The following is a 53878-nucleotide window of genomic DNA, read 5'->3' as shown; positions in this document are numbered from 1 at the left end:
CGCCATGTACAGCGGCAACGGCCGTCCCATCAAGATCTTCGACGATGTGCTGCTGGCGTTCATGGTGGTGCTGGTGGCGCTGCAGGCGGCGGTTGGGCTGGAACACCTGAGCTTCACCACGGGTCTGATGGTCGGCTTGACGCTGACCCAGTTGTTCTTCCACCGGTTCAACCGGCCGCTTGAACCGGACAAAGCTCCCTCGCCGCCGACCTCGCCCATCAAGAGCATGTCGTACGCCATCCAGGCCAGCCCGGTGCTGGCCTGGCGTGAACTCCTCGTCCAGACGGTGCTCTTCGCGTGGGTGCTGTACATGCTGATCACTCAGAACGGCGCGTGATCGGCCAGGCGAGCAGCCGGCTCAGCCCTAGGTGAAGCGGCGGATTATGTAGCGGCGAACCGGCGGCAGGGAGGCCAGCCGCAGAGGTAGCAAGCTCAACCACAGCAGGAGGGGGCTGGTGGGAGCGTAGACGCCTTTGACGCGGCGGCCGAGTTTCTGCTTGCGCTCGGCTTCGGGTCGGATGGCCGCCTCCCACGCGGCCAGCGCGGCGGGGACGTCGCCGGGGTGGGCGGCCAGTTCCGTGCCGAGGCGGTCGGCGCCGCCGACGGCCAGGGACGAGCCGTATCCGGCGAAGAGGGTGACGCACCAGGCGGCGTCGCCGAGCAGCATCACCCGGCCTTTGCTCCAGGATGCTGCGACGACCTGGCTGATGGTGTCGAAATAGACCGATTCGGCCCGCTGAAGTCCGGCCAGGGCTTCGGGGATGATCCAGCCGAGGTCGCCATAGACGCGCTGCAGTTCGGTGGTCACGTCCTCGCCCGGGTGGGCGTGGCTTGTGCGGTAGCCGAAGAAGGCGACGTTGCGCCCGTCGGGGTGCTGATGACCGCGACGGTGCGGCCGCGGGATGACAGGGTGCCGGTCGCGCCGGTGGCGATGGTGGCAGGGCGCTTGTCGAGCATGTAGACGGCGACTTTGTGCTCCAGGTCGAGCAGGAAGTCCTCTTCCGGGCCGAACAGCAGGGCGCGGGTGGCCGAATGCAGGCCGTCGGCGCCGATCAGCAGATCGCCCTCCTGCGTGGTGCCGTCGGTCAAGGTCACGCGTACGGTGTGCTCGTCCTGGTCGACGGTGGTGAGGGTGGCGCCGAAGCGGATCTCGGTGTGGTCGCGGACCTTCTCGTACAGGACGGCTTCGAGGTCGCCGCGCAGGATGGTGATCGAGCGGGGGCCGGTGGTGGCGGTGATGGTGGCGCGGTCGAGGGAGAAGCGGCGTTCGCCGTTCGGCTTGTGGTAGACGAGTTCGTCGGTGATGAAGCCCTTTTTGAGCAGGTCGGGCAGGATGCCCATGCGTTCGGCGGCGTCGTAGCCGATGCCGCCGAAGGCGACGGCGTAGCCGCCGCCGCGCCGTTCTGGGGCGCGTTCAACGATGAGGGTCTCCCAGCCGATCTGGTGCAGACGCAGGGCTGTGGCCAGGCCGGCGATGCCGGCTCCGATGATGATGGCGCGCATGAAAGGGTGTGCTTCCTTAGCGTGAGAGGTGGTCGAGTAGCCGCTGTTCGGCGGCGGCGTCCAGCCAGGTGTCCGGGGAGGGGGCGTCCGCGCGGGGTGCCGGGTCGCCTTCGGACTGCAGCCAGGTCCAGGTGTCGGCGAGGGTCTCGCGCAGCGGGCGGGTGGTGAGGCCTTCGGCCAGGGCGGCGCTGACGTCGGCGTCGTGCATGCCGCTTGGCGCGCTGCCGTCGGGCAGCCGCAGCCCGAACTCCATGCCGAGCAGCAGGTCGTGACGCAGGAGCAGCTCCGGCTCGGCCCACACCAGTTCGGTGTCGCAACCGGTGACCTCAAGGGCCGTGGTGAGCAGGTCGCCGAGGGTGATCGCGCCCGGTGGGCCGGTCGTGGTGAAGGCTCCGCTCAGGCCGCGTTCGGCCGAGCGCAGCAGCCAGGTGGCCAGGTCCCGGACATCGATGTATTGCAGGGGCGTCCGGGCAGGGGCGGGTGCCAGGACCCTGCCACCCTTGCTCAGGCGGCGCAGCCACCACGGGATGCGGCCGACGTCCTCGTACGGGCCGAGAATCATCCCGGCTCTGGCCAGCAACGCCGCCTCGGGGAAGTACTCCAGGACGGCGAGTTCGCCGCCGCGCTTGGCCGCGGCGTAATCCGCGTCATCGGTGCTGCCGGGGTCGCCGTCGACCAGGGGCGCCTGCTCGTCGGCTCCCGCGGGCCAGGGCCAGCGGGACACGCCGCGGCTGGAGACGTAGCCGTAGTGCCCGGCCCTGCCGGACAGCAGGCGGGCGGTGTCGCGCACCACGCGGGGCGCCCAGGCCCAGGTGTCGATGACCGCGTCCCATTCGTGGCCGTCCAGCGCCCGCCGGACCGCCTCGGGGTCGGTGCGGTCGGCGATCAGCGGCCGCACACCGGGCGCGGGGGCGCGGCTGAGGCCGCGGTTGAGCGTGCTCACATCGTCGCCGCGCTCCAGCGCGGTCTCTACGACGGCGCGGCCCACGTGGTGGGTGCCGCCGAGAACGAGCAGTTTCATGACGCTCCTGGGGTGAGGGGCAGCCAAAGGGCTGACAGGTGATGGTGGTCGTGGAAGATCTCGTGCTCGGACGCGCGCAGGCCCGTCCCGGTCGCGAGCGGCTCGCCGGTGCCGGGGTTTCGGCCGAAGCGCGGGTGGGCGCCGCTGGAGACCTGCAGCCGGATGCGGTGGCCACGCTTGAACCTGTGGGCCATCGGCCACAATGCGATCTCGACCGTGCGGATGTCGCCCGGGTCGCGCAGGCGCACGATCCCGTCGCACACGTTGATCGACCGGCCGCGCGCGTCCACGTTGCACAGGCGGGCGAAGTAGTCGACGTGCGGGTTGGCAGAGCGCGCGTGCAGCCGCACGCGTACCGGGCCGACCGCCTCGACGTCGCCGGGCAGGGGCGCGGTGGTGAAGGTCAGCACGTCGGCTCTGGCCTCGACGGCGCGGTTGTCCCGCGCCCCGGCCGACAAGCCCACCTGAGTGCTACCGACGGTGGGGGTCGGGTCGGCGGGGTCGTAGCGGTAGCGGCTGGGAGGGCTCTGGCCGTCGTGCGGGGTACGGCTGAGGCCGCCTCCCGGACGCAGGAACCATGGGGTCGGCTCGTGCGCGGGCGGCCACGCGGGCACGTCGATCCAACGGCCCGCCCCGGTGACGAACAGCCGTACACCGGTCGGCGCCTGCCGCCCGAGCAGCACGGTGTCCAGCGAGGCCAGTGCGTCGTTCAGCCCCTGGCGGGTGTAGAGGCCGCGCCCGTGGCTCCAAGGGCCGACCAGCAGCCGCACCTGGCGCCCGGCCGCGACCAGGGCGGCGTAGTCGGCCAGCATCCCTGGTAGGAAGAAGTCGTGCCAGCCGCCCTGCACATGCACCACTGGCGGCATGCGCTCGGCGTTGGCCCGGTGGTCGGTGCTCGCCCAGTACTCCTCACCGGGACCGTGCCGCACCCAGTCCCGAAACCAGGGCACGGGGTGCCCTGTCAGCACCTGGTCAGCCTCCTGCAGGGGAAGGGTGAGCGTGGCGCGCGACAGCCGCCGGGCGGCGCCGACCAGGCCGGCCATCTGGCGGGTGATGCCGTAGCCGCCGGTGAACATCCGCTCCACCAGCTGCACCCAGCCCAGCGCGTTGCCCGTTGCGAAAGCCCCGCCGGGGTACATGAAGCCTTCGGCGAACGACGATGGCGCGTCCTGAATCAGCGCGATCTTCCACTCCGGGATGTCGCGGGCGGCCAGCTCCCACTGCACCAGGCCGAGATAGCTGGCTCCCCAGGTGGCCAGCTCGCCGCCGAACCACGGCTGGGCACGCAGCCAGCTCAGGGTGCCGTCGCCGTCGGCCGGGTCGATGACGAAGCCGTCGAAGCGGCCACCGGATCCGGCCGTGCCGCGCACGCTCTGGTACAGCACCTGGTAGCCGCGCTCGGCCAGCAGCGCGGGAAGCCGGTCCAGGACGTTGCCGCGGCCGTACGGGCTGCGCAGCAGCACCAGCGGCGGGCGGTGCTGGCCCGCCGGGTAGTAGTGCGTGGCCAGCAGCCGCACACCGTCGGCGGCCGGGATCTCCACGTTTCGCCGCACGCGCACCCGGTGACGCAAGGCGGGCCGCACGCCGTACAAACGGCTGAGCAGGGTCATAGCCGGTCAACTCCCTATCGACGTGGAACTGGATGTCACATCGCCGACCAGGCTTCCCGGCACACCACCGAACCTCTCGCGAGAGGCCGACACGAGAAACTATACCGACTTTTCAGAAATTTCTGAAGTCTCGGTTCATTCGCTATCCTGCTTGCGCAAGGAGGCATACGTGAACGACAGGCATGAGCAGTGGCAGGCGGCCGAACGGCTGGCCCTGACCCTGGTCGAAGGCGGGCTGCAACGCATGTCCGCGCGCACTCTGGCGGTCTTCCTGTTCACCGACCAGGAGAGCGTCACTGCCGGCGAGATCGCCGACCGGTTGGAGGCCAGCGCGGGCTCGGTCTCCGGCGCGATCAAATCCCTGCTGACGGTCGGCCTGATCGAACGCCTGCCCGCGCCGGGCAGCCGCCGCGAGCACTACCGGCTCCGCGACGACGCCTGGGCCACCCTGTTCACCAGCCAGAACACCGTCATCCAGGCCATGCTCCAGGCCGCAGCCGCCGGGATCGCCGCCACCGAAACCGGCGATCCCGCCCATCAGCGGCTGACCCAGATGCGCGCCTTCTACGCATTCCTGCTCGGCGAACTCCCCGCCCTGTTGAACCGCTGGCACGAGCAGAACACCTGACCCAGCCCGCCGGCCGCGTGGGTCGGCTGTCTGGTGGGCGATCTGCTGCAGTTCCGTGCCGTGCTCGAGGACCTCGTTGTTCCGTTTCGTTGATCGCTTCCGCCATGGTTCGTACGGTCCCTGAGACCGGTGGCGGTGTGTGGGGCGGTCGATATCGACCCCGACGTTCTCCGAGGATCAACTGGCGCAGCTTCGCTCGATGTCGGAGCCGGCGGCCGGAAGGCGGCCGGTCCCGGCCATGCCCGCAGCCAGCGTTCCGAGCAGTACGAGGCCGGCGAGGACGCCATAGGAGGCGACGTAACCGCCCATCACCTCGGTCAGCAACGCTCCCGCCCCCGGCGCCAGCGCGGTCGCAGCCGTGACGGGTGCGGTGAACACACCGTTGATGCGGCCGAACGCCCGGGTGCCCCACCTGTCGGCCACCGCAGTGGCCTGCAGAAGGGTGAACAGTCCGCGGATCGCCCCCGCCAGCACTGAGACCACGATCAGCAGCGCCGTGGGGCCGGGAAGAAGCCCGAGCGCGAGCACGGACACGGCAGCGGCGGCGAGCAGTCCGACCGTACGCGGCCGTGACTCGACCCGGGCTGACAGAGCCCCGTAGGCCAGCCTCCCGAGCAGTTGTCCCGCGCCGCACAGACCGAGGGCGACGGCGGCCAGATGGGTGTCCATCCCCCGCCACGTCAGGAGTGGCACGAGGTTGACCGTGGCCGCGAACATGCCCAGCGCGGCCGCCGACATGGCCACGGTGAGCATGATGAAGGCACGGCTGCGTGCGACGGTCGCCGGGTGGGGGTCCTGCCGGTGCGCGACGCGGCTCGCCCCGGGCCAAGGCGGCGTCAGCGCCAGCGCGTGCAGCGGAATGGTGACGGCTCCCAGAATCACGGCGAGCAGCAGGAAGACACCCCGCCAGCTCATGAAGTCCAGCAGGTACGCCGTCAGCGGGGCGAACACCGTGCTGGCCAGACCCCCCACCAGGGTCAGCGTGGTCAGTGCCCGCAACCGGTGCGGGCCGTACCACGAGGTCAGCGCCGCGAACGCGGGAGGGTAGAGCACCGCGGCCTGGGCCACGCCCGCCAGCGCCCAGGCGGCGTAGAAGGCCGGCAGGCTCGGAGCCGCCGCGATCGCCAGTACGGATACGACGCCCACCACCGATCCGGCCGTCATGACCTGCCGGGGCCCGCGGACGTCGATGAGCCGCCCGACGACGATCCCGGCCACGGCTGACACGACGGCGCCGAGGGAGAAGGCGCCCATCGAGGCGGCGGCCGACCAGCCGGTGTCGGCGCTCACCGTACTCACCATCACCGGGAAGGCGTAGTACAGCACGCCCCATCCGGTGATCTGGGTGACGCACAGCGCGATCAGGGCGCGTCGCAGTCCACGCTGCACACCCGTCATGCGACCGGCTCATGTCTCAACGCGGCAAGGCCGCAACGTGCGAGGTGGCGGCCGGCCGGGGGCCAGGATTCGGCGGGCCTCCGGCGAGAGCGCGGGCGCGCTCGATGAATGCCGCCAGGGGCAGCAGGCCGGCTCTGCGAAGACCTGCCCGGCCTGTTGGACAGGACGGTCGACAGAGCACACATCGCGTACCTTCCATCAGAGTCCGATGGAGCCGGCCGCATCGTGGATATAGGCGGCAAGCTGACCGGCGACGTAGTCGGCGTCGCGGCTCACCCCGCGCACGGTGTTGGAGGAGAACGAGCGCTGGAACTCCAGCCCCAGGTAGACCAGCCCGACGTGGGTGGTGGAGATCCCGTGGACGTGTGCGGGCAACCCTTCGGCGCCCAGAGCTCCCAGTGAGCGCAGGTAGCCGAGATCGGGCCGGTATCCGGTGGCGAACAGGGCTACGTCGACCTTCTCCCGCCTCCCATCCGACCAGACGACCCCGTCGCCGTCGAATGTGGTGAACATCGGCTGCCGGTCGAACCGGCCCGATTCCAAGGCGTTGTGGTAGTCGCCGGTGTCGAGCACGAGCGGGCCGGGCAGGAGGTGCCCGAGCCATGAGCCGGACAGCAGGTCGAAGCCGCTGGTCTCGAGCCAGTGGTGCAGATCCTGGCCGCCGATCCGCTGCTGCATGAACGAGATCGGCTGCAGGGTCGCGATGGTCACCGAAGCGACCTCGGCCAGTTCGTAGGCCACCTGGACGCCCGAGTTGCCGCCTCCTACGACGACGACTCTCTGGCCGGCGTACCGCTTGGGGTCGCGGTACTGCGCCACATGCAGGATCTCTCCGGTGAAGTCCTCCTGGCCTGGCAGGACAGGCTGGTACGGCGTGCCGAAGGAGCCGCTGGCGGCAACGATCCCGGCGGCGGGGATGGCCTGACCGTCGGCGGTCCGGACGACGAACCCCCGGCCACGGGATTCCACGCCGCTGACTCGTGTCCCGGTGCGGATCTCCACGTCGAGATGGGCGGCGTAGCTCTCCAGGTAGTCGGCGACCTCGTCACGTGTCGGATAGCGATCGGGATCGCCCGGGAAGGGGAAGCCGGGCATCGCGCTGTAGCGGGCGGGCGAGAACAACGTGAGGCTGTCGTAGTAGCCCGGCCAGGAACCCGAGGGGCGATCGCCGGCCTCCAGGACGAGGGGCCGCATACCCGCATCACGCACGGCACGCGCTGCGGCCAGGCCGGACTGCCCGGCTCCGACGATGACGACTGGATCGGTTGGTGTGGTCATGCCCGGGAATATATATCTGTGATTAGAGATATGTCAATGTGCAGATATGCTGATTGAATGTCCCGGGAAGGGGGACCCATGCCGCAAACCTCGACCACGACCGCCGGTCCGGACGCCGATAGGCGTGCCTGTGCAGCGCCCGACACAACAGCGTCCGACACAACAGCGCCCGACGCACAGGAAGAGCCGGTCGAGCTCAGCCCTGCCGTGCACGGCTTCCTCAAGGCGCTGGCCAGCCCGACCCGGCAGCGCATCATGCTGCTGTTCGCCCGGGGCGCGGAGCTGTCGGTGAACCAGGTGTCCCAGCTCGCCGGAATCGGTCAGCCCCGAGCCTCCGAGCAACTCGCTGAGCTGAAAAGGGGCGGCATCCTCACCTCCCGCAAGGAAGGCAAGGTCGTTCTGTACCGGGCCGACAAGGAGACCGTCGCCTCTGCCCTGTCCAACCTGCAGGCCTATCTCCAGCACTGCTGCTGATCGCCGAGCGGACCCGGCCGATCCACCGGCTCGGTTCAAGCCGACGTTGTCGCCATGCCGCATGCCGGCGCGTTTGGCCTGCGGAATCATGCAGGTTCACGGGGTCGCCTGAGCTGTTTGCGGATCGTGGCTGCGCATGTACCGAGCGCCGCCGCGGGTGGCCGGCCTGAACCCGCGCGGTCACCCGCCTCGATGGGGGAGCGCCGGACAGGATGGCAGGTCGAGTGGAGCCGGTGGAGAAGGCAGTTCGCATCGAGATGCTCCTCACCTCATGCACGCCGGTTGAGCCGTGGAACGCGGGGCGGCCCGCCCAGCCCTGACGATGGGCTGAGCGGCGGCCGAGCGTTGTGGGGGGTGGGCGGTGTTATCCGGCCAGGGCGGCGAGTTTGAGGGCGGCGGCCGGTTCGACGCCCAGTTCGTGGGCTGCGGCCATGACCGCGTCGGCGGGGTTGGTGTGCTGGGTGAGGTGGCGGGTGGTGGCGGCCATGAGCTTGGCGGGAGTGTCGGGCGGCAGGCCGAAGTCGTCGGTGATGGCGCGCACGGCCAGGGTGATCGAGCAGACGCCGGTCTCGGGCAGGTCGAGCCGGATGTCGCGGGCGGCTGCCCAGTCGCCGTCGAGCGCGGCGACGACGGAGCGGGCCTGCTCATAACCGGTGGCCAGCAGGAAGGTGGGGGCGCGGCCGTAGCTCTTCATCCCGATGGCGTAGTAGCCGGGCTCGGGGTGGGCCAGCTCGTCCACGCCGTGGGGGCGTACGGTGCCACAGGAGTGGTCGTTGGGGTCGATCAGCGGGGCGAGCAGGCGGGTGGTGCCGAGGATGGGGTCGAGGTCGAGCCGCAGTTCGGCGGCGATGGAGTGGTCCGGCCGGTAGCCGGTGGCGGCCACGACGTGATCGGCCTTGAGGGTGCGATCGGAGCCTGCGGGCTGTCGGGAGCGGAGTTCGACGGTGCCGTCGGTCAGGACGCGGACGGCGTTGACCTTGAAGCCCGCCGCCAGGTCGACCAGGCCCTTGTCGATGAGCAGGCGCAGGCCCGAGCCGAGGGAGCCGCGGGCGGGCAGGGCGTCCGCTTCGCCGCCGCCGTAGGCGCGGTCCGGCGCGTCGGCGCGGATGGCCCAGGTGATGCGGGTGCCTGGCGCCTGCTCGGCCAGGTCGGCGAGCGTGAGGAGCGTGGTGGCGGCCGAGTGCCCGGCGCCGGCCACGATCGTGTGGCGGCCGGCGAAGCGGTCACGGTCGGCGCCGAGCACGTCGGGCAGGGCGTGGCAGATCCAGTCGGCCGCCTGGCGCTCGCCGTGGGCGGGCAGCCCGTTGGCGCCGAGCACGTTCGGTGTTGCCCAGGTGCCGGAGGCGTCGATCACCGCCCGCGCGCGGATCTCGCTGTCGTCGGCCAGCCGTATGACGAACGGCGCGTTCTCGCGGCCCGCCGTACGGAGCCGGTCGACGTGTACGCGGCTGATCGCTGACACGCGCGCCCCGTAGCGGACGTGCGGAGCGATCGAGGGATGACCGGCCAGCGGCTCGAGGTAGGCGGAGACGAGGTCCTGGCCGGTGGGCAGCGTCTCGGGGTCGGGCGGCGTCCAGCCGGAGGCGCGCAGCAGGCGCACCGCGGCGGCGTCGGTGTTGTAGCGCCATGGGCTGAACATGCGCACATGTCCCCACTGGCGCACCGAGGAACCGGCGACGGGCCCGGCTTCCAGGACGACGAAGGGCAGGCCACGTTCATCCAGGTGAGCCGCGGCGGCCAGGCCCACGGGGCCGGCGCCGATGACGGCCACGGGCAAAGCGGTGTTCATCGGGCGAAGTCCTTTCCAAGTCGAGCGGTTCTGCGCAGCGGTGTCAGGGCCAGGCCGGAGACGGCGTACATCACCAGGCCGTAGGCCAGCACGATGAGGCTGACGAGGGCCGCGGCGGCGGCCAGCACGATCCCGTAGGCGCCGGCCCGTCCAGAGCCAGGCCGTGCACCACCGCCACCGCGGCGGCCGGCACCACCACGACGTTCACCGCCATGGCCGCCACCAGCGCGCGCGGGCGGCGCAGCATGGCGGTCAAGCCTTGCCCGGTGAGCGCGGTGCCGATGGTGATCATGGTCGCCACCAGCAGCAGGAGAAGTCCCAGCGTGACCAGTGGAGACCCCATGTCACAGGCCGTAGGCAGCCAGGACGCCGCCGGCGTAGGCGGCGATCGGCGCCGCCACGTGTTCGGCGTCGCGGTGCACGCCACGCAGGGTGTTGGAGGCGAAGGAGCGCTGGAACTCCAGTCCGACGTAGCCGAGCCCGAGGTGGGTGGTGGACAGGCCTCCCGCGTGCAGGGGCAGCCCTGTTTCGTCGAGGGCGCCGAGCGGAGCCAGGTAGTCCAGGTGCGGCAGGTAGCCGGTCGCGTAGATCACCGCATCGACGCGCTCACGCTCGCCGCCGGCCCGCACCACCTGGTCGCCGTCGAAGGCGGAGAACATCGCACGGCGCTGCAGGCGGCCGTCGGCCAGGGCGGCGGCGTAGTCGCCGGTGTCCATGACCAGGGTGCCGCTGGCGACTCGGGCCAGCCAGGCGGGCGGGAGCTGGTCGAAGCCGGTGGTGGTGTGCCAGTAGTGCACGTCCTTGCCGCCGACGATCTGCGGCATGAGCTGCAGCGGCTGGCGGGAGGCGATCGTGACGTCGGCCACCTCGGCCAGTTCGTAGGCGACCTGGACGGCGGAGTTGCCGCCGCCGACCACCACGACGCGCTGCCCGGCGTAGTGCTTGGGGCTGCGGTAGTCGGCCACGTGCAGGGCCTGCCCGGTGAAGCCGTCCTGGCCCGGTATGGCGGGGATGTAGGGGTTGCCGAAGGAGCCGCTGGCCGCGATCACACCCATGGCGCGCAGCGTCTCCCCTGCGGCGGTGTGCACCAGGAAGCCGCCTGCGCCGTCGCCCTCCACCGCGGTGACGCGGATGCCGGTGCGGATCTCGGCGTCCAGGCCGTCGGCGTAGCGCTGCAGGTAGGCGACGACTTCGTCGCGGGTGGGGTAATGGTCGTCGTCGCCGGGGAAGTCCTGGCCGGGCATGGCGCTGTAGCGGGCGGGCGAGAACAGGGTGAGGCTGTCGTAGTAGCTGCTCCACGAGCCGGTGGGCGTCGGGCCGGCTTCGAGGATGACGGGCGTGCGACCGGCGGCGCGCAGGGCGCGGGCGGCGGCCAGGCCGGACTGGCCGCCGCCGATGACGATGGTGTCCACGCCGCCAGATCATATCCTCATATCCAGAAATGACAATACAGTAGAGTCGTGCCATGCAGACGGCAGGCAGCGGCATCCAGCTCACCGACGCGGCGCGCGGCTTCCTCAAGGCACTGGCCAGCGACACCCGCCAGCAGATCCTGTTCCTGTTCGAGGGCGGGGTGGAGCTGACCGTGAGCCAGGTGGCCGAGCGCCTGTCGCTGGCCCAGTCGGCCACCTCCACACACCTGGCGACGCTGCGCGAGGGCGGGGTGCTCACCTCCCGGCGCGAGTGGAAGACCGTCTACTATCGCGCCAACCCCGACGGGGCGCGACAGGCGCTGGCCGACCTGCAGGCCGCTTTGGCCGCGTGCTGCCCGCCGGGCGATGACCCCTCCGCCGGCGGTTGCGGCTGACCGGGCCGGAAGCGGCCACACGTCCCAGCTTAGGCGCTCGTCTAATTTGACAATCCTCTAATCAATGGTTCAGAATCTGAGCTGTTTAGATGAGCTTCTATTCAGGAGGTGCGCGATGCGCGCTCTGCTCACCCGCCTGCGCCGCCCCGCTGGCATCTCGGGGGACATCTCGGGCGTCACCTTCAACGAGGCGACCTCGGAGGTGTGCGACCGCACCTGCCGCGCTGAGGCCGCCATCGAGCGCGCCCGCACCTCCGCCCTGTCGTCCCTGTCCTTCCGCTGACCCGCGCGCCATCTGGAGAGCCGTCATGAGTGACCGTTGCTGTGGCACCACCGCCATCGAGATCGAGCCGTTCACCACCCCTCAGCAGACCACCCCCGGGCAGACCGGCGCGCTGCCGGTCGTCGTGATCGGCGCCGGCCCGGTCGGCCTGGCCGCCGCCGCCCACCTGGCGGAGCGCGGCATCGACTTCACGATCCTCGAAGCCGGCGACCGCGTCGCCGCCTCGGTGGCCCAGTGGGGCCACGTTCGGGTGTTCAGCCCGTGGAAGTACAACGTCGACGCAGCCGCCCGCCGTCTCCTGGAGGCCGACGGCTGGACCGCTCCGGACGGCGAGTGGCTACCCACCGGCGCCGAGCTCATCGATGACTACCTCGCCCCGCTGGCCAAGCTGTTCGGTGACAGGGTGCGCCTCGGCGTGAAGGTCACCGCGATCAGCCGCCTCGGTTACGACCGGGTACGCACGGCAGGCCGGGAGGAGGTGCCGTTCCTGATCCGCCTGGAGAGCGGCGAAGAGCTGCGGGCGCGGGCGATCGTCGACGCGTCCGGCACCTACACCAGTCCGAACGTGCTCGGGGCGAGCGGCCTGCCCGCGCATGGCGAGGGTGCGGTGTTCGTCGACCACGCCCTGCCCGACGTGCTCGGCGCGGACCGTGACCGCTACGAGGGCAGGCACACGCTGGTGGTCGGGGCGGGGCACTCGGCCGCCACCACCCTGCTGGCCCTGGCCGAGCTGCCGGACACGCCGATCACCTGGGCGATCCGCGGCGGCAGCGCGAGCCGCACGTATGGCGGCGGCGACGCCGACGCGCTCCCGGCCCGCGGGGCGCTCGGCACCCGGCTGCGCGCCCACGTCGAATCCGGCCGCATCACCCTGCTGACCGGTTTCTTCACCCACCGCGTCAACGCCACTGACCAGGGCGTCGAGGTGGTCAGCCGCGACCCGTCCGGGCACGAGCAGAGCGTCACCGTGGACCGGATCGTGTCGGCCACCGGCTACCGCCCCGACCACTCCATCGCCGCCGAACTCCGGCTCGACCTCGACCCGGTGCTCGGCTCCACCCGCGCCCTGGCCCCGCTGATCGACCCCAACCAGCACTCCTGCGGCACCGTCCCCGCCCACGGCGTGGACGAGCTCGCGCACCCCGAGCCCGGCTACTACGCGGTCGGCGTCAAGAGCTACGGCCGCGCCCCCACGTTCCTCATGGCCACCGGGTACGAGCAGGTTCGCTCCGTGGTCTCCGCCCTGGCCGGGGACTGGGATGCCGCCCGCGACGTCCAGCTCGACCTGCCCGAGACCGGCGTGTGCTCCTCCAACCTGGCCGAGGCCCAGGAGCAGCGGGTCGGCCTGGCCACCGGCATCAGCGGCGGCCTGCTGTCCACCCCGCTTCCCCTCGCCACCGCCACCGCCACCGCCGAGTCCGGCGGCGGCTGCTGCGGGTGAAAGGAACAACCCCGATGTCCGACGGCTACCCCACCGCCGCCCAGAAGGAGGCATTGCGCCTAATCTGCGACCACGAGCCGATGCCCGCCCACCGGCTGGCCGACGAACTGGTCGCCGCCCGCAGGCCCAGCACCAACCCCGGATACGCGCCAGCGATCGCCCGAATGGCGGGAACGCTCGCCTGGCGTCTGCAAGCCCAAGGCTTCATCACCGAGACCCACGCAGGCGGGTGGGCGACCACGGCTGAAGGCCGCGCGCTGATCGCCTGTCCGGCATGAGTTCCACCGCCGAGACCGCCGCCCTCGAACAGCAGGGCGGCGGTCCGCCGCGTTCCGGACATGGCCGGCGGGTCGTCGCTGCGCTGGCCATCACCCAGACCATCGGCTACGGCGTGCTCTACTACGCCTTCTCCGTCTTCCTCGCCCCGATGGCGCGCGACCCGCACGCCACCAACACGCAGGTCGCCGCCGCCCTCACCCTGTCCATCCTGATCGCGGCCCTGTGCGCGCCGCTGGTCGGCCGCCTGCTGGACGTCCGCGGCGGGCGCGCGCTGATGACGGCGGGGTCGTTGCTGGGCGCCGCAGCGGTGCTGGCCTGGTCCAGGGTGGAGAGCCTGCCGCAGTTGTACGCGGTGTTCGCGCTCGTCGGCGTCGCCTGCTCCATGGTGTTGTACGAGGCCGCCTTCGCCGTCATCGTCTCCCTCTACGCCGGCAACGAGCGCGGCCGGGCGAACGGGCTGCTGGCACTGACCATCGTCGCCGGGTTCGCCTCCTCGATCTTCCTGCCGCTCACCGGCCTCCTCGTCGACCGGTACGGCTGGCGTACGGCGCTGGCGATCCTGGCCCTGGTCTACGGGATGGCGGCGATCCCGCTGCACGCCCTCGTACTGCGCCGCCGCACCCGTACGGCAAGCACGCAGGCGTCCGCCGCGGCGCGGGAGCGGGCCGACATCGTCAAGGCGGCCACCCGCCGGCGGCCGTTCTGGTTGCTGGTGATCGCCTTCACCGCCAACGGCGGCGCGGTCGCCACCGTGGCGGTCCTGCTCATCACCTACCTGATCCACCTGGGCCACTCACCCGTGCTGGCCGCCACCCTGGCCGGGCTGCTGGGCGTGCTGTCAGTGACCGGCAGACTGGTCACCACAGGCCTGCAGACCCGGCTGCCCGCTGCCCTCATCGCCGCCGCCATCTTCGCCCTGCAAGGCGTGGCCGCCCTCCTCCTGCCGCTGATCGGGCGTAGCGTGGCGGGCGCGATCGGCGCGGTGCTGCTGTTCGGGCTCGGCTTCGGCATCGCCTCCATCACCCTGCCGCACCTGCTGGTCGGCCGCTACGGCACCGCCGCCTACGCCTCGCTGGCCGGCCGCATCGCCGTCTTCTCCGTCGCCGACAAGGCGCTGGCCCCGCTCGGCGCGGTCGCCCTCGCCCAGGCCGCAGGGTATGGCTGGGTGATGGGCGCGGTGGCCGCCGCCTGCGCGATCGCCGCGTTCGCGCTGGTGGCCTACCACCGCTTATAATTTCGACAGACTTCTAATCAGGAGGGTTGTCATGACCGTCCCCGCCGGCCAGTGCTGCGCCCCGATCGCCCGCGAACCGCTGGCCGAGGACGCCGCCGCCGAGCTCGCCGTCATGCTCAAGGCGGTCGCCGACCCGGTACGGCTGCGCCTGCTGTCGATGATCGGCTCCCACGCCGGCGGCGAGGCCTGCGTGTGCGACCTGACCGGCACCTTCGACCTGACCGCCCCCACCATCTCCCACCACCTCAAGGTGCTGCGCACGGCCGGGCTGATCGACGGCGAACGGCGCGGCACCTGGGTCTACTACCGCATCATCCCCGAGGCGGTGAACAGGCTCGGAGCCTTGTTCACCCCGCTCACGGAGTCCTCTTCCGGACCCGCCCCTCAGCTGACCCCTGGGCCTGCCACGGGAAGCACTGAGCTGGAGCTGCTGCCCACATGACGGCCGACCCCGGCCCGTCGACGTCCTGGTGATCGGCGGCGGGCAGGCGGGCCTGGCCGCCGGGTACTACCTGCGCCGGGCGAAAACCGACTTCGTCATCCTCGACGCCCAGGACAGGGCCGGCGGCGCGTGGCGGCACGCCTGGAACAGTCTGCGCATGTTCTCGCCCGCTCAATACAGCTCACTGCCCGGCCGCATGATGCCCATCCCCCGGTGGGGGCTACCCGAGCGCGGCCGAGGTCGTCGCCTACCTGGCCGACTACGAACGCCGCTACGACCTACCGGCGCTGCGCCCGGTGACGGTGCACGCGGCGCGGCGCGGCGACGGTCACCTCCTGGTCGAGGCCGGTCACGGCGTCTGGCAGGCCACGGTCGTGATCAGCGCGACCGGCACCTGGTGGCGTCCCTACATCCCGCACCATCCCGGTCTGGCGCGACTTCGGCGGGGAGCACCTGCACACCGCCGGCTACCGCGTCCCCGAGCCGTTGCGCGGCATGCGTGTGGTCTGGCGGCCAGCAGCCGGGCGGCACGGCCGGCGCCGATCAACGTGGCCGAGGCGGGCCGTGGGCTCGGCCTTGAGCACGCCGCGGTCGCGGGCCTCGCGCACGGGTGGGACGGCGACGATGTCACCCAGGTCACCTCGGCGAGCGTGGACGCTTCGGCCAGCAGCTGGGCGGCGGAGTTGCCGCCGCCGACGATGAAGATCTCCACCCAGCTGTAGTGCGCTTCGCGCCGCGCCTGGCAACCAGAGCGACCTCTAATTAGATTCTCATCTATCTTGACGGACATCGAAACAACGTGAGATGGTGGCGACTGCTTAGATATCCATCTAACTTATGGCTGGGGTGGGCGATCCACCCTGCTCGGCAGGGAGACCACGATGACGAACCAGACCAGCGGCGGCTTCCTCGGCGACCTGGAGGAGGCCTTCGCCCCGCCCGCCGCCGGAGGCTGCTGCGGCTCCCCTTCTACCCCCACCGGCCGGCAGTCCAACGGCGCCGGGCAGGCCACGGAGCTGACCGCTGCGGCGACGGCCTGCTGCGGCAGCCCGGCCGCCGCCAGTCAGGCCGCCCAGGGCGGTTGCTGCGGCCAAGCACCGGCTCCGGCCAGCACTCAGGCCGGCTCCCAGCCAGCCGCCGGATGCTGCGGATGACCACCACAGCGCCTCGCCTCGGCCAGGGCAGGCCGGACCTGGCCCTCCTGGTGGAAGCGGTGTCGGCCACCCGCATGCACGCCACGGTGCGTGAGCTGGCCGGCGACCGCTATGCCGGGCGGCGCGTGGGCTCGCCCGGCAACCGCGCCGCCGCCTCCTGGCTCGCCGAACAACTTGGCGAGCTGGGCGCGCAGGTGCAGCTGTCGGAGTTCGACGTGGCAGGGGTGCGCGAGTTGTACGCGACGCCCGTGCTCGAATGGAGCAGCGCCGGGCGGACGCGGCGCCTGGAGCACCGCCGCGACTTCGTCGAGCACCTGGCCTCCGCCGAACTGCCACATCCGCGCACCGCCCTCCTGACCAACGTCCCCGAGACCGATCCCAAGGCCGGCCCGGAGAGCGGCCTGCACGGCCGATGGGTGCTGGCCGACGCCACCACCTGGGGGCGAGCGTGCGAGCTGGCCGAGGCGCAGGGCGCGGCCGGAGTGCTGACCGTACGCGGCACCGACACCGACGGCTGGATGCCCAAGATGATCGCGGGGCCGCCTGCCCGCGCGGTGCCCGTCATCGCCGTGCGTCCCGAGGTCCACCGGCATCTGAGCGAAGCCCTGGACAACGGCCTGGTCCAGGTGACCGGCTCAATGCCGCTGCGGCAGATCGCCACCCGAGGCCGCAACGTTTACGCCCGTTTTCCCCGCACCGAGACCCGCGGCCACCGAGGTGGTGACGGTCACGGCGACGGGCCTGTCGGTGTGAACCAGGGGCTGCGGGTATTGCTGAGCGCGCACTACGACGGCGTCGGCGACGATCCCGACCGGCGCCTGCCCGCGGCCGCGGACAACGCCTCCGGGGTGGCCGCGGTCCTGGAGGCCGCCCGAGTGCTGGCGGCCGCTGCTCCACCCGGGGCGCTGGAGCTGACGGCGGCCTTCCTGGATGCCGAGGAGGCAGGCGCGTGGGGCTCGGCCCACCACGCCGCCACCCTGCCGCCGGACACGCTCGTGATCAACCTCGACGGTGCCGCACAGCTGCACGAGGCCGCCGCTGTCGAGGCGGGCGGACCCGCTCACGCTTTGCTGGCCACTCTGGACCAGGCCGCCCGCCTGACCGGCGTGCCGCTGAAGGCGGGCGCGATGGCCTCCGACAACCGCCGCTACGCCGCCGCCGGTCTGGCCTCGATCGGTGTCGGCATGGGCATGCCCGGCTACCAGACTCCGGCCGAGACTCCGGATCGCGTGCAGCCGGACACGCTGATGGCCGCCGCCCGGCTGCTGGTGGTGACCGTCATGCTGCTCAACACGTAGGAGGAACGCCAGAGCGGGAAACAGCTCCCCTCACCCAGGCTGTCGAGGCGGCCAAGGCCAGTTCGACGGCAGGCCGCAGAGCTGGCCGGTTCACAGTCAGGACGATGATGACGCATGACGGCCAGCGTGCGCGGCGCTATCCGGTCGGCGGCGCGCCGTCTCGCGCGGCGAGAGCGGCGAGGGCCTCGGTGGCCGACACGGCGGTGATCAATGCTCGGTCGGTGGAGCCAGGCAGCAGGGGTTCGAGGGTTTCCGATGTCCTGAGACATCACAAAAGCGCGGCCACCGCTGGGACCGGGAACGGCCGGAGGCCTGAACACGGTGATCGGGCTTCCATCTGCGCCCTACGCCGTATCTCCTCCTGCCGGGCATGCGGTCTTTTGTGTGAGCAGGGTACAGAGCAGGGCCGTGAGCACGAAGCCGACCACCACGGGGACCCCTATCAGCATGCCGAATGCAAGGGTCTCGTTGGACATCCAGGAGTCATAGTCCGGCTGGATGACGACGACCGCCAGCATGACGAAGGGGGCCACCAGACCAACGGCCGGCCAGTGGGGCAGGCGGGCCAACCACGCAGCCACCATGCTGAGCGGGAAGGGCGTCAGCGCAAACGCCATTGCCAGCTTGAGCTCGGAATCCGAGTCGGTGGTCGGCCAGGCGAGGAGGAGCAGCAGCAAGACCGCCACTGCGGACCCGGCCAAGGCCGACCTCAATAGGAGACGCACAGCGTGATTGTCGCAAATCAGGGGCGGACAGGTCGATATACGAAAACTGGCCTGCGGAACCTCGGCGGCCAGTAAAGGCCAGTCGTCAGACGACGGTCTTCCCGATCATGCATCCTGGAGCGTGTGACCATGCCGCAACTCCCCGACCCGTTGCCACCCGGGACAAGCCGAGCAGGCCGGGGCCACGGGGCCAAGGTCGTTCCTCCAGTTGAGGGCTCCACCTTGTCCCCGTGGCCCCGGCTTTCCCTTCCCTATGTCGGCGAGATGGAGCTTCCGGATTGTGTTCAAGGTCGTTGGAGCCTTACAGCAAGGAAGGATGGCGCTTGGTGGAGCTTGTTGTAAGCGGCTTCGTCGATTTCCCGGAGGTCGGCCGTGGGGCGCGGTTCGATGAGCTGCTGAAGTACGAACCCTGCGGCCAGTAGCTCGTTTAGGAAGGTCTCCAGTGGCAGGCGCTGGTAGTGGATCGAGAGCTGCCTGTCTCCGATGGGGAGGTCTCTCCAGTCGTGGCTGAAGTACGAGCCTCCGAAGTGGCCCCAGTCGGCTGTGGGATGCGTGGTCGATATCAGGAGCCATCCACTTGGACGCAGGACGCGGCGTAGTTCACCCAGCAGTTGCACGCGGTTTCTGACGTGCTCGTATACGAGGGCGCAGACTGCCCCGTCGAAGGATGCGTCAGCGGCGAAACCGAGTGGCTCTTCGAGATCATGAAGGAATAGTTCTGCTTGGCCGTGCACGTGTGCTTGCGCGTGGCGCAGTAGTGTGGCGCTGCCTTCGACTCCGACGACCTGGGCACCACGGGCCGAGAGCTCGGCCGCATAGTGGCCTGCTCCACAGCCGACATCCAGGATTCTGGCCCCGGAGACATTGCCCGCGAGTCGAAGCATCGCGGGTCTGTCGGTGTAGGCGTTGTAGGGGCTCGTCCCTGCGTGTTCCGCGAAGTGGTCGCCGAGTGCGTCATGATAAGCAGTCGCCTTGTGCATCGGGACATCATGGCGCTGCCGCTCGTCCTCTTGCCATCGAGTTTCAGGAGACGGTGGATGGTCCGGGTCCTGGCCTGAGTGGCCTTGCGAAGACCGGCGGTGGAGCGGTCTCATGCGGCGCTCGGTCGGCGAGTTCGGTGGGTATGGCGCGGATGGCGCTACGCGGCGCGCCGTTGCGGTACTGGCTGCGGACGGGGCGGCCGGTCTGCTTTTCCAGTTCGGCAATGTTGATGAAGTCGAGTGCGGGCGGGGTGGCGATGATCTGGACGGTCCAGCCGGCGTCTTGGGCGAGGGTGACGAGGCGGCCGACGTCGGGGGCTGGTCCTGCGGCGCAGACGATGATGTAGAGGACCTTGCCGGGTTGGGTCACGCGTGGACTCCCAGGGTTGCCGCGTAGTCGCGGGCTTCGCGGCGGACGCTGATCGGGGCGGTTGCCAGGATGTCACGTACGAGCCGGAGGGCTGTGGGGCGGCCGGTGACTTCTTCGGGGGCGATCTCGCCTGCGGCGCGCAGGATGTGCAGGGCTCGGTCGTGCTGGTTGCGCATGAGGAAGGCGCGGGAGGTGTCGAGGAGCAGGGTGGCCTTGCGTTCGTTGATCGGGAGCTGGTCCAGTTCGACCTGGCGGGCGTAGTCGATGGCGGTGCCGGCGTCGCCGAAGCGCAGGGCGACGTTGACGCGGTGGCACAGGACGTTGTTGGGACCGAACGCGGTCCACATGTGGTTGGCGTCGTGGCCGAGTCTGGTTCCTGCTTCGGCGGCTTCGTCGAGGAGTTCGGCGGTGTTGTGGCGGTTGCCGGTGCTGGCGGCGGCGATGGCACCGCGCAGCAGTAGTGATCCGTAGATGGACAGGTCGTCCGGCGAGGGTGCGGACAGGTCGGCGTCCATGCGTTGGGCTGAGCCGCGTGCGGTGTCGGTGGCGGCGAGGTGGTGGCCGCCGTCCATGAGGGCGTGGGTGATGCTTGCGCAGGAGGGCGGGCAGCTTGGCGGTCACCTGGGTGTCGAATGCTCAGCTGAGGCACGCGCGAACACTTGCTCACCTTCCTCTGGCGGCACTTCGGCAAGCGCCTCGCCGGAGCCCATCGCATCCAGTCGCCTCTGCCATAGCGAGCCGTCGCGTTGCCGTGGTCGCAAGGTCTCAGCTCGCTGGGGCCGGCCCTGCTCACGTTTCTGGTAATCGCCGCGTACTCGAGACCGGACCTGCTGGAGGCGGGCTGCACGGTCACGAGCCGGCTCGCGACCTGGACATCAGTGCCCAGACGATCCACAAGTATGGCTCGACAAGTGGAGCCGAACGAAACCGTCCTGGCCATGCATATCCATACGAATATCGAACCCGGCCCGGCAGCCGGACCGCGCTCCCCGAACCGGCCGGTAATCGCGCTGTCCCTGCTCAGCAGCTCTCGCTGCTCAGAGCAGATCTGCCCCAGGCAGATCCTGTCGACACGGGTCCGGGTCGCCTCACAAGATGGACGCATGAGCGAAGAATCGAAACTTCCGCTGTTCAACCCACGAATGAGACGCGAACTCTATGAGCAGCGTGTTCTCGTTCTCGACGGCCCTCTCGACGACGACAATGGGACGCTGCTGGCCACCCAGCTGATGGCACTCGCCACGCAGGATGCGTCGTCCGATATCGCCTTGTGGATTCATTCCCCAGGTGGCTCGGTCCCGTCGATGCTTGCGATCCGCGACATCATGCGTCTCATTCCCTGTGACGTATCGACCCTCGTCCTGGGTATCGCTTACAGTGCCGGGCAGTTCCTGCTGTCGTCGGGGGCCCGTGGGAAGCGCCGCGCTCTACCGCACTCACGAGTCCTGATGCACCAAGGCTCGGCGGGAATCGGTGGCACCGCGGTCGACATCGAACTGCAGGCCGGCGACCTTCGGCATACGCGCGACACGGTGCTCGGTCTGATTGCCGAGGACACAGGTCAGCCTGTCGAGCGCATATTCGAGGATTCTCTGCACGATCGTTGGTACACGGCACAGGAAGCACTGGACTACGGCTTCATCGACGCCATCGTGCAGAACTTCGACGAAGTCGCGCCACAAAACCGCCCACGGCTCGGATTCGGCGTCACCCAAGGAGTCGGCCAGTGACCACATATACGATCCCGAACGTCATCGCCTCGAACCCTCGTGGCGAGCGGATCATGGATGTCTACTCGCACCTGCTCACCGAGCGGATCGTCTACCTGGGCACCGCAATCGACGCGGGCGTCGCGAATGCTCTCATCGCGCAGCTGATCTTTCTGGAATCAGACAACCCCGAGGCGGAGATCCAGTTCTATATCAACTGCGAAGGCGGAGACCCGAGCGCGATGCTCGCGATCTACGACACCATGCGCCATATCCGCCCGCGGGTTTCGACGACCTGTGTGGGACAGGCCGTCGCGGTGGGTGCCGTACTTCTCGCCGCGGGCGCCGAAGGCAAACGTGCCGCTCTCCCACACGCACGGATCATCCTGCACCAGCCGGCAGCCCAGGGGCGCGGAGCGATCCCCGATCTCATCTTGCAGGCCGACGAGGTCGTACGTGTCCGGGCGGACATCGAGCGCATACTTTCACGGCACACCGGCCAGACGGTCGAGACCCTGCGCGCCGACACCGATCACGATCGCGTGTTCACCGCTACCGCGGCCTTGGAGTACGGGCTCCTCGATCAGATCATCGAGGAGCGTTCATAGACTCGTGGACAACCCCGGCAAGCCGCACTACGCGGCCAGAGCATACGCCGCCGAGCAGGTGGCACCTCTCGATGCGCCCTGCTGAGCAGGCCGCAAACTCTCGGCAACGGCAAGGGTCAGATCGACCAGGGTCACATCCAGCGCGCCGGCGACCGCGGCGATCATTTCGCTCGACGGCTCCTTGACGCCTCGTTCGATCTCGGAGAGATATTGCGGCGAGACTCCGGCGCGGCTTGCCGTCTCGCTCAACTTCTCGCCCCGCTCATGGCGAAGCCCTCTCAAGCACTCACCGAGCACCTGCCGCCACAGCGGCTCGCGAGCCGGAGACGGCTCGGGGGCGGTCCGATTGATCGCTAGACGCGACGGCATGGATGAGGCCATACCTCACCATAGGTCGATGGCGCGTTCGAGTTCTGCCGGCTTCGCGCAGAGCAGAACCGTCTCCGCTTACCCTTGCCCAGCCCATTTGCGCGCTCACCGAGCGGTCGTCGCGGCGGCGACCACTCGGTGAAGCCGAAGACCAGCCACGTGAGCACCGCTTGCGCAGGTGGTGTTCCCTTCATGATGAGGATCCGGTCGAGTCCTGCCGGAGCTTAGCCGCCGAACGCAGCAAACCCAGATCAAACCCTGTGACCCACTATTCGGCTCCCACAGTCCAGAACAGTCGTTGATCTTTGAGATGCTGCGGCAGCACACATCGCCGGGACGGGCGCTTTGCTGCTCGCCATCGCCGAATGCGTTCACTGGGCCATGCCCGACGTGTTGTGCGGAGAGTCAACGCATGTGGGCATGGCGAGGCAGTCCGGTGATGGTTGTCGCGGTTCTCATGGTCTGAAGAGGCGCTCGCGCAGCAGCCTGTACATGGTGGCCTGCGAGCACAGGTAGGTGCCCTCATCCAGCAGGATCGCCCACACCTGTCCCGCCGACTTGTCGGCGAACAGGGGCGAGTCCAGCACCGCCAGCACATGCGCCCGTTCCTCTTCGGACAACTCTGGGTGATGAAACGGGCGGCGCGGGCCCTGCTGGCGCGGCGTCGGATTCCGCTGCCGATACAGGCTGGCGCGGGCCTTGCCGAGGATCTCACACGCCCCGCTCGTGCCGACGGCTGCCTCCATCGCCGGGAAATCCTCGTCGAGGACCCGGTTCAGCTCTCGCCGGAGTCCGCGCTGCTTGAGATGTCTTCCAGCAGCGCGAATGCTTTTCCCGCGATATCCAGCGCGGTCTTCCTCTTCCCAAGCTTGCCGGCGAGTTTTTCGTTCCTGGCCTCGAGCCTGGCCGCACCGGCCTTGAATTCCTTGTTCTCGGCTCGCAACCGGGCCAGCTCCTCCGACTCCGCGTCCTTTTCGGCTTACCCGTCGGTGAGGCCAACGTTCCGTTCTCCTGCTGTGTTCTCCAGTGCTCGATGTGCGAGTGATACAGCCTTTCCCGGCGCATCAGGGCGCCACGCTCGGGGCTGCCTTCGGGCAGGGCGTCATAGGTCGCCAAGATCCGCGCCTTGTAGGCCGCGGTGAACGTCCGGCGCGCTGGCCTGCTCACCCGCTTGTCGGTCACCTGACCACCCTGCCCCGGTCGGACAGCCTGGTCAGCGAGGGTGATCGTCACTGTCTCGATCGTCCCGTCTCGCCCTGCTTCGCATCAAAAGGACTCGTCCGGTGCTGGCCGAGCAGACCGACGAATGGACCGAAGCACGCCGCTACATGGGCCTGGACATCCTGGCCAAAGCCCGCGTCCGACTAATCGCCAGCGACACACCAGCCCAGAAGCCACTCCTACAGACACTTATCGCTTAACCTGCAAAAACAGGATCACGCGAAGATCGATTCATACACCACGTCCGTGGACGTAAGCGTCTATGAACGCAAGCCCGAACATCACGAAGCTCTGATCTGGCGGGCCACCGTGCACCAGATGACCCGCCGCCTGACACGCGAACTCGCTGGACGGCCACCCGCAAGTCGTTGGAACGGCCCGCCGCCGCTGCCGCTGTTGTCCAGCCCCGACCGGCGCGGCAAGGTCCTGCAGCTCCTGACCGCCCAGCCCTGGCGGGCCTGGAGAGGAAGCGAACTGGCCGCCATCCTCGGCATCGAGAACGTCAACGGCTTCCGCGGCCAACTATCCCAATGGTCCCACCAGGGCTACGTCAACAAGATCTACGGGCCCATGCCCGCCACGACTTAAGCCTTAGTCAGCAGGCTCTCAGTCGTGGTGGTCCCAGCGGTTGCCGGCGCCGGGGACACTTGGCCGCAGGTGCTCCCGCCCTCCGCAGAACCCAGCGACAGTGACGTTCTCGAACGAGCTCTCCGTGGATGCGTAGAGCCCGACGCCGCCGCTGCGGACAACGGTGTCGCGGCCCTTCAGGACCTGAACGCCGTTCAACGTCACGGTGATGCGGTCGCCGTGAATCGCCGCACCCAGTCGCACGGGACCTGTCAACGGGTTGCTGATGGATGCCGTGGCCACTGTGACGGGACCCGACGCGTGAGCCTCGCGGATGATGCTCGCGTACTGGGTTCCGTTGCTCGTCTTGCCGACGTGGATCCGATATCCGTACGCGTCCGTGGTGTCTCGCAGCGAGATTCCTGCGTTACCGACGGATCCGTCGATCGTGACCGTGGTCTCCACGACATAGTCGCACGCCTCGGAGAAGCGCGCCGGCAGTGTCGAGTCGGCCAGTACGTGCGCCCGGCCACCGGCAGGCGTGAGGCGCAACTTGCCCGAGGCGACGGACACGGACCCTGTTATTCCTCGCCAACCGGCCTGATCGAGCCCTTCCCTGATCACGATGTTGTCGAAGGTCGCGGCCCGCCGATGCGTGAAGGCGGCGGCACCACCCGTCGGCAGCTGTCCGTCGTCCGCGGAGATCGACGTATCGCCGACTTTGGCGCTCAGATGCCTCCCGATCGCGGATACGACCAGCTTGTGCGGGACGTTGGCGCCGGTCGGCAGTGCGGTCTCCGCGAGAACCGTGGTCGTCGAGTTGTATATCTTCACGAGCTTCAGCGTCGCTCCCGACGTGGAGTTGAGCACTTCGGCCCGGTAGTAGTTGCGGGAATCGTGGTAGCGGAACGCGAGACCGGTACGGGCCGTCGTCTGGCCGCGTGCCCCGGGAACGATGTCCGCGGCCATGACCACGTCATCGGGTACGTCCTGCAGCGCCGCGAACGACACCATGTCCGCAGTCGAGGTCTGTGCCAGCTGTGCGCCGGTGAGCGCCCAGGTCCCCTGGACCGGCGTCCAGCCGCCGAAGGATCCGTTGAAGTCATGGACGGTGCGGTCCAGGCCGGCATCGTCGAACTCGTCGTTGAGCACGGGTGCCGGGGCAAAGTGTTCCTCGAGTGACACGGTGATGAGGTCGCCCGCGCGGGTGAAGGTGACCGGGGTGCCGTTGACCGTCACCGCGTTCGCGTTCGGCGCGTTGATGGAGAGCGTGCCGGTGAACGGGTCCCCAAGCGAGATCCGGGCGGTCGTGCCGCGCAGTTCCACACTGGCATCGGACACCGGCGCGGATGCGCTGATGACGGTGTTGCCTTGGTCGATCAGCGATGACCCTCTGGTCAGCGCGTACCTGGTGAGCCCGCCACCCGAAGCACGCTCGAGGTAGGCGGTCTCGGCGTTGGTCGTGGCGGTCCCGAACGCCCTCGACGAGGGAGTCGCCTCGCGCGAAAGGTAGAAGCGTCCGGTCGCGTCCGGCAGGGCGATCTCCATCGCCGTCGCCACGGAGTGACTCACCCCGGGCATGGCGATGCGCTTCGCCGTCACCGAGGGCGCCGCGCCGGCCCTGCCGGGAACCACGACCGTGTCCAGTCCCGTCGGCCCGGTGGAGGACCAGTCGTACGACAGGTAGTCGACGTTGGTGAGTACCTGCTCGCCGACGCGTACGGCGCCCTTCTTGTGGACCCTGGGGGTTACCGCGGCGCCGGCCGTTGCCACCGGGATGAGCTGCACGCCGGCGACGGGTGCGGCTCCGGGCACGGTGTCGAACCCGACCGTGGCGACCTTCGTCGTCGGATTGACGGTCACCGGATCACCGGGGAAGTGCCAGAGCTGCCGGTATTTGTGCGCGGCGGTGTCACCGGTGAGGTCGTCGGAGACCACCCAGAAGCCGGGCTTGACGAAGTAGACCGCGCGATCGTGCGCGACCGGCCGGTAGCCCATCGCCGCACCGCGGTAGATGTCGAGGCCCGCGTTCGAGCGCCACAGCGACGTTGTGCGGGGGACGCCGGCGGTCTGCGAGCGTCCGTCGACCTCGATGGTGTTGTGCGCTTCGGTGGTACGGCGCATCCAGTCGTTCGTCGGAGTCGCGCTGTAGTCCCCCACCCCCGAGTCGACGATCAGCGGACGCCCGTACGCCGCCATCACCAGGCTGAGGTCGTCCGGATGCCGATGCGAGGCGGTGTAACTGGAATTCTGGTTGTTGATCAGCATGTACCGGGCATCGGCGTCCCACCCGGAACGCTGAACCGCGAAGCTGATCGGAAACACCGTGGACGACAGCGTCGGGGCGGTCCCCTCCGTTCGGCCGGAGGCGACCCAGGTGAAATCGGGCCAGGAGTTGCGTACACCGCTCCTGCGAATGGCCGACGTACCCGCGTAGTTGTTCGGCGTGTCGCCGATCGCCGCGGGTTCGAGATTCGGCTGACGGGTCGCGAACAGCGAATCCGCGATCCAGTCGGCCCCCTGGACGAGCGAATCAGGAACGGTTCGCCCGTTGGCATCCGCGACTGCTATGACGGAGTTGAGCATATCCGCCACGTATGCCTGATAGTTGAACGCCGGCTCGCGGTACACACCGTCGCCCTTCACGTGCGCGCGCAGGAACCGCTCGGCCGAGCGCACCGCGAACCACTCCCAGCCAGACGATGACGAGAACTCGGGCAGAAACACGGCTGCCGCGTGGACGGAGCGGGCCATCGACATGTACCAGTTGTTTCCGACATGTATCTGCATCACGCCGACGAGGTAGTCCGTCGTGGCGTGCACGCCGGACATGTACGCCACGAGATCGCTCGCGTCGATGCCAGGATCGGTCCGGAACACGGAAAACGCGCCGACCAGCTGGGCGAGCCGCTTGGCTGCCGACAGGTTGCGGCCCTGCGGCCAGCTCTGATTGTCGGCGAAGAAGTCCAGCGAGATGTCCATCCACGCCGCCGCGTACGCCGCACGCTTTGCCGGGTCGCTCTCGGACACGTAGGCGTATGTCAGTTTGGGCATGAACGTGAAGTCGCTCATCAAAGTCTGCGCGCTGCCCGGGGTGGTCTGCGTCCCACCCCAAAGGTCCTGCCAGTCGACGTCGATCCGCTGCTCGGCGCTGTTGTAGAAGTCGCGGGTCTCGGCGCCGAACCGGAAGATCCCCGCCGCGAGCTCGTCGGGGCCCGAGTCGCCACCGCCCAGGCCCTCGGCCGGAGCCGGGTAGTGGACGTCGGCGCGGCCCGCGTAATACACCTTGAGCTCGCTCGCGGCGCCCTGTTCATCACCGGCGGCCAGCTTGGCCGCCACCGCGCCGAGCCCCGGGCGCGTCAGGTCGAGCAGCCCGCCGAGATCCGACATGTCGGCGACGGCGGCACTGCCCGGCGACAGAAAAGCCGCCACCAGAGCCAGCACGACCGCCGCACGGACCCGACCACGCGTGTACCAACGTAACTTGCTCCGTCTCACCACTGTCCTCTCCCTATTGCCGTGAGAGTGTCAGCCGAGTCCAGCGCGTCAACCACCCGCCTGCTCCTCGTACTCGGCCTTGATCTTGTTGCCCACCCGGTCCATGAACTTCGTGATGGCCGGCTGCCACGCCGAGACGGGCTTGTTCCCCAGCTGGATCTCCAGCAGCACCGAGTCGAGTTCCTGCTGCTCGCTGGCAGCCTTGCTGGCGGCGGTCTCCGAGTACAGCCCGAGGGTCGGGTCCGCGACGGCAAGCGGGACGCCGGCGACCTGGTGGTCGTGCTGGTCCTGCACGGCCTGGCGGTTGCCCGGCTCGTAGATGACGGGCGCTGCCTCGGCGAGGTACCGCACCGGCAGGAATATCTGGCTGCGCCCGCCCTCGGTGAGGGTCGGGTCGGAGCCGTTGCGGTTGAACGTCTGGCCCTCGACGCCGTACCGGAGGGCCAGGTACTCGCTGCTGCCGAAGGGTGCGCACAACCAGTCGAGGACCTTGAGGATCTGCTTGATCCGGTCGGCGTTGTCGGTCTTGGCGATGGCGGTGAAGCTGGACAGGGTCGGACCGGGCGTGCGTACCTGCGTCCCTGCGCCGTCGCGGGTGGGCGAGAGCATGCCGGTCAGGCGGAAGTCGGGGACGTCTTTCGCCTGGCCGTAAAACTTGCCCCACCCGGCGTACCCGCCGATGGTGAACGAGGTCGTGCCGGCCAGCATCCACCCGTTGCGCTTGGTGTTGGGCGCGCCCGCGTGGTCGGGATGCATCACCCCCGACTTCACCAGCTCGACGGTGTCCTCGAGGGCCTGCGTGAACTGCGGTGTCGTCCCGGAGTGGGTGAAGACGCCACCTTCGGCCTGCCAGGCGCCGGCGCCGCCGGGCCAGTTGCCGGTGATCCCGTTCATCTCAAGGATCGTGGTGAACGGGATCTGCCCGAACGCCCACCGACCGGCCCGCTCGTCGGTCAGCGCGCCCGCCATCTGCTTGAACTCGTCCCACGACTTGGGCTGGAGGCCAAGTCCTGCCTTGGTTAGCAGGTCGGCCCGGGTGTACAGCACAGTGCCGATCCGCGCCCGCGGCACGGGGATGCCCCAGATCCGCCCGTCGTAGACGGTGCCGCGCCAGGCATCGGTAGGCAGGGCGGCGAGGTTCGGATAGGCGAGGACCGCGTCCCCGGACAGGTACTCGGTGAGGTCGGTGAATGTCGCCTTCAGCATGGCCGGCATCTGCTGGACAACGCCCTGGATAGCCACTATGTCGGGCAGATCGCCACCGGCGATGGTCGTGGCGACCTTGCTCTTGTAGTCCGCCGAGGCGACGTACGTGATCTTCAGTTCGGTGCCGAGTTTGTCGTTGAGGTTCTGCCAGTAGGGGTTCGAGCCGAGCGCGGGGGCGATCGGGTCGTAGGTGTACGTCAGTGCCGTGACGGCTTCGCCCCGCACCGGTTGTGATGCGGCGCTGGAGGTGGCCGGGTAGGTGAAGTATCCCGGCGACACCCCGGCCGGCTCGGCGGCCAGGTCGGGCGCGACCGCGGTGACGGGCTTGTAGGTGGGCAGCTTGAGCGACCCGGTCGAGATGTTCGGCGAACTCGGGCCGCCGTCGCCGCAGGCCCCGAGCAGCGGGGCCAGCCCTGTTGCCGCGCCGAGTGCCAGGACGTGGCGGCGGCTGAAGGTGGGTGCCACGACGTCTCCTTTCCACATCGTGTGGACGACCGGTCAGCCCTTGACGGCGCCGACCATGAGTCCCTTGGCGAAGTGCTTTTGGATGAAGGGGTAGATGAACAGGATGGGCAGGACGGAGATGACAAGAATCGCCATCTGGATGGAGATTTGTGGTGGCAGGTTCTCCAGGTTCGAGCTGAGCTGGTCGGACCCGATCGGGGTGTTGTTGACGACGTAGGTGCGCAGCACCAGTTGCAGCGGCCACTTTTCCGACGACTGGAGGTACAACATCGCGGAGAAGAAGGCGTTCCAGTACGCCACTGCGTAGAACAGCCCGATCACGGCGACGACCGCCTTCGACAGTGGCAGGACGATCCGCAGCAGGATGCGCATCTCCCCGGCACCGTCTATATAGGCGCTTTCCCGCAGCTCGCCTGGGATTCCCTGGAAGAACGCGCGCATGACGATGACGTTGAACGCGTTCACCAGCACCGGCAGGATCAGTGCCAGGTAGTTGTCCAGCAGGCCAAGCTGTTTGACCGTCAGGTACATCGGGATGATGCCCGGGTTGAACAGCAGGGTGAACACCGTCATCAGCAGGATCGGCTTGTGCAGCAACGAACCTGGCCGCGACAGCGCGTACGCCAGTGCGATCGTGGAGACGAGGCTGAGTGCCGTGCCGACCGCGGTGATGCCGGCGCTCACCAGCAGCGCGCGGGTGACGATTCCTCCGGACAGGACGGCCCGGTAGGAGTCCAGCGTCGGTTCGTTCGTCCACAGCACGAAGCCGCCCGCCCTGTTGATCTCCTCCGGGGAGGCGATGCTGGTGATGAGCACCGCCCAGAACGGCACCAAAACCGCCAGGCAGCCCAGGCCGAGCACGAGTCCCCGCGCACCGAACCCCAGCTTGCTGGGCTCGCCCATCCAGACCGGACGCTGGCTGCGGCCCGAGCGTGGCCGCCGCAGCCCTGCGCCCGCGGCGGGGCGCGCCACGGACACCGCGGTCGGCACAGGTCGGCTCGTCACTTGGCGTACACCCCCTGCTCGCCCAGGGCGTGGGCCAACCGGTTGGCGCCGAGCACGAGCGCGACGCCGACAATGCCTTTGATCAGCCCCACCGCGGCCGCGGTGCCCCAGTCGCCGCCGACGATCCCGTGGTTGTAGACGTAGGTGTCGAGTACTTCGCTGGCACCGGCGCCGACCTGTGCCTGCTGCAGGATGATCTGCTCGAACCCGACGGACAGCGAGTCACCGAGCCGCAGAATCAGCAGCAGGACGATCACCGGGCGGATGTAGGGCAGGGTCACGTGCCACAGGCGGCGAGCTGCCGAGGCGCCGTCCACCACCGCGGCCTCCATCTGCGCCGGATCCACTCTGGACAGCGCGGCGAGGAAGATGATTGTCGACCAGCCGGTGTCCTTCCAGATCACCTGTGATGTGATCATGAGTTTGAACAACTCGGGCACGCCGACGATGTGAAACGTGGACAGGTCGGCCGAGCGCAGCCAGGCGTTGAGCATCCCGCCGTTGCCGAACATCTGCTGGAACAGGGCAACCACGATGACCCAGGACAGGAAGTGCGGCATGTAGAGGATCGACTGGGTGAGGCGTTTGAGCCGTTCGCTGATGGTCGCGTTCAGGATCAACGCGAGGCAGATCGGCAGCGGGAACACGAAGACCACCTGGATCAGCGTGATGATCAGTGTGTTGACGAGCGCGTTGAGGAACACCGGGTCGCCGGTGAGCACCGGCTCGAAGTTGTCCAGCCCGACGTACGGGCTGTGCCAGATTCCGAGGAACGGCTGGAAGTCCTGGAAGGCGATGATGTTCCCGCCGAGCGGCAGATAGTGGAACAGCAGCAGCGCCGTGACCCCGGGAAGCGCCAGCAGCAGCAGGACCCGGTCGCGCCGCCAGCGGTCGCGCAGGCTACGCATCGCCGGTCTCCACCGGTGCGGGCACGCCGATGGGCCGGCCCGCGACGCAGGCCCGCACCGCCGCCCGCAGCCGGTCGTCGGCATTGGCCGCGACCCTCCTGCTCCGAGCGACCGCGGGCGCCGGGTCGGTGGCGATGTCGGTGACCGCCGCGACGACCGTCGCCGCGGCACGATGGTCGAGCTCGATCACCAGGTCTGGGGCGCCGAGGTCGGCGAACATCTGAGATTTCGTGGTCTCGGTCGGCTGCCGAAGGTAGACGGTCGGGATCGCATGTCGTGCGGCCAGGATCGGCGAATGACACTCCATGCTGACCACCAGCGACGAGACGGCGTAGACCCCGGTCGCCTCCTCCAGCGGCCAGTACCGGTCCAGGAGCCGGACCTGACCGAGCGTCTGTGGACTGAGCAGGCCGGGAAGCTGCTCGTGAGCGAGCTCGACGGCATAGCTCATCTCGGGCACCACGACGGCCGGCAGGCCGCTGACGCGTACCCAGGTCTCGATCGCCGCCGCCAGCACCGCCAGGTCGTGCGTCACGGTGGCTCGGTTGACCGCGTCGCGCCGCATCTGCTCGCGGGTCGGTTCCGTGCCGTAGATCTTCGCATAGGGGGCGTAGCGCAGCCGCGGAACGAAGCAGGCGAACCGACCGGGCTGCAGGCCGAAACCCTCCAGCAGTCGAGCGGCAGCGACGGCGTCAGTGTGGTCGAACGTGAACGTGCCATCCGGCCCGAAGGCGAGGTCGGGCCCGGTTATCTTCTGGCCGCGCAGGGTGGCCAGGGTCAGCGTTTCGCGGCAGTACACGAAGTCGGCGCCGTCGAAACGGTCCTTGACGTCGTCTTCGAGATAGGACGGTGGGAGCAGATCGACCATCTGTGCCAGCTCCGGCAGCGTCGCCATGGTCGGTGGGCACAGCGGATCCACGGTGACCCCGAAGTACCCGTACGGGCGGCCCACGTGCTCGCGCCACCAATCGATCTCGGTGCTCTGGAAGGCGTCGGCGCCCGATCCGTGCACCAGGACGTCCGCGCCGTCGATGGCGGCGGCCAACTCCGGGGTGCTCGGCCCGTCCCCGCCGAGAGTGCCGTCGACGACGCGCAGGTCGGGAAACGCGTGCCGCAGCATGGATCGTTCGCGCTCCTCCAGCCGCACCGGCCAGAGGATGACCTCGACCTCGGGGGCGAACCGCTGAAACGCCCGTACCACGCCAGGAGAGTGAGCCACGTCGCCGATGTTCACCGTCGCCCAAGAGGACCGCAGGAGGACGGTTCGACGTGTCGATGTCATATATACTCCTTGTTGACGTAACGTGAATTCAAAATAGGGATGGTGAGACGTTACGTCAAGAACTGAGGAGGCTTTTGCCATGGCAACGCAACGTGACGTCGCACGGGCGGCTGGGGTGTCACTCGCCGTGGTGTCGGCAGTGGTCAACGGCACGAGCCACACCCGGATGAAGGAATCCACCCGCACCCGGGTGCTCCAGGCGATGCAGCAATTGGGCTACCAGCCGAACCAAACGGCGCGCTCGCTGCGGCTCAACCAGACCGACATGATCGCGATGATCCTCAACAAGCTCGACAATCCGGTCTACGGACCGCTGCGGTACGGGGTCTACGAGGCGGCGGCGGAGCACGGCGCGACGGTCCTGCTGGGCGATGCCGAGACGATGCGCTCCGGCAGCCAGTTCCTGACCCGGCTGCTCAGCCAGGGCACGGTCGATGGCATCCTGATCCGCGGCGAAGGGCTGCTGGACGACGACGTGATGGCCGAGCTCAGCTCCCACCCCAAGCCGATCCTCATCCTGGAACATGCACTGGACCATCCCTGGATCGACATAGACGATCGCCGCGCAGGCGAGATCGCTACCCGATTCCTGGTCAACCTCCACCACCGCCACATCGTCTTCGTCGGGGGCTCCGGATACATCTCCCAGCAGCGCTACCTGGGCTACCAGCAGGCGATGGACGCAGCCGGGCTGACACCGGCCCCACACCTGGCCACCGGGTTTGGTGAGCAGGCCGGCGCCGACGGGCTCCGGCAGGCCATGCAGGCGCCGACCGCGCCGACCGCCATCGTCGTCAACAACATCATGAGCGCGGTCGGGGTCCTGGCCGCCGCACGCGACCTCGGCATCACCATCCCCGACCAGCTGTCGGTGGTCGGCATCCACGACGTCGACCTGATGCAGCACCTGCGCCCGGCCGTCACCGCAGTCCGGATGCCCATGTACCAACTCGGCCGGGCCGGCGTCGAGGCGCTTTACGACCTGATCGCGGGGCGGCCAAGCGCAGGCGGTGTCATCACCGACCCCGAACCCGAACTGGTGATCCGTGACTCAGCGACTGCTCTGACCCGGATCCGCGATTAGCGTTCGCATGATCGCCCGCGGCTGGGGTGCCCAGCAGATTCCGGACAGTCGGCTACATAAGCTGACGGAAGTCTGGAATGGGCCACACCTGCAGTGAGTCTGCGGGATGAACGTGTTCGCGGGCTCACGGCCGGCCTTGATGCGGATCTCGCGCCGGCGGGTGGCGACGTAGTCGCGCACCAACCCGTAGGACACGATCCGGGCAGCGTCGTGCTCTTCCAGGAGCCGGTCGAAGATCCTCTTCGCCGTGTGCCGCTGCTTCCTCGGGGCATCCAGGTCATCGCGTAGCCAGCCGTCGATCACGTCTCGGTAGGCGTCGAGCCGGGATCCACGCTTCGGTGGTGACTTGGGTTTCTTGGGCCACGCAGACTCTAAGGCCGCGGCGACGGTGCGGTAGCCGACGCCGTGCGGCCCGCGTTGAAGAGCGCGCTTCGACAAACCCGCCTTCGCGTCGCGTCGGATCTCGGCGTACAGGTCGACGCGTGACGTGCGTGCATCGCGAGCCACGATGCTCAGAACCGACTCGGTGGCTGAGCGGTCATTCCGGGCGCGTCCCGCCCGGATGAGAGGGCTCACTAGGAACCCGGACGTGAGAACGCAAGTGCTCGATGATGGCCAGACCCCAAGATTCCGTGACGGGGCGCTCCAAGCATCGGGCCATCGCGTTGGGGATTCTCGTCGCTGACTGCGACAGATCAGTTCGTCCCTTGGCGGACATCCGTCCCGTGTTCGGCGAATGCCTTGAAGTCCTGCATGTGCTGTCGCGACTGCTTGCGGAAGGAGCCAGGCATCAGAAGCCCCACCAGCCGCATCAGCAACCCGTCGAACCGAAACTCGCTCTCGCTCTCCCATAGCGTCGTGTCCGGACCGGCTTCGAACAGCCGGTCGCGCTGGGCCTGCCACATGCCCTCGGCGGCAATCTCGCGTTCGTAGTGCACGACGACCGAGCCGGGCACTGCATGCAGGTCCGCGGGCTCCAGGCGCGTGATGGTCTCGGTGGCCTCCATCCGCTGCTTGCCCATCTGGAACACAACGCGCGAGGTGGTGCCGACCTGGCCGTGTGCCCCGTTCACCGGCTCGTGCAGCACCAGGCCCCGCAGCCACTTCGGCGTCTGCGCGGGGTCGGCGATCAGCTGGAGCACCTCGTCGCGAGGCAGCGCGATCTCGATCGAGGTGGTGTACTTCATCGCGCGTCCCCGGTGGGCAGGTAGAACGCGGTAGTGGCCTCGACCGCGGCCGCGACGTGGTCCGGTTCGCCGCCGCCGGCCAGGTGGGCCTCGCCCCAGGCGGCGGCGCTGCGCCGGCTGAACTCGTGTCCGGCGGGCGATGCCCGGAACTCCTCGTGGTCAAGAACCTCGCCGTCGCCCAGGAACCTGGCGAGGGTGAGGAGGTGCAGGTCCCAGCCGACGCCGCCGGCACCGGGGCCGTAGGTGGGAAACATGGGCTCTCCGACGGCCGCGGCGTGGACCAGCTCGAACTCGGTGTCCCCGGTCGAGCCAGGAGACAGGCGCACCTCGACCTCGCTCGTGCCTGGCCACTCGTCGGCCCCGGGCCCGAACATCCAGGACACCCGCAGCAGGCGCGGCGGCTCGCAACGGAGGATCTCACCGTGTTCGCCGCCGTCCAGCTCGAATGCCCCGCCGAGGCGCAGGTCGCCGGTGACCGGCTTCATCCAGCGGCTCAGTCGCTCAGGGCTGGTGATGGCGTCCCACACGTCGTCGAGGTGCGCGTCGTAGCGACGCCTCAGCTCCATGGTGTAGGCCTCACCGGCGGGCAGGCTCGCCGTGCCCATCTTCCGGCGGGCGGCGGCCAGTTCGTCGAGTACATCCTTCATCGTCATGCTCCGTCCGTTAGGGAATTTTTCGTGCCTACGCTTCTTCGCCGGGCCTGGGCGGCTGGCCGGGCTCGTCGTCGGCGGGCTTCCGGGTAGCACGCCTGCCCCGGGCGAGCTCAGTCTCCAGTGCGTCGAGTCGCTGGTCCCAGAACCTGCGAAACCGGTCCAACCACGCGTCAACCTCGCTCAGCGGCCCGGCCTCGACGGCGTAGAACCGGCGAGCCCCCTCAGCCCGGACCGACGCGAACCCGTTCTCACGCAGAACGCGCAGATGCTGCGAGACAGCCGGCTGAGACAGTGCGAACTCGGCCCGGATCACGTCTGTGATCGCGCCAGAGGTCTGCTCACCGTCGGCGAGCAGTTCCAGAATGCGCCGGCGCACCGGGTCGCCGAGGATGTCGAACGCGTGCACGACCCAGGATCATACCAGGAATAACTTATATAAGTCAGTGCTGGCACCTTCAGCGTCACCCCTGGTGTCGAAGCCCATCGACATCCGATTCGCACCATCGATGCCGGTGTCGAACGAGACCGACATCCGGTGTCAGCTGAGACCGACGTAATCACGCGAGAGAGCTGTCTCCGATCCGCACCCGCAGTGCTGCTGCGTCGACGCAGGACACATGAGGATCAAGCAGCGACGATTCAGCAGGTATCGCATACACCTGCTATTGAGCAGTGGCCGGTCTGGGGTGACGTGGGCCAGGGCCTGCCGACCCAGCCCTTGTCCATCAGTTCCAAGCCTTCACAGGCTTCTCAGTGAGCACAAGGCCGAACAACACACCGAAGGACGCTGCTGTACCTCAAGACGCGACGTGAGGACATCGTCGGTCATGAGAGGCGAGCCGAGCGACGCGTCGCCGGGATCATCGAGGACCACCCTGGCCGAAACCGTGCATGGGGTCGTGGGCAAGCATTGGGCGTGAACGCCCGCAAACGATCAGTTAGAGCCGTAGACGGCCGGACGCATGAAGAGAGCCCATGATCAGCGTTACCGCAGGTCAGTGGCTCTCTTGTGCTGGTCGAGTGAAGCGCGCCCTGCAGGATTCGAACCTGCGACCGTCGGATTAGAAGTCCGGTGCTCTATCCAGCTGAGCTAAGGGCGCTCCCGCCTTATTGTGCATGATCCGGCGACATGTCACGCACACGTTTTCCCCGTGTCAGTCTGTCGACCCGATCACACCCGCACATGACCAGGAACTCCGTGACCATGGCCGCCACGGTCCAGCCGGTGCTCTGTCTGGTCGTGCGGGCCACAGGGAGGATACCGGAACGGGAGGAAGCCGGCGGCACCCAACCCCGGGAGGGTACAGGCATCGAGCGGGGCGATCTTGTTGCCGGAACCGGCGAAAAGATCGGGCGGAAGCGGGGCGGAAAGTCTAAGCTTCCGTGGCATGGTCGCGACGCTCCTGCATGAGATTCCCTTGCAGGGCGGGGATGTGACTGACGGGGTGGTGCGCGTCGGTGACACCGTGCGCAGACCGGCCAGTACGTCCACGCCCTCCGTGCACGCCCTGCTCAGGCACCTTGAGGCGGCGGGGTTCGAGGGTGCGCCACGTGTGGTGGGGATGGACGGGTACGGGCGCGAGGTTCTCACGTACGTGCCGGGCACGACCGGGCTGCGGCCGGAGAGCGCGAGCGATGAGGCGCTGGCCGGACTCGCGGTGCTGGTGCGGGAGTTCCACGATGCTACGGCGGGGTTTCCGCTGGTGCTGGACGGCTGGGAGGGGGGATCGAATGATGATAAAGCGCCGGAAGTCATCGGCCATTGTGACTTGACGATGGATAACGTGATTTTTCGGGCGGGGCGGCCGTACGCGTTGATCGACTTCGATCTGGCCCGGCCGACCACGCGGCTCTTCGACATCGTCACCGCCCTCCGCCACTGGGCCCCGATCGCCGACCCCGTCGACCGCCCTCCGCTCCTCCGCGCCCTCGACGTGGGCGAGCGCCTGCGCCTGTTCTGCGACGCGTACGGCGTGCTGCCCCGTGACCGGCGCCGCCTCCTCGAGCTGGCCAGGCTCCGCTTCCACCGCTCCTACACCGTCATGCGCACCCGTGCCTCGGCCGGCGGCAACTGGGCGAGGATGTGGGCGAACGGCGCCGGCGAGCGCATCCGGCGTGCCGCCGCATGGCTGGACGTGCACGAAGATGAGCTCCATGCCCACCTGGTCTGACCCTCTCGGCCTCGCTCTCGGCGTGGCGCTCGACCGGCTCGTCGCCGACCCGCGGACTCCCGCCCATCCGGTGGCCCTTTTCGGGCGCGCCGCGGCGAGGCTGGAACGTTCGCTCTACAGGGACGCGCGGTCGCGCGGAGTCCTGCACGTCGCCGTGTGCGTCGGCGGCGCGACCGCGCTCGGCGTGCTGGCCCAGCGCGTCCCCGGCCGGCCCGCGCGCACGGTCGTGACGGCCGTCGCCACCTGGGCCGTGCTGGGAGGCACCACGCTGGCCCGCGAGGGCTCGTACATGGCCGCCGCCCTCGAACACGACGACCTCCGACGCGCCAGGGCCCGCCTCCCCCACCTGTGCGGCCGCGACCCTTCCCGGCTGGAGGCCGAGGAGCTGGCGCGCGCCACCGTCGAGTCGCTGGCCGAGAACACCTCCGACGCGGTCGTGGCCCCGCTGTTCTGGGGTGCGGTGGCGGGTGTGCCGGGCCTGCTGGCGTACCGCGCCGTCAACACGCTGGACGCCATGGTCGGCCACCGCTCGCCGCGTTACGAGCGGTTCGGCTGGGCCGCGGCGAGGCTCGACGACGTGGCTAACTACGTGCCCGCGCGGCTGACCGGCCTGCTCGCCGTCCTGACCGGGCCGGACCCGCGCGGCGCGCTGGCCGCGCTCATGAGGGACGGCCACCGGCACCCCAGCCCGAACGCCGGCCGCTGCGAGGCCGCGTTCGCCGGCGCGCTGGGCGTCACGCTGGGCGGCACGAACGTCTACCAGGGCAGGGTCGAACACCGTCCGACGATGGGTGACGGGCCCGAGCCCGACGTCAAGGACATCCGCCGGGCCGTCCGCCTGACCCGCGCCGTCACCCTGGCCGCCGCGGGCACCGCGGTGCTGGCCGCCTGGGCCCTCCGCCGCCACCGCCGCTGATCGGGCGGGCCAGGAAATTCGGTGATTGCTCCACTTCGTGCAATTGCGCGATGATCACCGACAGCGTTTTCTCACATGACGCGATTCAGGTTGAGCACCAGCCAGACGACGAATATCGCGAGCAGGGTGATGCCGATCAACGACTTCGCGGCGTTGTTCGCGACGGCTTTTCTGGCGCTGACCTGCCTGGCGCTCTGCTTCCACACCTGGCGCATGATGACCATGGTCTGGAAGCGGCGGCCGAGGGCGAACACGGCGAGGGCGACGAGGATGAAGAGAATGACACGGCCGTCTGCAGGTTCCACGGAGCTCCCCCTGTGGCCTTGATGGTTCTTTACACCCCCCGAAACATTCGAGACCACAGAATACTCGGATGGCCGTGAATAGGAATAAGTTCATGGCCGCAGATCCACCACGATCGGCGCGTGGTCGGACGGCCCCTTCCCCTTGCGGGCCTCGCGATCGACGTATGCTGACCGCACCCGCCCGGCGACGTCCTCGCTCGCGTAGACCAGGTCGATGCGCATGCCCTTGTTCTGGTGGAACATCCCGGCCCGGTAGTCCCAGTACGTGAAGGGGTGCGGCCCCTTCATGGGCGTCGGCACGACGTCGTGCAGTCCCAGGGCGCGCAGGCCGGCCAGCGCCTGGCGTTCTGCCGGGGTGACGTGGGTGGATCCGACGAAGAGCGCGGGATCCCACACGTCGGCGTCGGACGGCGCCACGTTGTAGTCGCCGCACGCCACCACGGGCCCGGCGGCCAGTTCGGCTTCGAGCGCGTCGCGCAGCGCCGAGAACCAGTCCAGCTTGTACGCGTAGTGCGGCGAGTCGACCGTGCGCCCGTTCGGCGCGTACAGGGACCACACCCGCATGCCGCCGCAGGTGGCCCCGATGGCCCTGGCCTCGGGGCGGGCGGCGCCGACCCCGTCGAGCTCCGCGAATCCGGGCTCGCCGGGGAAGCTCAGGGTCACCTCGTCGAGCCCGGCCGCGGACAGCAGCGCGACGCCGTTCCACCGCCCGTCGCCGTGGGCCGCGGCGGCGTAGCCGAGCGCGCCCACCTCCGCCGCGGGGAACGCGTCCGCGGGGCATTTGGTCTCTTGCAGGCAGACGATGTCGGGTTTTACCTCGGCCAGCCAGGCGAGCAGGCGTGGCAGTCGTGCCTTGACCGAGTTCACGTTCCAGGTAGCCAGGCGCATGCTTCCAGCCTGCCACCGGCGGGGGCGGCAGGCAGCGAGCGCCCCCGCGGGCCGGTCAGCGCATCTGGCTGGTCCAGAGGGGCTTGTTGGCGGCCGAGTAGATGATGACGCGGCCGTCGTTGCTGACCGACAGCCAGGCGCCCGGGTTTCCGGCGGTCTTGGTGGTCCACAGGGCCTTGTTGTTCTTGTCGACGACGACCCAGTTGCCTTCCTTCTGCATGATCGAGCGCGCGCCCGGGTGCCCCGCCGTCGGCGTGGTGAACAGGCTGCGCCGCCCGTCGTACAGGACCGCGTTGCCCTCCTTCTGCTGGATCAGCTTGTAGCGGCCGTTGTGCGACTGGATGAACTGCCCGGGGCGCAGCACCTGGCCGGAGGGCAGCTTGCTGATGTAGGCCATGGAGGACCACAGCGGCTTGTTGTCCCTGGAGTAGATCACCAGGTTGCCGCTCTGCTCGGGCAGCTTGAGGTAGGCCCCGGGGTTGCCGGCGGTCTGCGTGGACCACAGCGGCTTGTTGTCGAGGCCGTAGATGACGAGGTTGCCCTCTTTCTGCATGGTCGTCCGGGCGCCCGGCTTGCCCGCGGTGGGCGAGCTCCACAGCGCCTTGGTGCCGTCGTAGAACACCAGGTTCCCCTGCGCCTGCTGGATGAGCTTGAACCGGCCGGAGGTCAGCGACTGTCCGGGCAGCAGCCAGTCGCCGGGACCGAGGCGGTCCTTCGCGACGACGGCGGCGTTGCTCGGCTGCGCCATGGCGACGGTGGCCATCGGCCCCGCGATGAGCGAGCCCGCCATGACGGCGATCGCGGCCTTCTTCGTGATCACTATGTTTCTCTTCCTGTTGGGCGAGATCGTGAGAGGTAGACCCTGACAGAAGGAGTTGGCGTTCTGTTGGCACCGCTGTGTTTAGCCGCCTTTTAGCGCGTCCCGGCAGGCTGTCCGGATGGATCGCTTGGAGTTTCGCCTGCTCGGGTCCATTGACGCCTGTGTTGGGGGGCGCCGCCTGGACACCGGGCCGCGTAAGCGTCGTTACGTCCTGGCCGCGCTGGTGCTGGACCTGAACCGTCCGGTGCCGGTGGAGCGGCTGATCGACGCCGTGTGGGAGGGTGATCCCCCGGACAGTGCGCGGATGACCGTGCAGGGGCACGTGTACCGGTTGCGCAGGACGCTGGTCGGCGCCCGGGTGGAGACCGACTCGTCAGGGTACGTGCTGCTGGCCGACCCCGAGTCGGTGGACGCGCTGCGTTTTCGCCGGCTGGTCGCCGAGGCGGCGCGGCGCGACGACGGGTCCGGCGCCGATCTGCTGGACGAGGCGCTGGCCCTGTGGCGGGGTCCTGCGCTGGGCGGGCCGGGAGGCGGCAGATCGCTGGAGGTGGCGGCGGTCGAGCTGGAGGAGGCGCGGCTGGCCGCCATCGAGCAGCTGGCGCGCATGAGGCTCCGGCTGGGGGAACCGGAGCGGCTGGTCGCGCCGCTGCGCGCGAGCGTGACGGCCAACCCGCACCGGGAGCGGCTGGTGTCGTTGCTCATGACGGCCTTCTACCAGGTGGGCCGGCAGGCGGAGGCGCTGGAGCTGTACGAGCGCACGCGCCGCCTGCTGGCCGATCAGCTCGGCGTGGACCCGGGCCGGGAGCTCCGCAGCACCTTCGAGTCGCTGCTGTCCGCCCGGACCTGAGCGGGCTCAGAGTTCGTCGAGCACGGCCCGCGCGGCGGCCTCGTCGAGCCGGTGTCCCCATTCCCCGTGCACCTCGGCGGCCCGCCTGGCGTGTTCGCGGGCCGCGTCGGGCCGCCCGTCGAGCAGGTCGGCCCGGGCGAGCAGGGTGAGCGCCAGCCCTTCGAGCCGCCGCAGGCCGTGCCGGGTGGCCGCGTCGAGCGCCTGCTCGGCCGCTTCGGCGGCCTCGGCGTGCCGGCCGCCGCGCAGGCAGACCTCGGCCAGCCAGACGCGCGCGCGGGCGTCGAGATAGGGATAGGTGCGGTAGCGGTAGGAGGCGATCACCTCCTTGAGCATGGAGATGCGCACGCCGATCTCGATGGAGTCGTCCACCAGGGCGAGCGTGCTGCGCGCCTCGTCGTACTCGCTGCGCAGCCCGCTGGCCCTGGCCGTCTGCACGGCTCGCCGCGCCAAATCGGCCGCCCTCGCGTCCTCGCCCTTCAGGTGGTACGCCATGGCCGCGCTCGACAACGTCCCCGGCAGCTGGCCCCCATGGGCGGACTTCAGGCCCTCTTCGAACGCCTCCGCGGCCGCGTCGAGGTCGCCCATCGCCAGCCGGATGTCGCCGACGATGGAGCACGCCCTGGCCCGCCAGGCGGGCGGCTCGCCGAGCGACTCCCGCATGCGGTTGGCGCGTAGCTGCTGTTCCAGGGCCTCGCGGGCGCGCCCCGACCACAGCAGCACGATGGCGTGGTTCTCCAGCGTGGCGGCGAGCTTCGTGGAGGGCTCCAACGCCTCCCACAGCCGGACGATTCGCTCGTGCCTGGCCGCGCCCTCGTGGAAGTCGCCGAGGCTGGAGGTGGCCACGACGAAGTTGGTCAGCGCCAGGAGCGTCCCCGTGCCCCAGCCGATCCGTTCGTAGAGCTCGGCGGCCAGCTCGTAGTGGCGCAGGGCCGCGCGCGGTTCGTTCAGGACGAAGCGGGTGTTGGCCTGCGTGTGGTGCATGCTGGCCTGCCCGGCGAGGTCGCCGTCGCGTTCGGCGGCGGCCAGGCCCTTGCGCGCCAGGGCCGCGATCACGTCGGGCTGGTACGTGCCGTACATGAAGGCCCGCAGGGTCTCGATCAGCCGCCAGAGCATGCGTCCGGAGGCGTGGTCCATCACCGCCAGCAGGTTGTGCTGCTCGGCGTCCAGCCAGGCGGTGGCCGCGCCGGCGTCGGCGAACTCCTCCGCGTCGTACGGCGGGTCCTCAGGCGTGAGTGGCAGCAGCTCGATGGAGGGCGCGAGGAGCGGCGCGGCCGCCCGAGCGGTGTGCAGGTAGTAGGCGTGCAGCTTGGCGGGGTCGTCGTCACCCGCCGTGCAGTGCTCGCGGGCGTAGAGGGCGACCAGGTCGTGCAGCCGGTAACGGCCTGGCGTGTGCTCCTCCACGAGATGGGCGGAGGCCAGCCTGGTCAGCAGGCGGGTGGCCGTGGCCGGGTCCGTGCCGGCCAGGCGGGCGGCGGAGTGGGCGGTGAAGTCGCAGCCGGGGACCAGCCCGAAGCGCCTGAACAACATGCGCGCGTCGTCGGGGAGCCCGGCGTACGAGCTGGCGAAAGCCGTGGCGACCGTGGCCTGCGCGTCTCCTTCGACGGCGAGCGTGCTCCAGCGGTCGGCGTGCAGCTCCTTGATGTATTCGCGCAGGTCGGCCCGGCCGATGAGGTTGGCGCCCGCGATGGCGAGGGCGAGCGGCAGGTGCCCGCAGAGCTCGGCCAGCTCGGCGACGGCCTCGGGGTCGGTGTGGACGACGTCCTTGCCCACCAGGTCGGCGAGCAGGTCGCTGGCCTCGGTGGGGGTGAGCGTGGCCAGGCGTACGCTCTGCGCCCCCTGCAGGATGAGGCCGCGCAGCGTGTCACGGCTGGTGACGATCACCCCGCAGGAGCCGCCGGGCAGCAGCGGGCGCACCTGCTCGGCGTCGGCGGCGTTGTCGAGCAGGAGCAGCACCCGTCTGGTGGCCAGCGTCGAGCGGTAGAGGTCGAGCTGCTCGGCGATGCTGTTCGGCGCCGGCACGCCGAGGGCGCCGAGCAGGCGGGTCAGCACCCGCTCGGGCGGCAGCGGCTCGCCCTGCCCGTAGCCGTTGAGGTCGACGTGGAGCTGGCCGTCGGGGAACTCGGCGGCGACCCGGTGGCCGACGTGCGCGGCCAGCGCCGACTTGCCGATGCCCGCCGCGCCGGTGACCACGGCGACGCGGCCCTCGCGCAGCAGCTCGCGTACGCGCTCGGTCTCGGCCTGCCTGCCGACGAAGCCGGCGACGTCGCGGGGGAGCTGGCGCGGCACCACCGGCCGGTGGCCCACGACGATGCGCTGGTGCAGGTCGCGCAGCCGGGGCCCGGGATCCACGCCCAGCTCCCCTGCGAGCAGCCGCTGCACCCCGTGGAACAGCTCCAGGGCCTCCGCTGTCCGCCCGTCGTGCCACAGCGCCGTCATGGCCAGCGCGTGCGGCGTCTCCCTGAGCGGCTCTTCGTCCCTGAGCTCCTGCAGCAGCGCGGGCACCTCGCGGTGGCGGCCCAGCTCGATGAGGGCGGCGGCGTACTCCTCGACGAGGTCCCACCGCTCGCCGGTCAGCGGGCCGCGTACGCGCTGGTCGACCCAGGTGGTGCCGACTCCCTGCAGGGGCTGTCCGCGCCACAGGGAGAGCGCCCGCTCCCAGGCCGCGGCGGCCTGCTCCGGCCGGGTCGCCGCCCGCCCCTCGGCGGCCAGGCGGCGGAAGCGGCGCACGTCGATCTCGTCGTCGGGCACGGCGAGCGAGTAGCCGGCCGTGGTGCTGGCGATGCGCCCGCCCAGCGTCTTGCGCAGCTGGGAGACCTTGAGCTGGACGATGGTCTTGGCGGTCTTGGGCGGGTCTTCCTCCCACAGCGCCTCGATCAGCCGGTCGACCGGTACGTAGGCGCCGTGGCAGGCCGCGAGGAGCCCGAGCACGCACTGCTGCTGGGCGCCCACGATCGGGATCTCAGCACCGTTGTCGTGCACTTCGACCGGGCCGAGCACGCGGATGTCCATCGTGTCCGAGCCTAATGCGTCAAAGCTTCGTCATCTTCGCATCCGCGCCGAGAACACGCCCGGGGACGGGAACGCGGGCGGCCGTCAGCGGGCAGGGCCGTCGCAGACGCCTGCGACCTTTGCCCGTTTTTTACGATTCAGCGCCGCGCGCGCTCGACGCCCACGGTGATCTCGTTGCCGAGCCGAAATCCCATGAGCAGCCCCAGGTCGTCGCCGCTCCAGAACCTGCCGGGGTCGTACCAGTTGGGCCGGCGACCGGCGGGCAGCAGCCCCATCGCCTCGTAGGTGACCGCCACGACCTCGGCGCAGTAGGCGCTCTCCAGCGTCTGCTCCCGGCGGCGGCGCGGGATCCGGCCCCTGGCCCAGCGGGCGGCCAGCCGGGTGGTGGAGGGGAACGGGGTGCCGTCGAGGCGGGCGACCGTGCGCAGGGCGGCGTCCTCCATCTCGCGCGTCGCCTCGGGGTCGAGCTGGCGCAGCCAGGGCCGCTGGTCGTACCGGTCGGCCCAGACCGTCACGGCGTCGCGCAGGTCGTGCAGCTGCACTCCGCGCTGGTGCGTGCCCGCCCACAGGTCGGGCAGCGACCGGCCCAGCTCGGCGTGCCACATCATGGGCGGCAGGTCCTCGATCACGATCGCCATGCCCACGTGGTTGACCGGGCTGTTGGTCACCGTCTGGATGGCGCGGTCGGGCACCGAGCGCCCGCGGAAGATCCACAGGTCACCGGTGCGCGTCACCTTGACGGCCTCGTCGAGAGTCAGCACACCGTTAGCCTAGGCACATGCGGTGGTGGAAGATGCTCGGTCTGGCCGGAATCATGGGAGTGGCCGCCACGGGGGTGGTGATCGCGCGGGCGGAGCGGCGCCGCCGCGCCTACACGCCCGAGGAGATCAGGGCCCGCCTGCGCGAGCGGGTCGACGCCACCCGCGGTGACACCTCTGAGGAGATCACGCCGACGGCCTGAGGCCGTGCACGAAGACCACGTCCGGATAGGCCGGGTTGTCCTCATATCCCTCGACACCGCCCAGATAGGCGCGTTGCGAGTAGACCACCCACGGCACCGCCGCGGCCACCCGCTGGTCGAGCACCCTGACCGTGGCCTGCTCGTAGGCCCGCTGCGCCGCCGCCTTGTCGGTCATGGCCAGCTCGGGCACCGGATAGAGCAGCGTGTCCAGGGCGTCGTCCCGGAGGTAGGACAGGTTGAACTCCGGCCTGTCCGAGCTGTGGAAGACGTTGCCGAAGTAGGAGTAGCCGTCGGCGTAGTCGGGCCACCAGTACATGATGAAGATGTCCTGGCCGCGTTTCCTGCCCAGCTCCCACTGCGCGTTCCAGTGCATGGGCAGGGCGTCGAGGGTGACGTTGAGCGGGCGCAGCGCCGCCCGCAACTTCGAGACGAGCACCTGCTGGTCGTACTGACCCCGCCCGTACGTCACGCGCAGGCGCAGCGGTTCGCCGCCGGGTCCGTAGCCCGCCTTCTCCAGCAGCCGGGCTGCGCCCTCCAGGTCCTGCCGGGGCTCCCTGCCCGGCACGTGGCCCAGCAGCCCCTCCGGCACGACGCCGCTCGCCGGGCCAGCGGCGCCACGGAGCGCCCGCACCACGCCCTGGTAGTCGACGGCCTTCTGGATGGCGCGGCGCACCCGGATGTCCTTCATCGGGCCGCGCGCGGTGTTGAACAACATCATCGCCGTGGTGAACGAGCGCGCCTCCGACGTGCGGATGCCCGGCGTGGCCGAGGTCCTGGCGAACAGCCGGGGCGAGAGCCGGCCGACGAAGGTCGCCTCGCCGTCCGTCAACATCTTGTACGCCCTGGCGGGGTCGGGCACGGCACGGAACTTGATGGTGTTGTAGTGCGGCCTGCGCCAGCCACCCCAGTAGCCGTCGTACGCGGTGAGCGTGAGCTCCTCCTCCGCGCCCTTCTGCCACCGGGCCACCGTGTACGGTCCGGAGCCCGCGTCCTTCCCCTGCGCGAACCACTTCGTCAGGTCGGGGGCCGCCTTCGTGTCGTAGATGTAGGCGGCGTACCCGGCGGAGGCCACCAGGTCGAGCGGGACGGCGTAGCGCAGCGTGAAGGTCACCGTCTGGGGGTCGTCGACCCTGATGGAGGAGACGGCGTTCCAGATGTAGGAGGCTCCGGTCCTGGACTTGATGGTGCGCTCGATCGAGGCCTTGACGGCCGCCGCGTCCACCGGTCTGCCCGTGTGGAAGGTCACGCCTGAGCGGATGGTGAACGTCCAGGTGCGGCCGTCGGCCGAGGCGCGCCAGGACGTGGCCAGGCGAGGGGTGGCGATCTTGGTGACCGGGTTCCAGAGGGTGAGGGTCTCGTAGATGTTCTGGAAGGCGATGATCTCGTTGGAGTGGGAGCGGCTCGGATCCCACTCGGTGATCACGTCGGTGTTGTAGACGTGCACGAAAGGCGCCGTCCCTTCCGGCGCCTGGCGCACCTCCGTGGGCGCCGCGCACGCCGCGAGGAGCACCAGCGCCGCGGCCGCAACGAGACGACTGCGCACGCGTCCTCCTCCGCCACCGATCTACCCGGGGAAACCTACTGCATGATCATGAAAACATGTCCAAAACTCCCGAAAAATTGGGCAATCTGGTGATCGAATTGCTATCCTCGGGGCTTGTCCCGTCCGGGGTTGCCAGCAGGGGACCGACCGGAGTGAGGTGCCATGGGTCGTAGCCGAACGATCCGCATGAAGATCATCGGACTCCTACTGGTGCCTCTGACCTCCATGGTGGTGTTGTGGGGCGTCATCACCGCCGTCACCGCCACCGAGAGCTTGGAGCTACGCGAGTACAAGACACTCTGGACGAACCTCCGCCATCCAGCGTACAAACTGATCAACGAGATCCAGCGCGAGCGTCTCGTCTCGGCCAAGCACCTGCGCCACATGGCGGCCCAGACCGCGGTGGAGGCGCAGCGTAGCCGTACCGACGCCGCTGAAGACACCTTCACGCGGCTCTCGGGCAACTCCAAGGACAGATCGGAAGAGATCCGCACGCAGGTGAACGCGGTGTACACGCAACTGAACAGGCTCGACGTGATCAGAAGAGAGATCGACACGAGCCTGAGCGACCGCCTGCACGCAGTTGAGTCCTACGACGCGATCGCCGACGCGCTGTTCGGCCTGCACCGCCGCGTCGCGCTCATCGACGACATCCCGATCTACGAGCAGTCGCGCGTGGTCATCGACATGAGTTACGCGAAGGAGCTGCTCACCCGGGAGCAGGCCATCGCGCTCGGGCCGACCACGGCCGTGGAGCGCAGGACCTTCACGCAGATCGTCGGCAACCGGCGTTTCCTCGTCGACCAGGCGCTCGGAGAGCTCGACCCGCCGCTGCGCGACCCCCAGGTCGCCATGATCACCTCCGCCTCCTATCAGCGGATGCGGATGATGGAGGACCAGATCATCTCCGGCCGCTCGCCGCGTGACTGGCTGAGCGTCACGGAGGAGCTGGCCAAGTCGTTCCAGGCGGTCCAGATGCGGGCCAGCGCCAACCTGAACGAGCGCGCCGACCCGGTGGCCGACCGGGTGCTCGGCCGGGCGCACTTGCTGGCGGGGACCGCTCTGGTGCTGGTGGTCGTGTCGATCGTGTTCTCGTTGCGGATGGGCAACCGGCTGTCGCGGGAGCTCGGCGCGCTCCGGCTGGCCGCCCTGGAGGTGGCGCAGGAGCGCCTGCCGCACGTGGTCGACAAGCTGCGCAGGGGCGAGCGGATCGAGCTTCCCGAGGTGTCGGTGGCGAGCACCACCGTCGAGATCGACGACGTCGGGCAGGCCTTCTCCACGGTGCAGCAGACCGCTGTCGAGGCCGCCATCGGGCAGGCGCGGCTCAGCGAGGGCGTCGGCCACGTCTTCCGCAACCTGGCCAGGCGCAGCCAGACGTTGCTGCACCGCCAGCGCATCCAGCTGGAGGACATGCAGCACCGTGCGACCGATCCGGACGCCCTCGAGGACCTGTTCAAGCTCGACCACCTCACCACGCGCATGCGCCGCCACGCCGAAGGCCTGATCATCCTGTCGGGCGCCACGCCGGGCCGCGGCTGGAGCCGCCCGGTGCCGCTGCTCGACGTCGCCCGCGGGGCGGCCGCCGAGGTGGAGGACTACCCGCGGGTCACCGTCGAGCCGATGTCCGGCCAGCGACTGGCGGGCCCCGTCGTCGGCGACGTGATCCACCTCGTCGCGGAGCTGATCGAGAACGCCACCGTCTACTCCCCCACCCACACCCAGGTCATCGTGCGGGGCGAGGAGGCGGCCAGGGGGTTCGTCTTCGAGGTCGAGGACCGCGGGCTCGGAATGAGCGCGGAGGTGCTGGACGAACTCAACGAGCGGCTGGCCAGCCCGCCGGAGTTCGACCTGGCCGACACCGACAGGCTCGGCCTTTTCGTCGTCTCCCGCCTGGCCGCCAGGCATGACATCCGCGTGACACTACGCGGTTCACCATATGGAGGGACCACCGCGATCGTGTTGATCCCGGCTGAGCACGTGGCCGATCCGGACCTGGATCCCCACGTCAAGGAACCCGCTCGACCCATGCGGGTGGTGCGCAGTGAGTGACAAGCCAGAAGAGCGCTGGCTGGACGAGGACGCCGGTCCGATCGTCCCGGCCTATCTGCTGACGAGGGGCCGTACGGTGCCCGCGAGCGAGGCCATCGACCTCATCGCGGTGATCATCACGTCCGGCGGCCTGACGACGCCGCGCGGCCTCGACCCCGAACATCTGATCATCCTGCAGAAGTGCACCCAGCCGACCCGGCTCGTGGACGTGGCGGCCGAGCTCAACCTGCCCATCGGCGTGATCAGGGTGCTGGTCGGCGACCTGCACGCGCGCCAGCTCGTGCAGGTCGAACACCCGCCTCCGGCCCCCGACGCGAAGGTGCTGCTCGAGGTGATCAGCGGGCTGAAGGCGCTGTGACCGCCCGGCGGTTGAGCCATCCGTACGTGGCCGCGAACAGCGCGGCCACCGCTCCGGCCGCCGCGGCCACGCCGAAGACCCACTGGTAGCCGCGCACGCCGGGACTGGCGGCCAGGATCGCGGCGATCGCGGCGCCCGCGGTGCTTCCGCCCACGATGCGCACGAGCGCGTTCACGCCCGCGGCGACGGCCGTCATGCCGGGTTCGACGTGCTCGACGGCCATGGTGCCGAGCGCCGCGTACCCGATGCCGAAGCCGATGCCCATCAGCGAGGCCGCCATGTACAGGTCGGCGGGGCCGTCGTGCCTGGCCACCAGCCACAACGCCGCCAGCCCTGTCACCGCCGAGCCCGCGGCCACCATGGACGAGGCGTGGAAGTGGCGCATCAACCGGCCCGCGAACAGGGAGAGCACCAGCATGAACAGCGTGCTGGGCAGCAGGTAGAGCCCGACTTGCAGGGTGGAGGCTGCCAGGCCGTAGCCGGAGCCGGCGGGCGCCTGGGCGAAACCGGAGATGCCGGTCAGGAGGGTGAAGAACGCGAGGCCGAGCAGCATCGAGGCCACCGTCGCGCCGACCGTGCCCCGGTGGACCAGCATCGCCATCTGCACCAGCGGCTCGGGCACCCGGCGCTCGACCACGACCCACACGGCGGCCAGCACCGCGGCGGCCGCGAACAGCCCGAGCACGCCGGGCGAGGTCCAGCCCCACGAGCCGCCCTCGCTGATGGCCAGCAGCAGCGCGACCAGCCACGCGGCCAGCAGCCCCGCGCCGAGCAGGTCGGGACGGCCTCTGCCGGCCGGCGCGCGGTCGCGTACGAGGAAGGCCACGAAGACGGAGGCCACCAGGGAGATGGCGGCCGTGATCCAGAAGACCAGGTGCCAGTCTCCGGAAGCGAGCCCGGCCAGGATCATCCCGCCGCCGGAGCCGAAGCCCATCGTCGCGCTGAGCACGCCGATGCCGGTCGCGAGCTGGCGTCCGGGCAACGTGTCGCGTACCACGCCGATCGACAGCGGCACCAGCGCGGCCACGAACCCCTGCAACACCCGCGCCACCATCAACCAGGTCAGAGAGGTGGCCAGCGCCGCCATCACCGAGCCGGCCACCAGCAGCGCCAGGGCGCCGAGGATCATGCGGCGCCTGCCGTACATGTCGCCGAAGCGCGACAACAGCGGCGTGGAGACCGCGGCGACCAGCAGGCTCACCGTCAGCGTCCAGCTCACGGAGGTGAGCGAGGCGTCCAGCTCACGTTGCAGCACGGGAAGCAACGGCACGACCGCGGTGTTCTGCAAGGCGGCGATCGACGCGGCGAAGGCCAGTGACACCACGGCCGGCCAGGGGTTGCGCGCCGAGGTGTCCCGGCGCGCGGTTGCGACGGCTGTCGCCATGTTCCGCTCCTTTTAGATACTTTGGGTAATTAGTCGAGGAACGATGATACATACCTAAGTTAGGTAAGCAAACCGATGGACGACGATCTCATCAAGACGGTCTCGGCCTACCGCCGGCTCGCGGCCACGCTCCACCGTGCCAAGACGCACGAGCGCCTGACCGAGGCCGCGGGCGTCCGGCTCGACCGGCCCGACGTGCAGATCCTCGTCCACCTGCTGGACGCGGGCGAGCCGTGCAGGATCGGCGCGATCGCCGCAGGACTGCAGGTGGAGAGCCCGCACGTGACCCGGCACGTCGCCGCGCTGGAGGGGCGCAAGCTGGTCGAGCGGGTGCGCGACCCCGACGACGGCCGCGCCTGGCGCATCGCGCTCACCGAGGACGGCGCCGAGGCCGCGAGCAGGTGCCGCCGGGTGACGGCCGGGTGGTTCGAGGGCGCCACGGCCGGCTGGCCCCCTGAGGAACGCGCGGAGCTGGCCAGGCTGATGGACAAACTCGCCGAAGACTTCACCGCGCACCTCAAGGCGCGCTATCCGGCTAGGTGACCAGCACGTCCTCCGCCCGGTGGCAGGCCACCTGACGGCCCCGCACGTCCCTGAGCGCGGGCGGCCGCTCGCACTCCGGCACGGCCAGCGGGCAGCGGAGCCGGAACGGGCAGCCCGTCCGCGCCGGCACGGCCTCCGTCGCGCCCCTCGCCCGCGGCGGCGGGCCGCCGAGCTCGGGCACGGCGTCGCGCAGGGCGCGGGTGTAGGGGTGGGCCGGGTTCGCCAGGAGGTCGCGCGTGGCTCCCGACTCGACGACCCGGCCCGCGAACAACACGTGCGTGGTGCGGCAGAGCCGCCGCACCACGGCGAGGTTGTGCGTGATCAGCAGGCGCTCGGTGTCCAGCGAGGCGATCAGGTCGAGGATCCTGGCCTGGACGGTGACGTCGAGCGCGCTGGTGGGCTCGTCCAGGATGAGCAGGCGGGGGCCGACCGCCAGGGCCCTGGCGATCACCACCCGCTGGCGCTGGCCGCCCGAGAGCTCGTGCGGCCTGCGGCCGGCCAGCGCGGGGTCGAGCCCGACCTGTTCGAGCAGTTCCGGCACCCTGGCCCGGGCGGCGCGGGGTCCTCGCGCCGGCAGGGCCTCGGCGACGGAGGCGCCGATGCGCATCCTGGGGTCGAGGGCCTCGGCCTGGAAGACGGGCTGGACGTCCTTCCGGAACGCCCGCATGTCCGCTTTTTTGAGGATTTGGTCGCCGTACCAGATGTTTCCGGCCATGGGGGTGAGGAGGCCCAGGAACGCGCGCGCCAGGGTCGTCTTGCCCGAGCCGCTCTCCCCGATCAGCCCGACGCCGCCCGCGGTGACGTCCAGGCTCACGTCGTGCACGACGGCCCGCCCGGCGTACCCGAGGGTCACCCGCTCGGCCCTGAGCATGGTCACGGCAGCGCCTCCAGCAGCTCGCGCGTGTAGGGATGCGACGGCTCGGCCAGCACCCTCGCGGCTGGACCCGACTCCACCACCTCCCCGTCCTTCATGACCAGCACCCGGTCGGCGATCGTCGAGACCAGGGCCAGATCATGGGAGACGAGCAGGAGTGCCAGCCCTCGTTCCACCCTGAGCCGGTGGAGCACCCCGACCACCTCGGCCTGCACGGTCACGTCGAGGGCGCTGGTCGGCTCGTCGGCGAGGATCACCTCGGCGCCCAGGGCGATGGCCAGCGCGATGGCGAAGCGCTGGGCCTGGCCGCCGGAGATCTCGTGCGGGTAACGCCGCAGGATCGTGCGGTCGAGCATGACCGCCGCCACGGACTCCGCCATGATCTCGTCCAGGCTCCCGCCCCGGCCTGCGCCTTTCCCGACGCCGTGGAGCCTGAGCACGCGGCGCATCAGCACGCCGAGACGGGTGGCGGGGCTGAGCGCCGACTGGGGTGACTGCATCACGAGCGCCGCCCTGGCCCCGCGGATCTCGCGCAGCCGGCGCGGCGAGGCGGCGAGCACGTCGACCCCGCAGACCCTGACGTGTCCCGAGACCTCGGCGCCCTCGGTGAGACCCAGGAGCGAGAGCAGCGTCGTGGACTTGCCCGAGCCGCTCTCCCCCACGATCGCGACGCACTCGCCCGCGCCCACGTCCAGCTCGGGGACGTCGGCCGCCAACCGCCCGGCGTAGCGCACCTGGAGGTCACGCACCTCGATCACGTGACCGTCCTCGCCCTGGGGTCGAGCGCGTTGCGCAGCCCTTCCCCCAGCATGTTGAACGCGAACGCCGTCACCAGGATCGCCAGCCCGGGGAACGTGCCGATCCACCAGTTCGTGGTGAACAGCGTCTGCCCCTGCTGCACCATCAGCCCCCACTCCGCCGTCGGCTCCTGCGCGCCGAGCCCCAGGTACGACAGCGCCGCCGCGGTGAGGATCACGCCGCCCGCGTCCAGCGAGATCTGGACCAGGACGGGGGTGAGCGAGTTCGGCAGCACGTGCCGCAAAACGATCAGCGGCGCGGGCACGCCGAGGCACCGGGCGGCGTCCACGTACGGGCTGGCGGCGATCGTGGCGGCCACGGACGCGGCCAGCCGGGTGTACCACGGCCACCAGGTCACCGCGATGGCCAGGATGACCGTGTTCACGCTCGGCGGCAGCACGACCGCCAGCGCCAGCGAGAGGAGCAGGGCGGGGAAGGCCAGGAACACGTCCGTGACCCGCATGATCACGTCCCTGACCCAGCCGCCCGCGTACCCGGCCACCACGCCCAGCGTCACACCGCCGAGCGCCGAGACCGCCAGGACGGACACCGCGATGGCCAGCGAGGTGCGGCCGCCGTACAGGATCCTCGTGAGCACGTCGCGGCCGAGCTGGTCGGTGCCGAACCAGTGCGCGCCGCCCGGCGGCAGCGACCCCTCCAGCGGGCGCGGCTCGTCCGGGTACGGGGCGAGCCACGGCGCCATGATCGCGGCCAGCACGATGAGCACGATGAGCACCGCCCCGAAGGCGGCGAACCGGTCGGGCACCCGTGGCAGGGAGCGCCGCAGCGGCACCTCGGCGCGCGGGCTCCTCATCGGGTCCTGGCCCGGGGGTCGAGGAAGCCCTGGAGCACGTCCACGACCAGGTTGGCCAGAACGTAGACCAGGGCGACCAGGAGGGTGACGCCGGCGATGGCCGGCGTGTCGCGCGAGCGGAT

General features: G+C 69.7%; 59 protein-coding genes, 1 tRNA gene and 2 pseudogenes (2 of these 62 running past the window's edge). 25 read left to right on the top strand and 37 right to left on the bottom strand.

Annotated elements, in window-relative coordinates:
* Positions 1-337 carry the 3' portion of a hypothetical protein gene (locus ACTWPV_RS36685; protein ID WP_443155290.1) on the top strand. Its footprint begins 107 nt before the window's first position, so only the last 337 of its 444 coding nucleotides appear in the window; its start codon lies beyond the left edge, outside the window; its stop codon occupies positions 335-337.
* Between the two features lie 27 nt (positions 338-364).
* Here the strand turns inward: ACTWPV_RS36685 and ACTWPV_RS36680 are convergent, their stop codons facing one another.
* The 4 genes from ACTWPV_RS36680 to ACTWPV_RS36665 are packed head-to-tail and all read right to left on the bottom strand — an operon-like array spanning position 365 to position 4134.
* A complete protein-coding gene (locus tag ACTWPV_RS36680) occupies positions 365-808 on the bottom strand; it encodes an FAD-dependent monooxygenase (RefSeq protein ID WP_443155289.1) in 444 nt (147 codons plus the stop codon).
* On the bottom strand, positions 805-1503 hold the full coding sequence (locus ACTWPV_RS36675) for an FAD-dependent oxidoreductase (protein ID WP_443155288.1): 699 nt from the start codon (positions 1501-1503) through the stop codon (positions 805-807). The genes ACTWPV_RS36680 and ACTWPV_RS36675 overlap by 4 nt, the downstream gene beginning before the upstream one ends.
* 16 nt (positions 1504-1519) lie before the next feature.
* Entirely contained in the window at positions 1520-2524 is a 1005-nt protein-coding gene (locus ACTWPV_RS36670) for an NAD-dependent epimerase/dehydratase family protein (RefSeq protein WP_443155287.1), read from the bottom strand.
* On the bottom strand, positions 2521-4134 hold the full coding sequence (locus ACTWPV_RS36665; protein ID WP_443155286.1) for a CocE/NonD family hydrolase: 1614 nt from the start codon (positions 4132-4134) through the stop codon (positions 2521-2523). Before ACTWPV_RS36665 ends, ACTWPV_RS36670 begins: the two co-directional genes overlap by 4 nt.
* A gap of 169 nt (positions 4135-4303) precedes the next feature.
* On the opposite strand from ACTWPV_RS36665, the gene ACTWPV_RS36660 reads away from it, so the two are divergent.
* Entirely contained in the window at positions 4304-4762 is a 459-nt protein-coding gene (locus ACTWPV_RS36660; RefSeq protein ID WP_347778802.1) for a GbsR/MarR family transcriptional regulator, read from the top strand.
* Between the two features lie 177 nt (positions 4763-4939).
* On the opposite strand, the gene ACTWPV_RS36655 is transcribed toward ACTWPV_RS36660, so the two are convergent.
* Positions 4940-6160: an MFS transporter gene (locus tag ACTWPV_RS36655; protein WP_443155285.1), complete on the bottom strand. Its 1221-nt coding sequence runs from the start codon at positions 6158-6160 to the stop codon at positions 4940-4942.
* Positions 6161-6358: 198 nt separating this feature from the next.
* Complete coding sequence (locus tag ACTWPV_RS36650; RefSeq protein WP_443155284.1) at positions 6359-7438, bottom strand: flavin-containing monooxygenase; 1080 nt, start codon at positions 7436-7438, stop codon at positions 6359-6361.
* A 78-nt stretch (positions 7439-7516) separates the two neighbouring features.
* Between ACTWPV_RS36650 and ACTWPV_RS36645 the strand changes: the two genes are divergently transcribed.
* Positions 7517-7912, top strand: a complete 396-nt coding sequence (locus tag ACTWPV_RS36645) for an ArsR/SmtB family transcription factor (protein WP_443155283.1) — start codon at positions 7517-7519, stop codon at positions 7910-7912.
* Between the two features lie 364 nt (positions 7913-8276).
* Here ACTWPV_RS36645 and ACTWPV_RS36640 read toward each other — a convergent pair whose 3' ends face one another.
* From ACTWPV_RS36640 to ACTWPV_RS36630, 3 genes are all read right to left on the bottom strand, one after another.
* On the bottom strand, positions 8277-9701 hold the full coding sequence (locus ACTWPV_RS36640; protein ID WP_443155282.1) for an FAD-dependent oxidoreductase: 1425 nt from the start codon (positions 9699-9701) through the stop codon (positions 8277-8279).
* A gap of 70 nt (positions 9702-9771) precedes the next feature.
* Positions 9772-10044: a hypothetical protein gene (locus tag ACTWPV_RS36635; protein WP_443155281.1), complete on the bottom strand. Its 273-nt coding sequence runs from the start codon at positions 10042-10044 to the stop codon at positions 9772-9774.
* A gap of 1 nt (position 10045) precedes the next feature.
* Positions 10046-11113 (bottom strand): flavin-containing monooxygenase, encoded by a 1068-nt coding sequence (locus ACTWPV_RS36630; protein WP_443155280.1) that lies wholly within the window; start codon positions 11111-11113, stop codon positions 10046-10048.
* Positions 11114-11166: 53 nt separating this feature from the next.
* Here ACTWPV_RS36630 and ACTWPV_RS36625 point away from each other — a divergent pair, with 53 nt between their 5' ends.
* The 10 genes and pseudogenes from ACTWPV_RS36625 to ACTWPV_RS36580 all read left to right on the top strand — a co-directional run bounded on the left by ACTWPV_RS36625 (position 11167) and on the right by ACTWPV_RS36580 (position 17639).
* Positions 11167-11508 carry an ArsR/SmtB family transcription factor gene (locus ACTWPV_RS36625; RefSeq protein WP_347778791.1) on the top strand — a complete coding sequence of 114 codons (342 nt, stop codon included), beginning with the start codon at positions 11167-11169 and terminating at the stop codon, positions 11506-11508.
* Between the two features lie 115 nt (positions 11509-11623).
* On the top strand, positions 11624-11791 hold the full coding sequence (locus ACTWPV_RS36620) for a hypothetical protein (protein WP_347778789.1): 168 nt from the start codon (positions 11624-11626) through the stop codon (positions 11789-11791).
* A 25-nt stretch (positions 11792-11816) separates the two neighbouring features.
* The gene (locus ACTWPV_RS36615; RefSeq protein WP_443155279.1) at positions 11817-13232 is read left to right on the top strand and encodes an FAD-dependent oxidoreductase; all 1416 of its coding nucleotides are present in this window, start codon (positions 11817-11819) and stop codon (positions 13230-13232) included.
* A 14-nt stretch (positions 13233-13246) separates the two neighbouring features.
* Entirely contained in the window at positions 13247-13510 is a 264-nt protein-coding gene (locus tag ACTWPV_RS36610) for a hypothetical protein (RefSeq protein ID WP_347778786.1), read from the top strand.
* Positions 13507-14745, top strand: a complete 1239-nt coding sequence (locus ACTWPV_RS36605) for an MFS transporter (RefSeq protein WP_443155278.1) — start codon at positions 13507-13509, stop codon at positions 14743-14745. The genes ACTWPV_RS36610 and ACTWPV_RS36605 overlap by 4 nt, the downstream gene beginning before the upstream one ends.
* A 31-nt stretch (positions 14746-14776) precedes the next feature.
* Positions 14777-15187 (top strand): ArsR/SmtB family transcription factor, encoded by a 411-nt coding sequence (locus ACTWPV_RS36600; protein ID WP_443155277.1) that lies wholly within the window; start codon positions 14777-14779, stop codon positions 15185-15187.
* 28 nt (positions 15188-15215) lie between these two features.
* Positions 15216-15422: pseudogene (locus ACTWPV_RS36595) on the top strand (NAD(P)-binding protein); the annotation flags it as partial.
* Positions 15423-15483: 61 nt separating this feature from the next.
* On the top strand, positions 15484-15909 hold the full coding sequence (locus ACTWPV_RS36590) for a hypothetical protein (RefSeq protein ID WP_443155306.1): 426 nt from the start codon (positions 15484-15486) through the stop codon (positions 15907-15909).
* Positions 15910-16068: 159 nt separating this feature from the next.
* Entirely contained in the window at positions 16069-16341 is a 273-nt protein-coding gene (locus ACTWPV_RS36585) for a hypothetical protein (protein ID WP_443155276.1), read from the top strand.
* Positions 16338-17639 (top strand): M28 family peptidase, encoded by a 1302-nt coding sequence (locus ACTWPV_RS36580; protein ID WP_443155275.1) that lies wholly within the window; start codon positions 16338-16340, stop codon positions 17637-17639. Before ACTWPV_RS36585 ends, ACTWPV_RS36580 begins: the two co-directional genes overlap by 4 nt.
* A gap of 344 nt (positions 17640-17983) precedes the next feature.
* Here ACTWPV_RS36580 and ACTWPV_RS36575 read toward each other — a convergent pair whose 3' ends face one another.
* The 4 genes from ACTWPV_RS36575 to ACTWPV_RS36560 all read right to left on the bottom strand — a co-directional run bounded on the left by ACTWPV_RS36575 (position 17984) and on the right by ACTWPV_RS36560 (position 20286).
* Entirely contained in the window at positions 17984-18316 is a 333-nt protein-coding gene (locus ACTWPV_RS36575) for a hypothetical protein (RefSeq protein WP_347778780.1), read from the bottom strand.
* Between the two features lie 332 nt (positions 18317-18648).
* Positions 18649-19344: a class I SAM-dependent methyltransferase gene (locus tag ACTWPV_RS36570; protein WP_443155274.1), complete on the bottom strand. Its 696-nt coding sequence runs from the start codon at positions 19342-19344 to the stop codon at positions 18649-18651.
* A 43-nt stretch (positions 19345-19387) separates the two neighbouring features.
* The gene (locus ACTWPV_RS36565) at positions 19388-19714 is read right to left on the bottom strand and encodes a hypothetical protein (RefSeq protein ID WP_443155273.1); all 327 of its coding nucleotides are present in this window, start codon (positions 19712-19714) and stop codon (positions 19388-19390) included.
* Entirely contained in the window at positions 19711-20286 is a 576-nt protein-coding gene (locus ACTWPV_RS36560; protein WP_443155272.1) for a hypothetical protein, read from the bottom strand. The genes ACTWPV_RS36565 and ACTWPV_RS36560 overlap by 4 nt, the downstream gene beginning before the upstream one ends.
* Before the next feature lie 531 nt (positions 20287-20817).
* Between ACTWPV_RS36560 and ACTWPV_RS36555 the strand changes: the two genes are divergently transcribed.
* Both ACTWPV_RS36555 and ACTWPV_RS36550 read left to right on the top strand, forming a co-directional pair.
* Positions 20818-21444, top strand: a complete 627-nt coding sequence (locus tag ACTWPV_RS36555; RefSeq protein WP_443155271.1) for a ClpP family protease — start codon at positions 20818-20820, stop codon at positions 21442-21444.
* Positions 21441-22031 carry a ClpP family protease gene (locus ACTWPV_RS36550; protein ID WP_185101837.1) on the top strand — a complete coding sequence of 197 codons (591 nt, stop codon included), beginning with the start codon at positions 21441-21443 and terminating at the stop codon, positions 22029-22031. The genes ACTWPV_RS36555 and ACTWPV_RS36550 overlap by 4 nt, the downstream gene beginning before the upstream one ends.
* A gap of 27 nt (positions 22032-22058) precedes the next feature.
* On the opposite strand, the gene ACTWPV_RS36545 is transcribed toward ACTWPV_RS36550, so the two are convergent.
* The 3 genes from ACTWPV_RS36545 to ACTWPV_RS36535 form a co-directional block, all read right to left on the bottom strand.
* Positions 22059-22412 (bottom strand): helix-turn-helix domain-containing protein, encoded by a 354-nt coding sequence (locus ACTWPV_RS36545; RefSeq protein ID WP_347650799.1) that lies wholly within the window; start codon positions 22410-22412, stop codon positions 22059-22061.
* Positions 22413-22855: 443 nt separating this feature from the next.
* The gene (locus ACTWPV_RS36540) at positions 22856-23146 is read right to left on the bottom strand and encodes a hypothetical protein (protein WP_443155270.1); all 291 of its coding nucleotides are present in this window, start codon (positions 23144-23146) and stop codon (positions 22856-22858) included.
* 29 nt (positions 23147-23175) lie between these two features.
* Positions 23176-23343, bottom strand: a complete 168-nt coding sequence (locus ACTWPV_RS36535; protein ID WP_443155269.1) for a hypothetical protein — start codon at positions 23341-23343, stop codon at positions 23176-23178.
* 340 nt (positions 23344-23683) lie between these two features.
* Here ACTWPV_RS36535 and ACTWPV_RS36530 point away from each other — a divergent pair.
* Both ACTWPV_RS36530 and ACTWPV_RS36525 read left to right on the top strand, forming a co-directional pair.
* A pseudogene (locus tag ACTWPV_RS36530) lies at positions 23684-23821 on the top strand (IS256 family transposase); the annotation flags it as partial.
* A gap of 46 nt (positions 23822-23867) precedes the next feature.
* On the top strand, positions 23868-24209 hold the full coding sequence (locus ACTWPV_RS36525) for a hypothetical protein (protein ID WP_443155268.1): 342 nt from the start codon (positions 23868-23870) through the stop codon (positions 24207-24209).
* A gap of 18 nt (positions 24210-24227) precedes the next feature.
* Here ACTWPV_RS36525 and ACTWPV_RS36520 read toward each other — a convergent pair whose 3' ends face one another.
* The 5 genes from ACTWPV_RS36520 to ACTWPV_RS36500 all read right to left on the bottom strand — a co-directional run bounded on the left by ACTWPV_RS36520 (position 24228) and on the right by ACTWPV_RS36500 (position 32552).
* Positions 24228-27632: an alginate lyase family protein gene (locus tag ACTWPV_RS36520; RefSeq protein ID WP_443155267.1), complete on the bottom strand. Its 3405-nt coding sequence runs from the start codon at positions 27630-27632 to the stop codon at positions 24228-24230.
* 102 nt (positions 27633-27734) lie between these two features.
* The gene (locus ACTWPV_RS36515; RefSeq protein ID WP_443155266.1) at positions 27735-29357 is read right to left on the bottom strand and encodes an extracellular solute-binding protein; all 1623 of its coding nucleotides are present in this window, start codon (positions 29355-29357) and stop codon (positions 27735-27737) included.
* Positions 29358-29390: 33 nt separating this feature from the next.
* Positions 29391-30362, bottom strand: coding sequence for a carbohydrate ABC transporter permease (locus ACTWPV_RS36510; RefSeq protein ID WP_443155265.1), 972 nt, complete (start codon positions 30360-30362; stop codon positions 29391-29393).
* Entirely contained in the window at positions 30359-31270 is a 912-nt protein-coding gene (locus ACTWPV_RS36505) for an ABC transporter permease (RefSeq protein WP_347779519.1), read from the bottom strand. The genes ACTWPV_RS36510 and ACTWPV_RS36505 overlap by 4 nt, the downstream gene beginning before the upstream one ends.
* Complete coding sequence (locus tag ACTWPV_RS36500) at positions 31263-32552, bottom strand: polysaccharide pyruvyl transferase family protein (protein WP_443155264.1); 1290 nt, start codon at positions 32550-32552, stop codon at positions 31263-31265. The genes ACTWPV_RS36505 and ACTWPV_RS36500 overlap by 8 nt, the downstream gene beginning before the upstream one ends.
* 79 nt (positions 32553-32631) lie before the next feature.
* Here ACTWPV_RS36500 and ACTWPV_RS36495 point away from each other — a divergent pair, with 79 nt between their 5' ends.
* Positions 32632-33636 (top strand): LacI family DNA-binding transcriptional regulator, encoded by a 1005-nt coding sequence (locus ACTWPV_RS36495; protein ID WP_443155263.1) that lies wholly within the window; start codon positions 32632-32634, stop codon positions 33634-33636.
* On the opposite strand, the gene ACTWPV_RS36490 is transcribed toward ACTWPV_RS36495, so the two are convergent.
* From ACTWPV_RS36490 to ACTWPV_RS36470, 5 genes are all read right to left on the bottom strand, one after another.
* Positions 33604-34143, bottom strand: coding sequence for a hypothetical protein (locus ACTWPV_RS36490; protein ID WP_443155262.1), 540 nt, complete (start codon positions 34141-34143; stop codon positions 33604-33606). The two genes, ACTWPV_RS36495 and ACTWPV_RS36490, sit on opposite strands and share 33 nt — an antisense overlap.
* 188 nt (positions 34144-34331) lie before the next feature.
* Positions 34332-34823 (bottom strand): SRPBCC family protein, encoded by a 492-nt coding sequence (locus ACTWPV_RS36485; protein WP_443155261.1) that lies wholly within the window; start codon positions 34821-34823, stop codon positions 34332-34334.
* Positions 34820-35470, bottom strand: coding sequence for an SRPBCC domain-containing protein (locus ACTWPV_RS36480; RefSeq protein ID WP_443155260.1), 651 nt, complete (start codon positions 35468-35470; stop codon positions 34820-34822). The genes ACTWPV_RS36485 and ACTWPV_RS36480 overlap by 4 nt, the downstream gene beginning before the upstream one ends.
* A 34-nt stretch (positions 35471-35504) precedes the next feature.
* The gene (locus ACTWPV_RS36475; RefSeq protein ID WP_347650810.1) at positions 35505-35882 is read right to left on the bottom strand and encodes an ArsR/SmtB family transcription factor; all 378 of its coding nucleotides are present in this window, start codon (positions 35880-35882) and stop codon (positions 35505-35507) included.
* A 620-nt stretch (positions 35883-36502) separates the two neighbouring features.
* Positions 36503-36576: transfer RNA gene (locus ACTWPV_RS36470), tRNA-Arg, on the bottom strand.
* A gap of 333 nt (positions 36577-36909) precedes the next feature.
* Here ACTWPV_RS36470 and ACTWPV_RS36465 point away from each other — a divergent pair.
* Positions 36910-37647 carry a phosphotransferase gene (locus ACTWPV_RS36465; RefSeq protein WP_443155259.1) on the top strand — a complete coding sequence of 246 codons (738 nt, stop codon included), beginning with the start codon at positions 36910-36912 and terminating at the stop codon, positions 37645-37647.
* Positions 37631-38563, top strand: a complete 933-nt coding sequence (locus tag ACTWPV_RS36460; protein WP_443155258.1) for a cobalamin biosynthesis protein — start codon at positions 37631-37633, stop codon at positions 38561-38563. Before ACTWPV_RS36465 ends, ACTWPV_RS36460 begins: the two co-directional genes overlap by 17 nt.
* Before the next feature lie 71 nt (positions 38564-38634).
* On the opposite strand, the gene ACTWPV_RS36455 is transcribed toward ACTWPV_RS36460, so the two are convergent.
* The 3 genes from ACTWPV_RS36455 to ACTWPV_RS36445 form a co-directional block, all read right to left on the bottom strand.
* The gene (locus ACTWPV_RS36455) at positions 38635-38868 is read right to left on the bottom strand and encodes a hypothetical protein (RefSeq protein ID WP_347647246.1); all 234 of its coding nucleotides are present in this window, start codon (positions 38866-38868) and stop codon (positions 38635-38637) included.
* A 90-nt stretch (positions 38869-38958) separates the two neighbouring features.
* On the bottom strand, positions 38959-39756 hold the full coding sequence (locus tag ACTWPV_RS36450; RefSeq protein ID WP_443155257.1) for an exodeoxyribonuclease III: 798 nt from the start codon (positions 39754-39756) through the stop codon (positions 38959-38961).
* 55 nt (positions 39757-39811) lie between these two features.
* A complete protein-coding gene (locus ACTWPV_RS36445) occupies positions 39812-40576 on the bottom strand; it encodes a hypothetical protein (protein WP_443155256.1) in 765 nt (254 codons plus the stop codon).
* A gap of 118 nt (positions 40577-40694) precedes the next feature.
* Here ACTWPV_RS36445 and ACTWPV_RS36440 point away from each other — a divergent pair, with 118 nt between their 5' ends.
* Entirely contained in the window at positions 40695-41423 is a 729-nt protein-coding gene (locus ACTWPV_RS36440) for an AfsR/SARP family transcriptional regulator (RefSeq protein WP_443155255.1), read from the top strand.
* 6 nt (positions 41424-41429) lie between these two features.
* On the opposite strand, the gene ACTWPV_RS36435 is transcribed toward ACTWPV_RS36440, so the two are convergent.
* Complete coding sequence (locus tag ACTWPV_RS36435) at positions 41430-44432, bottom strand: BTAD domain-containing putative transcriptional regulator (RefSeq protein WP_443155254.1); 3003 nt, start codon at positions 44430-44432, stop codon at positions 41430-41432.
* Positions 44433-44569: 137 nt separating this feature from the next.
* Positions 44570-45190: a hypothetical protein gene (locus ACTWPV_RS36430; protein WP_443155304.1), complete on the bottom strand. Its 621-nt coding sequence runs from the start codon at positions 45188-45190 to the stop codon at positions 44570-44572.
* A gap of 20 nt (positions 45191-45210) precedes the next feature.
* Here ACTWPV_RS36430 and ACTWPV_RS36425 point away from each other — a divergent pair, with 20 nt between their 5' ends.
* Positions 45211-45393 carry a hypothetical protein gene (locus tag ACTWPV_RS36425; protein ID WP_347647266.1) on the top strand — a complete coding sequence of 61 codons (183 nt, stop codon included), beginning with the start codon at positions 45211-45213 and terminating at the stop codon, positions 45391-45393.
* Here the strand turns inward: ACTWPV_RS36425 and ACTWPV_RS36420 are convergent.
* On the bottom strand, positions 45377-46936 hold the full coding sequence (locus tag ACTWPV_RS36420; RefSeq protein WP_443155253.1) for an ABC transporter substrate-binding protein: 1560 nt from the start codon (positions 46934-46936) through the stop codon (positions 45377-45379). The two genes, ACTWPV_RS36425 and ACTWPV_RS36420, sit on opposite strands and share 17 nt — an antisense overlap.
* A gap of 186 nt (positions 46937-47122) precedes the next feature.
* Between ACTWPV_RS36420 and ACTWPV_RS36415 the strand changes: the two genes are divergently transcribed.
* Both ACTWPV_RS36415 and ACTWPV_RS36410 read left to right on the top strand, forming a co-directional pair.
* The gene (locus ACTWPV_RS36415; protein WP_443155252.1) at positions 47123-48985 is read left to right on the top strand and encodes a sensor histidine kinase; all 1863 of its coding nucleotides are present in this window, start codon (positions 47123-47125) and stop codon (positions 48983-48985) included.
* Entirely contained in the window at positions 48978-49343 is a 366-nt protein-coding gene (locus ACTWPV_RS36410; protein WP_347647238.1) for a DUF742 domain-containing protein, read from the top strand. Before ACTWPV_RS36415 ends, ACTWPV_RS36410 begins: the two co-directional genes overlap by 8 nt.
* Here the strand turns inward: ACTWPV_RS36410 and ACTWPV_RS36405 are convergent.
* Positions 49321-50727 carry an MFS transporter gene (locus tag ACTWPV_RS36405; RefSeq protein ID WP_443155251.1) on the bottom strand — a complete coding sequence of 469 codons (1407 nt, stop codon included), beginning with the start codon at positions 50725-50727 and terminating at the stop codon, positions 49321-49323. The two genes, ACTWPV_RS36410 and ACTWPV_RS36405, sit on opposite strands and share 23 nt — an antisense overlap.
* Positions 50728-50802: 75 nt before the next feature.
* Between ACTWPV_RS36405 and ACTWPV_RS36400 the strand changes: the two genes are divergently transcribed.
* The gene (locus ACTWPV_RS36400) at positions 50803-51270 is read left to right on the top strand and encodes a MarR family winged helix-turn-helix transcriptional regulator (protein WP_443155250.1); all 468 of its coding nucleotides are present in this window, start codon (positions 50803-50805) and stop codon (positions 51268-51270) included.
* On the opposite strand, the gene ACTWPV_RS36395 is transcribed toward ACTWPV_RS36400, so the two are convergent.
* The 4 genes in view from ACTWPV_RS36395 to ACTWPV_RS36380 are tightly spaced (at most 2 nt apart) and all read right to left on the bottom strand, a layout consistent with a single transcriptional unit that may run on beyond the window.
* The gene (locus ACTWPV_RS36395; RefSeq protein ID WP_443155303.1) at positions 51263-52141 is read right to left on the bottom strand and encodes an ABC transporter ATP-binding protein; all 879 of its coding nucleotides are present in this window, start codon (positions 52139-52141) and stop codon (positions 51263-51265) included. The two genes, ACTWPV_RS36400 and ACTWPV_RS36395, sit on opposite strands and share 8 nt — an antisense overlap.
* Positions 52142-52143: 2 nt before the next feature.
* Complete coding sequence (locus ACTWPV_RS36390; RefSeq protein WP_443155249.1) at positions 52144-52902, bottom strand: ATP-binding cassette domain-containing protein; 759 nt, start codon at positions 52900-52902, stop codon at positions 52144-52146.
* Complete coding sequence (locus tag ACTWPV_RS36385) at positions 52899-53756, bottom strand: ABC transporter permease (protein WP_347647234.1); 858 nt, start codon at positions 53754-53756, stop codon at positions 52899-52901. The genes ACTWPV_RS36390 and ACTWPV_RS36385 overlap by 4 nt, the downstream gene beginning before the upstream one ends.
* Positions 53753-53878, bottom strand: the 3' end of a protein-coding gene (locus ACTWPV_RS36380) for an ABC transporter permease (RefSeq protein WP_443155248.1). Its footprint extends 891 nt past the window's final position; only the last 126 of its 1017 coding nucleotides appear in the window; the start codon falls outside the window, past its right edge; the stop codon is at positions 53753-53755. The genes ACTWPV_RS36385 and ACTWPV_RS36380 overlap by 4 nt, the downstream gene beginning before the upstream one ends.

Origin of the sequence: Nonomuraea sp. KM88 (assembly GCF_052245635.1) — a bacterium.
Taxonomy (GTDB): Bacteria; Actinomycetota; Actinomycetes; order Streptosporangiales; family Streptosporangiaceae; genus Nonomuraea.
This window is presented reverse-complemented; position numbering and strand designations above follow the sequence as displayed.

What these genes read in the sequence shown, in the direction of transcription:
- ACTWPV_RS36675 (WP_443155288.1), bottom strand. Translation starts at nt 1,503, where the DNA reads ATGCGCGCCATCATCATCGGAGCCGGCATCGCCGGCCTGGCCACAGCC.
- ACTWPV_RS36670 (WP_443155287.1), bottom strand. Translation starts at nt 2,524, where the DNA reads ATGAAACTGCTCGTTCTCGGCGGCACCCACCACGTGGGCCGCGCCGTC.
- ACTWPV_RS36665 (WP_443155286.1), bottom strand. Translation starts at nt 4,134, where the DNA reads ATGACCCTGCTCAGCCGTTTGTACGGCGTGCGGCCCGCCTTGCGTCAC.
- ACTWPV_RS36655 (WP_443155285.1), bottom strand. Translation starts at nt 6,160, where the DNA reads ATGACGGGTGTGCAGCGTGGACTGCGACGCGCCCTGATCGCGCTGTGC.
- ACTWPV_RS36650 (WP_443155284.1), bottom strand. Translation starts at nt 7,438, where the DNA reads ATGACCACACCAACCGATCCAGTCGTCATCGTCGGAGCCGGGCAGTCC.
- ACTWPV_RS36645 (WP_443155283.1), top strand. Translation starts at nt 7,517, where the DNA reads ATGCCGCAAACCTCGACCACGACCGCCGGTCCGGACGCCGATAGGCGT.
- ACTWPV_RS36640 (WP_443155282.1), bottom strand. Translation starts at nt 9,701, where the DNA reads ATGAACACCGCTTTGCCCGTGGCCGTCATCGGCGCCGGCCCCGTGGGC.
- ACTWPV_RS36635 (WP_443155281.1), bottom strand. Translation starts at nt 10,044, where the DNA reads ATGGGGTCTCCACTGGTCACGCTGGGACTTCTCCTGCTGCTGGTGGCG.
- ACTWPV_RS36625 (WP_347778791.1), top strand. Translation starts at nt 11,167, where the DNA reads ATGCAGACGGCAGGCAGCGGCATCCAGCTCACCGACGCGGCGCGCGGC.
- ACTWPV_RS36620 (WP_347778789.1), top strand. Translation starts at nt 11,624, where the DNA reads ATGCGCGCTCTGCTCACCCGCCTGCGCCGCCCCGCTGGCATCTCGGGG.
- ACTWPV_RS36615 (WP_443155279.1), top strand. Translation starts at nt 11,817, where the DNA reads ATGAGTGACCGTTGCTGTGGCACCACCGCCATCGAGATCGAGCCGTTC.
- ACTWPV_RS36610 (WP_347778786.1), top strand. Translation starts at nt 13,247, where the DNA reads ATGTCCGACGGCTACCCCACCGCCGCCCAGAAGGAGGCATTGCGCCTA.
- ACTWPV_RS36605 (WP_443155278.1), top strand. Translation starts at nt 13,507, where the DNA reads ATGAGTTCCACCGCCGAGACCGCCGCCCTCGAACAGCAGGGCGGCGGT.
- ACTWPV_RS36600 (WP_443155277.1), top strand. Translation starts at nt 14,777, where the DNA reads ATGACCGTCCCCGCCGGCCAGTGCTGCGCCCCGATCGCCCGCGAACCG.
- ACTWPV_RS36585 (WP_443155276.1), top strand. Translation starts at nt 16,069, where the DNA reads ATGACGAACCAGACCAGCGGCGGCTTCCTCGGCGACCTGGAGGAGGCC.
- ACTWPV_RS36580 (WP_443155275.1), top strand. Translation starts at nt 16,338, where the DNA reads ATGACCACCACAGCGCCTCGCCTCGGCCAGGGCAGGCCGGACCTGGCC.
- ACTWPV_RS36570 (WP_443155274.1), bottom strand. Translation starts at nt 19,344, where the DNA reads ATGCACAAGGCGACTGCTTATCATGACGCACTCGGCGACCACTTCGCG.
- ACTWPV_RS36560 (WP_443155272.1), bottom strand. Translation starts at nt 20,286, where the DNA reads ATGGACGGCGGCCACCACCTCGCCGCCACCGACACCGCACGCGGCTCA.
- ACTWPV_RS36555 (WP_443155271.1), top strand. Translation starts at nt 20,818, where the DNA reads ATGAGCGAAGAATCGAAACTTCCGCTGTTCAACCCACGAATGAGACGC.
- ACTWPV_RS36545 (WP_347650799.1), bottom strand. Translation starts at nt 22,412, where the DNA reads ATGGCCTCATCCATGCCGTCGCGTCTAGCGATCAATCGGACCGCCCCC.
- ACTWPV_RS36540 (WP_443155270.1), bottom strand. Translation starts at nt 23,146, where the DNA reads ATGGAGGCAGCCGTCGGCACGAGCGGGGCGTGTGAGATCCTCGGCAAG.
- ACTWPV_RS36505 (WP_347779519.1), bottom strand. Translation starts at nt 31,270, where the DNA reads ATGCGTAGCCTGCGCGACCGCTGGCGGCGCGACCGGGTCCTGCTGCTG.
- ACTWPV_RS36500 (WP_443155264.1), bottom strand. Translation starts at nt 32,552, where the DNA reads ATGACATCGACACGTCGAACCGTCCTCCTGCGGTCCTCTTGGGCGACG.
- ACTWPV_RS36495 (WP_443155263.1), top strand. Translation starts at nt 32,632, where the DNA reads ATGGCAACGCAACGTGACGTCGCACGGGCGGCTGGGGTGTCACTCGCC.
- ACTWPV_RS36485 (WP_443155261.1), bottom strand. Translation starts at nt 34,823, where the DNA reads ATGAAGTACACCACCTCGATCGAGATCGCGCTGCCTCGCGACGAGGTG.
- ACTWPV_RS36480 (WP_443155260.1), bottom strand. Translation starts at nt 35,470, where the DNA reads ATGAAGGATGTACTCGACGAACTGGCCGCCGCCCGCCGGAAGATGGGC.
- ACTWPV_RS36460 (WP_443155258.1), top strand. Translation starts at nt 37,631, where the DNA reads ATGCCCACCTGGTCTGACCCTCTCGGCCTCGCTCTCGGCGTGGCGCTC.
- ACTWPV_RS36450 (WP_443155257.1), bottom strand. Translation starts at nt 39,756, where the DNA reads ATGCGCCTGGCTACCTGGAACGTGAACTCGGTCAAGGCACGACTGCCA.
- ACTWPV_RS36440 (WP_443155255.1), top strand. Translation starts at nt 40,695, where the DNA reads ATGGATCGCTTGGAGTTTCGCCTGCTCGGGTCCATTGACGCCTGTGTT.
- ACTWPV_RS36435 (WP_443155254.1), bottom strand. Translation starts at nt 44,432, where the DNA reads ATGGACATCCGCGTGCTCGGCCCGGTCGAAGTGCACGACAACGGTGCT.
- ACTWPV_RS36425 (WP_347647266.1), top strand. Translation starts at nt 45,211, where the DNA reads ATGCGGTGGTGGAAGATGCTCGGTCTGGCCGGAATCATGGGAGTGGCC.
- ACTWPV_RS36415 (WP_443155252.1), top strand. Translation starts at nt 47,123, where the DNA reads ATGAAGATCATCGGACTCCTACTGGTGCCTCTGACCTCCATGGTGGTG.
- ACTWPV_RS36405 (WP_443155251.1), bottom strand. Translation starts at nt 50,727, where the DNA reads ATGGCGACAGCCGTCGCAACCGCGCGCCGGGACACCTCGGCGCGCAAC.
- ACTWPV_RS36400 (WP_443155250.1), top strand. Translation starts at nt 50,803, where the DNA reads ATGGACGACGATCTCATCAAGACGGTCTCGGCCTACCGCCGGCTCGCG.
- ACTWPV_RS36395 (WP_443155303.1), bottom strand. Translation starts at nt 52,141, where the DNA reads ATGCTCAGGGCCGAGCGGGTGACCCTCGGGTACGCCGGGCGGGCCGTC.
- ACTWPV_RS36385 (WP_347647234.1), bottom strand. Translation starts at nt 53,756, where the DNA reads ATGAGGAGCCCGCGCGCCGAGGTGCCGCTGCGGCGCTCCCTGCCACGG.